This is a genomic window from Lentibacillus halophilus (assembly GCF_055395055.1).
Window position 1 is genome coordinate 2,822,812 of sequence record NZ_AP043750.1, and the last position, 57,671, is coordinate 2,880,482.

Below are 57,671 nucleotides of genomic sequence, written 5' to 3' on the forward strand. Positions count from 1 at the left end.
CGAGCATTTGCTGCATAAACGCAGGTATGTGAAAGACGCCTGCTTCCTCCCCGCTGACGTGCTCACGCACATTGTTGGCAACGTGGGCAAACGTATCCAGACCCACGACATCCAACGTCCGGAATGTGGCGCTTTTCGGTCGTCCAATCATTGGCCCGGTGACCGAATCGACCTCACCGATGCTGTAGCCACCGCTCAGCATTTTCTGCACCGTCACCATGAGTCCATATGTGCCGATACGGTTTGCGATGAAATTCGGTGTATCTTTCGCTTCCACAACACCTTTACCGAGTACGTCCTCACCGAATCGTTTCATAAAATCCAGCACATCCGGGTCGGTTGATTTCGTCGGGATGACTTCCAGCAGTTTTAAATAGCGTGGCGGGTTAAAGAAATGGGTACCCAGAAAGTGTGTCTGAAAGTCTTGCGAACGACCGTGTGCCATAGCTTCCACGGAAATACCGGATGTATTGGAACTCACAATGCTGCCTTTTTTGCGAAAGGCGTCAACGGTGGCATAAACGTTCTGCTTCACATCCAGATCTTCAACAACCACTTCGATGATCCAATCCACATCTACCAACCTTTCGATGTCATCGTCTATGTTGCCGGTGGCGATCAAATCAAGATGTTTCTTAGACGTGATCGGTGATGGATTTTGTTTCAACAATGCGTTTTTGCTCGCGTTAGCTAAACGATCTCGAACAGCCCGGTCTTCCAATGTCAATCCTTTCTTTTTTTCTCCATCTGTTAGTTCACGGGGCACAATATCCAGCATTATAACGGGGATACCGACATTGGCCAGATGAGCAGCAATGCCGGATCCCATGACACCGGACCCCAATACCGCAGCTTTTCTGATTGATTGCTTCATCATTCATTCCCCCCCACCCTGTTTTGAATGAATACTCATTCATTTTAGGTGATAAATAACAGACACACGAATGATCCAACTGATTATCAGTATAAAATATATTCAGATATTTCGCAATAAAAATAGCCATTCTTTTCGGCGATCACCTTTCATGCGAGGGTGAATTGCGTTAAAATAAGAAAGGTTTGATGAGGCGATGCATTCTCAGGTTATGCTGATTTGAATAGCCGTTAATCACGTGTGGAAAGGATGGATGATATGACAAAACATTGGATAACCGAATACGCTCAAATTATCATCGGTGCCAGCCTCGTGGCGCTGGCCTATAACGTATTCCTGTTACCTGCCAAGCTTGCCGCGGGAGGAATTTCCGGCGTCAGCACGATAGTTTTTGAATTATATTCTATAACCCCGGCCATGACACAATTCTTTGTTAATCTGCCTATATTCATTATTGGATGGATCGCTCTTGGATCGAACTTTAGCTGGAAAACACTCGTTGGCACGGTTTGGGTTCCGTTCATGATTTATGTAACAGCTGAGTTCCCCTATACGATTTCCAATCCTATATTAGGAACGATTTATGGTGGAATTATTCTAGGCATCGGGCTTGGAACGGTCTACAAAGGTGGCGGGTCCACCGGCGGGACGGGAGCGATTGCCCAGATTGTTAAGAAGTTTACCGGACTGTCAAGCGGCTATTCCCAGTTGATTGTTGACGGGTTTGTCGTTATTTCATCCGTCTTTGTCTTCAATCTGGAACTGACCCTGTTTGCACTCATATGTATCTTTATCACCGGCAAAACAATCGATATCGTACAATTGCGCCCTTCCGATTCCAAACTCGTTATGATTATTACCGAGAAAGAAGACAATATCCAACGCCTTATTAGTCAGCAGATTGATCGCGGCGTCACAAAAGTGCGGACGGTTGGCGGCTTTTCCAACCAGGATAAAACAATGATCTTTTGTGCTACCGAACAGCAGGAAGCCGTAGAATTGAAACGACGGTTACAGGATGAAGATCCAGCAGCATTTGTCGTGTTTATCAGTGCCTCAGACGTCATGGGACGCGGATTCTCACTGGATAAATACCACGGCCAGAAATTTTGATGATAAGCACGGAAATCGGCGGACAACGCCGATTTTTTTACACACGCTCGTGTTTGTTATATATTTAGAAGTCCGGTGAAAAAGTCAAATTGTACTAGGAATTTCATTGCTTTATGTCGAATATAGTCTATAGAACACTTATAAAAGGGTGATTCATTTATGCATTCGCCAAAGCAAAATCACATTCAACCTAACATGTTTCAATATATTGATATGGAGGATCTCGTTCCCGGACACCATATCCTGAGAAGGGTGAAAGATGCTATTGACTTTTCAGCTGTCCACGATCGGGTGAAACCTCTCTACTCCGAAAAGACAGGCCGGCCATCTACGAATGCTGAATTGGTCGTGCGGCTGGTTGTACTTGAGTATCTATTTAATCACTCGGAACGGGAACTGTTTGAAACGCTCCCCATGCATGCAGGCTACCTGTGGTTTTGCGGCCTGGATTTTGAGTCGTCACTTCCTGATCGAACAACACTTGTTAAAACAAGAGCGCTTTGGCGTCGCCATGGTATTTTTGATGATATCATGATGCATGTCGTTAATCAGTGCATTGCTTCCGGCCTCGTTCGCCCAGACGTTCATGCCGGTGTGGATGGCACACAAGTGCATGCAAACGCGTCCATTCATAGTCTGGAAGAAATAGAGCTGGCCCCGGTTCAAACCATTGAAGCTTACCTGGAAGTTAAAAAGCAACGTGATGAAGCGTCTTTAAGACCATCAGGTAATCCGAACAGCGACGATGATGACCAAAACCCTCGGCCTCCGAAATCAAAGGAAAATAATAAATCGGATCAGCTTCAGGAAAATGCCAGCCATGAAGACTTTCACGGCAAAACGTTTTCCAATCAAACCCACCGGAGTACGACAGACCCGGATGCCCGTCTGTACAAAAAGAGCAAAGGACAGGAGGCCTATCCGCGTTACCTTGTGCACAACCTGGCAGATGTTGAGTCAGGCGTTATTTTAAAGACCAATGCAAGCATTGCTTCCGGTAAAGCGGAAAGAGAAATAAGCCAACAACAGCTGGCAGCTGTTCGTTTTCAGCACCCGCAGATCCATATTCGGACGTTATCGGGTGACAAGGCCTATGGCACACCAGCATATTTGGCCTATCTATTTTCTCAAGGCATCATTCCTTTGATTTCTTTGCGAGACCATGAATTGGAAGAGACCCCGACTTGGCAGAGGAAAACCCATAACCCTGAGCACCAAAGAAAACGGCAGGAAAAGGTCAATAACGTCAAGGCCAAAAATCAAGCAAAGCAAATCCAGATTGACGGCAAATACCAGAACATCCAAAACAAGCGTGTCCAGTGTGAACATGGCTTCGCTGAAGCCAAGACAGTGCATGGGCTGGATCGTGCCAGAAGCAGAGAACTCGACTGCATGCAGGAGCAGGCACTCTGTACCGCCATCGTTCAGAATCTAAAGAAGTTAAGCCGGTTCAAAGGAAAAAGACCCGGGACCGGTGTTTCAGCATGCGCTGAAACGAAAAAACGGAATGAAAAAAACCACAACAATCACTTTATTTCCCTTATATTTAAGGGAATCCGAGAAAAATTCGTGTCTTTGATTACATCTTCGATGGATAGAAAATATAGTTTTTCACCGGTCTTTTAGACTTCACATTATAATGCTCAATCGTAATCATTCCTATTTACAAATCGTAATCATTACGGTAATATGAAGTATCTATCATCAAGAGAGGAATTTGATCTATGATGCGTCTTGCCAGTCTTCTATTGTTAATCATAGGCATCATCACAGCAGGATGCACACCTTCTGCATCTGACAATAAAACCGAATTGACCGTATATACGTCCATTTATCCGATTCAATTTGCTGTCGAACGAATTGGTGGTGATGCTGTCGATGCGAAAACCATTTATCCCCCGGGCGTCGATGCGCATACATACGAACCGGCTGCCCGTGAGATGACTGCCATCGCAGAAAGTGACGCCTTTATTTACCTTGGTGCCGGGATGGAAGGTTTTGCAGAAACGGCCGCGGATGCTCTGGCATCACAGGATGTGACGCTAATCGAAATAGGAAAACAACAATCGCTTTTTCATGGCGATCATTCAAACCACAAAGGACATACCCACGGGAATCATAATCCACACATCTGGCTGGATCCCATACGAATGATTGACATGGCTGACATGATCAGCGACAGATTGATCGATATGGCGCCGGAAAACAAAGACCGATTCGTAAAGAATTTTAACGCACTCAAAAATGAGTTGCTTGCCCTCGATCAATCATTCCAACAGACACTGGCGTCCAAAACTGATAAACGCGTGCTTGTTTCCCATGCGGCCTACACGTATTGGGAACAACGCTATCGTCTTGAGCAAATCGCCATCAGCGGACTTTCGTCAAACGATGAGCCCTCCCAGAAGGAACTGGTGACCATTATTGAACAAGCCAAACAATCCGATATGGACTATATTTTATTTGAGCAAAACAATTCAGATCGTGTATCGGAAATTATCCAGAATGAAATCGACGCTAAAGCCCTTATGATTCATAACCTTTCCGTTTTAACGGAAGCTGATATTAGAAACGGTGAAAATTATTTGTCGTTAATGCGGCACAATCTGAACGTACTTGATCAGGCAACCAAATAGGAGGCATCCACCATGGCTGAACCCGTTGTTTCCACAGACAATCTCACATACGCCTATGATCGGCAAACCATCCTGAGTGACATTCCGTTTGAATTGCCCCGTGGCTCTTTCATGGGACTCATCGGGCCAAACGGCGGGGGCAAAACGACGCTCATTAAAATGATTCTTGGGCTGTTAAAGCCAGACAGTGGGACGATTCGTTTGTTCGGAAAGCCCATCCAGCAGTTCAAAAACTGGAGCAACATCGGATTTGTTTCTCAAAAAGCCAACAGTTTCAACAAAGGGTTTCCCGCGACCGTATTTGAAGTCGTCTCCATGGGACTGACAGCCAAGCTGGGGTATTTTACATTTTTAAAAGCCAAACACAAACAGGCGATACTCCAAGCTATGGAGCGCGTTGGCATACGTGATTATGCATATGACAATATCGGCCAATTATCCGGCGGACAGCAACAGCGGGTTTTTATCGCTCGTGCACTCGTCAGCGATCCGCAGCTGCTAATTTTGGATGAGCCAACGGTCGGTGTTGACGAGGACCATGTTGAGCAATTTTACAACCTTCTCCGTGAACTGAATCAAAAACATGGCATTACGTTGCTTCTCGTGACGCACGATACCGATACCATTAAGCGATATGCCACCGATGTCGTATATCTGAATAAAACACTGACAGTCCTCGGACAACCCGAAACGTAGACATAACAATCAAGCTACGACTGAATGAGCGAACATAGCCATTTCACTAGGAACCTGACATAGAGCGACGACACAGGAGGGAACACGATGCTTGCAAGCTTTTTGGAATATGACTTTCTACGACACACCTTTTACACCGGCCTATTAATCGGTATCATCGCCCCGCTTTTGGGAACATTTATCGTCGTTCGGCGCCTTTCCCTAATAGCTGACGCCTTATCTCATGTAACGCTTGCAGGAATTGCGTTCGGATTATTTGTAAACAAAACAACCGCACTCGGTATCGCACCACTGTACAGCGGGATGGGGTTTTCTGTGCTTGGATCCATCTTTATTGAAAAACTGCGCGGGATATACACGGCGTACCAGGAATTAGCTATCCCGATTATTCTATCCTTCGGGGTCGGATTGAGTGTCATTTTTATCTCACTCGCTAATGGATTCAACACGGATCTGTTTAATTACCTGTTTGGGTCCGTATCGGCGGTGAGCGCGAAGGATTTTTACGTCATACTTGGCATCACTGTTCTTATTATTGGAGTTATTCGACTGTTTTATAAAGAGCTGGTCACCTTATCGTTTGATGAAGAACACGCGGTTGTATCCGGCATTCATGCCAAACGGATTCATTTTTTATTTATTGTGCTGACAGCGCTTGTCATTGCCGCATCCATTCGCATTGTCGGTGTGCTGCTCGTATCGGCACTGATGACATTGCCTGTGGCAGCAGCCATGCGACTGGCGAAAGGATTCAAGCAAATGATGATCATCTCTATTTTGTTTGGGGAAACAGCTGTTATTATAGGGATGATAACAGGCTATTATTTCGGTATCCCCCCAGGGGGAACGATTGTATTGACATCAATTGTTATTCTGCTTGCAGCCATCGGAAAGCGACGTTTTTCATACCGGACAGGGGGAATGATATATGAAACTGAATGATGCCCTTCAACAATTAAAATCACACGGGTATAAAACAACTGCCAAACGGAAGGACATGCTCGCTTTTTTTGCGGAAGCAGACGGCTACCGGACCGCGAAAGATCTGATCGGTTATATGGAACCAACGTATGCAGGCATCAGTTATGACACGGTCTACCGGAATCTGCATTTGTTTCATGACGTCGGTGTACTGGAAGCAACCGAACTAAATGGAGAAAAACATTTTCGCTTCAGCTGTTCGCATCGCCACCATCATCATTTCATCTGCAAAGATTGCGGGAAGACTAAGACGTTGGACATCTGCCCAATGGACGAAATTAGGCAATCACTCGGAAATTATGCGATTGAGGGGCACAAATTGGAGGTATATGGATTATGTCCGGTCTGTCAGGAAGGATGAGCAAGGTCACCCTTATTTGTGTCTCATCCTGGTGGAACATTACTTTCTCTTTGCACAAGGCTATGTTAACGATTAATGTTGAAAAATATAGAAAAAATATAGAACGCCCAAATTATGGGGGTTCTGATTCTTTATACCGTCTTCTTCCAAAACCGCGCGTTTGATGACAATCAATTATTCTTCAGAATCCTGTTGATTAGTTAAAATATTTTCCAGTTTCCTTTCTACTTCTTCTAATCGGGATTCTTGTTTTATTAAAATAGTAATGAATACTGCCAAAAAGAATGCGAATACAGCTGCTAAAATGTAAATATGTTCAGATAAATAGGCAGCAAAGAAAAATGTTATAATCCAACAAATAATAATACAGGAAATGAATACACCTAAAAATTCTTTCAATTTGCCCACCCCCTTAATTTAGCAATCTCGCCTTTTTCCGCAAGAACGAGGGATAGCCTTATTCCAGATAAGCGCCCGTTTGCTTTAATAAGCAATATGCTTTAGCTATTCTGATCTTTTCGAAAGCGGAATCTGCCTTGTGTCATTCCATTTTATAATAACATATAATGACCTTCATAATTGTCCGTAAAATCAAATAAATTTTCATGTTTAAACAAAACAACCGTCCTGGACCGCTGGATGTGGCAAAGCGTCATAACCAGGTATGATGAGCATATATAGATAACAATAAAAAATGACCTTCAAATGAATAGTCACATTAAAGGTCGTTCATTGGAACGCTAGCCGCGAGTCATTTTTTTCAGCGGTTGGCATACATTTCACAAAAAAATATTGGATTTCCAAGCTTTTTTAACACGATCGTTTATCGTTTTGTTCAAGGAAAGCGCCTGATTGCGTAAGAATTATTTTTTTACTGAAATTTTTTCAGCTTCGGAATCAGTCTGAGCAGGATAAGTGTCCGAAACAGAAGAATTTTTCCTGAGCCAAACTTCCACTTCATCGCCTTTTTCAAATTTTCCTGCATCATCATAATCTACATACATAAGCTCAGTTAGTTTGTCACCTTGACTTGTATTATGTTGTTCTCGGAACTCTGAGACTGTCTTATTTTTAATTTCTTCAAACTTCTCTGATGAAATATCCTCCGCAACCAATATCCTGTCTTCATCTGTTTTAAGTACATAGCCTTCTACATCCGGCTTCGAATCCGTATCAGTGCCACATCCGAATAATGACAAACTGACTAACAAAGGAATAGCGAATATAAGAACTCGTTTCAATGATTCAACCTCCCTGTTTATCATATAAGACGTACAGAGGCTTTTATTCGTTTCAAGCCTATTCAACAAAATGGCTCGATCAAGCAGTAATGGGCGCATTTCTTTGTTCCTGATATGCGCCCTTTTCTTAAATAGTGTGGTAACTTCAATTTGTTTACTTATTTCTAAGTGACATCACAATCAAAACTATGCCCGCTATTCCCAACAAAACTGATATGATTAATGATAAGCTCCCGACTTCTCTTATAGCAGTACCAAATATACCATACCTTGAATCCCATCCCACGCTTCCGTTGAGTAAAACCTTGGAATAAACAGAAGCTGATATTAAGGTTGAACCATAAATGATTGCACTCGATAATAAAAGGATTAAACCAATATTTGTTTTTTTCATTTGATTATTCCCCCTAGCTTTCCAATAATCTTATTCCGCATAATGGTCCAATTCCTGCATACATTTGTTAGACAATCGCGCCCTATTCTTTAATAAAAGGACGACGCCTTTTATTAAGAAAGTACAATAATACTAATTGCATAATAAACCAGACCAACAATAGATACATTACCTTTTCTAATTCAACAAATAAGACAAAAACTGTATTAGGAATTGAGCAAAACACAGATATAATCATTATTTTCCTCGACTTCTTCTTTAAAGCAAAACCTGCAAATAAAATTGACAAACCTAACAAAACCCATAACCATAAGGCAACATACCAGTACAGAAACATTTTAATCCTCATCTCTAGTCCGTAACATTAATAATTGTTCTTCAACAAATTGGCCCAATTTTGGAATAATCATATCAAAGTTCTTAGGTTAACGCACAAATTTGTTAAATAACTTGTCTCTATAAATCTTGTATATCCATATACATAGCAAACCAATTATTATTGCGGAAGAAGGAACTATTATGTACATTCCCATCGCAATTAGTGATGCTATAAAACCAATAATTCCTGCTATCAATATAAACCAACCTAAAATTAAAATAAAACTGAAACTGAATTCAATTAGGCTTTTCAAACAATTCCCCCATAGAAAATTTCATTTCCTTCTTATTCAATTAAATGGCCCGATGATGGAATAAAGTTGTTAGACAATTGCGCCCCATTGCTTTAAAAAATTAAAAATCACCAATCTAATTTCAGCAGTTCTGCAACAATTTCATCACTACCAGGAAGAAACATAAACACTGAAATAAGAATAAATAAAACGCCAAAAATAAATAGCAATATAACGACTTTAACAGCCGCAGATACTTCCTTATTGATGAGACCAACAATAATAAAAATAATACCTATAAAAAGTAATAGAAAGTACCAAAATCCCATCCTACTAACACCTTTCTTAAAATTATGTGTTAGTAAAAATCTGGCCCGAATCAGGCACAGTATTTGTTCCACAACTGACCCCGATTGTTTAAGTTATAACTACTGATTCTTTTCTAACAAGGAAATAATTTTTTCGTTTTGCTCTATAATTTTATTAAGTTTTTCACCGTTATTTACTGTCTCATTTTTTCTTACTGATGAATTACGTGATGACCTGTTGATATACAAGAAAAGAGAAACAAAAAACAGTGCTATTAAACCAGTTACAATGATTATATAAATTGTCTCCATCATCTTAATTCACCGCCTTTATGCAACTAAATGGCCCAATAGTTTAACACTTTTGTTTCAGATAAGCGCCCTTTTCTGGATGAGTTTCTCTGGAAGTTCTTTAGGAATGTTAGTATAAGCAAGATTATTCACTAACAGTAAATGTATCGCCAATTACGATATCGTAAGACCCATGAGAAGACGAAGACAATTGCTTTATAACTCGATAATGACCATCAGGCATTTTCAATTCCGCCTTTTGCGTATGTTTTTTACCAGATTTTAGTTTAATTCCTATATCATTAAAAGCTTTGTTATATGTGTATTTTGTTTGATACCATTTATCATTTTTTTGTTTTTCCAAGACATAGCCTGTACCAAAATGTAATTTCTTCAATCCATTGTTATCCAACACTATTGTCATCTGACCATTTTTATAAGATGCTTCCACAGTCAAGTTTATTCCTTTGTCCTTTTCTATAACATGATGTTCAATTTGATTGTAATGACTAACTTTGTCTATTCGTTTAATATCATAATTACTGCAACCTAACAGCAAAATTCCCATGATGAAAATGACAATAGTAACGTATAAGGACTTTCTCACCACCGATACCCCCTTCACAGACCTTTAAATATTTGACGATGCATTTCCATTATAAGTTTCAGAAATTATTCAATTAACTGACCCTATTCTGGAATAGAGTTTTACTAGCATCATCGTTATGTCTCAAAAGGTACACTATTTAAATACCTTATTTATAGTCATCTTTGCATGTCACAAATATAACACAATTTCATTTGAAAACATGGTGATAAATCTGTATATGTTTTGAAAGGCTAAATCGTAATGTAAATTAACCTCATTTTTCCAATACTAAAAGACAAAACAATCCGGCTAATAAATCGTAGTGTTTTTTGTTTTCTTTTACCGTAAAATTGGGTATAATATAAGTAGGAAGTCATATAATAACAAATGACCGCCCACATCCAAGTATGGACGGTCATGAATAGACCGTACCCCATCAAGAGGGGCGGCGCACACTAAGGAATACTACGTAATCCCTCAATGGCCTGCTAAAACCACATGAGGGATTATTTATTTTGGTTGTTATTAGCCATAAACAAGTGATATGCAACTCAGTTGATACAGGATTCCAGAACTTCTTCAGGTACTTTATCCTTAATTGATGAAATTCCAATCCCTCTGGGAGATCAACTTCAAAAGGGTAACCCTTTTTATGCTTCGTTATCGGACACACCGCTACGCACTATGCATAAAATCTTTTTTGTGTATCAAAATATCGATATTAAAATGAATATTAAGCACAAAGCCTAAATTCTGTTCTTTTTCAATGTTATAGATACTTATTTATTCAATAACCACGCACGATCGCATTGAGAATATTTCTTTAGATTTTGATTAACAATAAACTCCAAAAGGAAAGGTGTGAGTTTATGAAAAAAGTCTTGATTATTCTATCTGTACTACTGTTCATATCTCCTTTTTCAGCAGTAGCAAATGAAAATAAAGCTGAAGATGAATTAACTAAGAATGGATTAAAAACAGCACTTTATCCATATATAGAAAAAGCTATTGCCGATTATAAAAAGCAAACACAGTATTACGCTCCACTAAGTATGAATTTCGGATTATACCAAGCTGACATTCTTAATGTCCAAAAGAAAAACAATGTCAATTCATTTCTTTTAAAAATACGACTCCATACCTTTGAACATGCACATAGTCCACCACATTTTGAAGTTACAACTACATTAGATGTAAGCCTGAATGATATAAAAATTGTGAATTTCAAAGTTGATGAGGATGAAAAAGCAAAAGCGATAAAAGAGTTTTACCAAAAAGCTCTCTCCGACATTAGACAATCTTTTGGTTTGAATTTGAAAAGTTACAAAGTGTACAATTCAACGGAGGTGCCGAAGGGTCTCAGAAATACCATAACAAACATTACTAAGAATATTTTAAACCCCAAAATAAATCCACCGTACAAAAATGTTATCGACCCTGTAACTTTTTTAAAGAATGATAAAGGTTATGTTCTCTTTAAAAAATCTGATGGCACTAATGTTGTCTATACCATACAAAAAGAAGATGATACATGGAAAATCATAAACAAGGAATCTAAACAGGGTGAAAAAATGCCCGAAGAACTTATCTGGTATATGTAACAAGCTGAGCTAATCTCTGCTCAGCTCCATATTGCCCTTCAACCTTCCCCTTCACTAATAATTTCTTCCCTTATTATACAATCTTGCTCTTATATACGATATTGGCGTTATTCCATTTTAAAATATACGTATGTGGGTTCACCCTTCTTGTTTATCACTGTGTTTATTTATAGCGTTCACTAGGAACTCCTCGGCTTTTTTCGGATTTCCCGTTTGATATACAATGCTGTCTGTATCAAAAAATATAAAATAAGGCGCTGAGTCAATCTCTAATTCCTGTCGCTCTTCTTTAATTTCCTTAAGTCTTTCATAATGAATTGATTGTACAGCTTTTCCCCAGTCTTGTTTTTGTAAAAAGTCAGGATTGCGGAATCCGCCGTCTTCAGCCTTTTTAACAATCAATAAACTATAAAAATCCTCATTATCAGAAATCAAATCAGCATATCCGTTCGGAATATTTGAATCATTCTTTTCATTGGAGCACGCTACAACCATAAACATAATCAAAAATAAAAAACTGATTGTTAATAATCGTTTCATTAAGCAATTCTCCCCTGTTCAAAAGGATAACAAACTTTCTTTTTATGTAACAAAATGGCCCGAATTTGAATTTGTACATCCTGTAATTGTTTTTCTATATTATCCTATTTCTCTTCTTTAATCAGCAGGTTAGCCAGACCGAAACCTAGAGTCGATACTCCACTCCACAAAATAAAAAGTGTGGAAGCAGCAAAAAAGTAAATAACCAAATAGATGATCCCTATAGTCATTAATGTGATGCTTGTTCTTTTAACAAGAATCCTATAACCTATATCCTTTTTACTTAACATGAATGCAGCAATAAACATAGCCACTGCTGAGTTAAGGAAAAACCCTATAGAAAAATTAGCTATAAAGATATAAGCCTGATAAACAATGTTTTCTCCAGTTCTCAGAAAATACAGCATGCACAAAGCTATCGGACCGATAACTATAAGTTCTAAAAACACACGCTTTCTACGTTCCTTATTCGCGAGCGAGTTTCTGTAAAACTTTCCTGGACTTATAATGTCTACTGTTTTATTTTTGTCAATCGCTAAAATGACCCCTTGGTGGATTAAGAGTACACCTAAGAATAGAAGTGCACCCCATACCCCGTTTATTGCTATAATTTCAGACAAAATCACAACCTCCCTCCCTCAATAAATTAATGTTTTCTTGGAATTCCTTCGTTTTTCTCCCGATTTCTTTTGATTTATTGAAGCTCACAATGGTCGTGTATCCTTTATATTACAATTAAGGATATATATGGAATCAGTAAGTTATGCCGAGTACGCTCTAACAGGGTAATTTCCATTAAATGGATAACTAATCTTATGATCGCACCTTGGATCTCCACGTTTTCATGGCGGTGGACCCTCCCATGTCTCTCGGCGTCTATGCGCGCAAATTCCTTCGTTCAACCTGACCATGGTGGATGCCGGAAATGCTCCTAAGGTGGGTCTATGCCCTAACGGATGGAATATCGACCGGCTAATCCGTGCTTCAATTGTTAAAAGATGGTTCAGAACGATAGCTGTGTGCCTTCTTAAGCAACGTCCTGTAACGTCGACATCATGGGGATGTCACGAATCATGCGTTCTTCTTGGAACGTACACTTTCGTGTCCCTAATACATAAAAGATTTTGATGAGTTTTCGGCTTAACGCGATAAATGATTGTTTTCCTGTTAACGGATTATCGGATCGATAACGATAATAACGGTATAGTTGCTTGAATCCTTCATTGTGCAGGGATAATGGGCGTGCCACTAGATAGAGTAAGCTTCGCAATCGTTTGCGTCCTCGTTTAGTTATGGTTGTTTGGCCTTTGAACATCCCTGATTGATTCATCTTTAGATTGAGTCCCGCTAATTTAATGATTTGGCGTGGATCCCGATAATTCGATAAATCACCAACTTCGGCGAAGAAACCGGCGACTGTTATGGCACTGACACCTTTAATGGCTATCATCTGATCAGCTCCAGGGATGTGACGAACAAGGTCTTCCAGTTGTGCTTCAAGAGCTATAAGACGTGCTTCAAGAGCTTTATACTGATCAATCAAATAACGCATTTCCTGACGTGCCATTTGTAATCCCACTGTGAGGCCAATGCTGCCTTCAGCCGCCTGTTTCAAATCCTGAATGCGTTTGATGCCCACACCGCGTTTGGCGGCCTTCTTGACTTCAAGAAGCAAATCTTCTTCCGAAGCTTTACGGATATCTTCCGGTAAATAGCCTCGTTCCAATAGATGGAGGGCAGCCTTTCCAGTCCAGTCTTTAAAGACATCGAGAAACTCTGGAAAGTATCGGTCTAACGCATTATGCATTTGGGCTTTGACCGAGGACATATCCTCTTGGATCATGTCATAGAGTTTCATGCCTTCACGCAATTCAGCGTACACATCCTCCGGTAAGGTCGGTTCATGATAACGGCCATCACGTATGATCTGAGCAATAACTTTGGCATCTTTGGTGTCATTTTTCGTTGGTGAATCGTCATCCATTTCCTTGGACCGTTTAACCTTCATCGGATTGACGACAACCACTTGAATACCCCGGTCTTTCAAGTAATAGGCTAGATTCAGCCAGTAGTGACCGGTTGGTTCCATTCCAATGATAATGTTGGGGCGCTTGTGGTCACTGGACAAGTTATCAGCCCATTCAATAAGGTTTGAAAAACCCTGCTGCGAATTGGTAAATACCAACCGTTTAACGAGGTCTCGGCCCCGATCATCTATCGCTCGAGCCACATGTTTGCGTTTGGCTATATCAATCCCGATAATTAATGTTTGGTCATTGATTTGCGCTAAGCGATGATTTTGTGTAGAATCCATGGTAGAAGTCCTCCTTCGGTACTAAATTCGAGGTCATTGCAATGACACTCTCCATCGTACCAAGGGGGACTTTTTTATGCATTTGGCGTTTTCGTCGATTTCACATCAAATTTTTTCATTACAGGAATGCTCCTAACTGAAATTTTAATTAGCAAAATAACAAACTATGTTACTTTGATCGCTATTTTGTTAAGCTCAATTGGAATGATACCTTACCAACGTTTTATAAAAAGTGGTATTGCTATTCAACAACTTAGCCCTTTTCCGCAGGGAATGGGCGCTGATCTTTATTCCAGATAGGCGCCCGGTTTTGTAATAAGCTTTATTTTTTTATTGCTTTAACGTTTTTTATAATTATTTAGTTCTCTTTTTAATTTTTCGTTTTCGTGTTTAAGTTTTTTATTGGGTTGGGTGCCTTTTCGGATTACAAAAATAATTAATGTGATTACAACAGTTATTATTGCCAAGATCATTATAATACCTATTGGATTAAAAGAACTCACCATCTATTTTCAACTCCTTTTTCTATAATAATTTCACAATCTGGCTCGATTCGGACGCAGCATCCATTTATTAAACAATGCGCCCGTTAACCACTTCAACTACTCAATGCTGTTCTTTTTACAGTCATTACAATTCCAATAATTAATTCAATAATGGCTACTCCTAATACATACAGTCCGATTGATGGAAGCGACAATATTCCTAATACAATGTGGAGTGCTGCTGCAATATATAAGCCCATTGGTTTTTTAAAAAATACACTGAAAATCGCATAAAGTAATACAGCCACCATAAGTCCGACAGCGGCATAAGAAACCCAGTTAGTAAAGATCATTTTACCCCCCCTTTTTCCTCAACATAATAGCCCGATAAAGCAGTAATGGGCGCATTTCTTAGGTGGACCCCAGTGTCAAGACACATATTTTATAAAAATAAGGTGAAAGTTGGTTCATGCTTGTCGTCCTTTTCCATCTTAGAAAACGGGGTCTTTCCTATGTCAGGTTCCGTCAAGGGGCGCTTTTACCCTTGACGGGTTCTGACATGGGAAAGATAATGGCCCAAAGATGGAAAGGATCAACTCTTAGTGACAATAGACGGATTCAGGCGTTTTATAGTTTAATGACTGATGAGGGCGCTCATGGTTATAGGTTTTCATATACTCTCGTATATTGTTTCTTGCATCCCTCGGTGTGGCATAGTCTTTCAGATAGACCTCTTCATATTTGAGGTTGCGCCAAAATCGTTCGATACGGATATTGTCCAGGGCACGCCCCTTAGAATCCATACTGATTTGTATAGATGGGTGCTCCTTCAGTAGATTGATATAGCTGGAACTGGTGAAATGACTGCCCTGATCGCTATTAAATATATCCGGTGTTCCGATTGCGAATGCACGCTGAACAGCTTCCAGGACAAAGTCCATTTCCAGTGTCTGATCCAACTCCCAGCTGATAATACACCGGGAGAACCAGTCGATGATGGCCGTTAAGTACATCCAGCTGCTCTGCAGGCGGATATAAGTAATATCAATGCTCCAAACCTGATTGGGGTAGGTAATTGAACGACCTCTCAACAAGTAGGGATAAATCCGGTGCTGCAGATTGCGCTTGCTCAGGTTGGGGCCCGGATGGACTGCCTGAATGCCCATTTCGTGCATGTGGCGCTGAACCCTTTTGCGGTTAATATTTGTCCCTTCGCTCTTCAGCATTTGCGTGATCTTGCGTGAGCCAAAATAGGGATATTTCGTGTAGATTCTTATCAATCCGGTTTTTTAAGTTCACCTCCTCCTGTGATGGCTGAACGGGCTTGTAGTAAAGACTGGAGCGATTGATGCCCAGCAACTTGGCCTGATCGGAAATTGAGAGTTCTGAATCAGCCCAATCGACCATTTCCATACGTTCCTGCCTAGTCGTCGTAGATGCCAGATTTTTTTTTGAGCCACGACAGCTGCGTGGTTAATTTCCCGACTTCGGAATACAGATTGTCTAATTGTTTTTCATAATCGGCTTTCATCTTTTCCTTGTCCTTATTTTGTTTCTCAAAAACCTGTGGCATCTCCTGCAGAAAATGTGTTTTCCATTTATGCAGCTGATTCACGTGAACCTCGTTCTCTGATGCGATCTGGCTCATGGATTTTTCTTCCTTCAAGATTTCCAACACGATTTGTGATTTAAATTCAGGTGTATAGCTTTTACGTTTCATAAAAGTACCTTAACATCTCCCTTTTTCGTGTCTAAAATCTTGGGTCCATTATATTTCTTTATTCTGGATAGACGCCCGATAATTGAACAAGCTTGTCAGCCAAAAATATCAAACTGCTTCTTTTCTGTGTTTGTTTTTTTCATTTCCAAATACCGACTCAAAAATAGTTAGTATCAATGAACTGACCAATTTTGCTCCAGGTGAAAGATTAATACCGCTCATAAACACATCTACTATAAAAATAACGACCCAGTTTGTCACAAAACCAAAAAGAAATTGGATAACAAATGCTGTTATCTTACCTCGTATTTTTTCAACAGTTAACTCAGCCATAGAACCTAAAACCAGATCAACTGGTAATCCCAGAATAAAGATACTTATTACAAAAATGATTAATGACCAGATTGATTGATACTGAACACCAATTAATTCAAAAATTCCTGCTATACCAAAAAAGTAAATCGCTATGAAAATGCCCATTATAAATATAACGAATAGTGTCATTCCGATTATATTCTTTATATTTTCTTTCATATATTGATTAATCTCCCTACTTCCGAGATCTGGCTCAAACCTTGTTCGATAGCTACGTCCGTTCATATTACTTTAATTACTGTTCTTTTTATTAACAAAATCGAAAAGGGTGTGGAACGTCATTGCTAAACCGAACGCAAAGAATATAGCAATAATCACGTTAAATAATATGCTCCAAATATTATAGCTAGGCAAATAAGAAAACAGTAAAAACATAGGGATTATAAATATTAGATCAAGTATCTCCATTTTATCAAAAATACCTTTTAAATTATCATCCAACTGAACCCCCCATTTCATCGAGATTTATTATGTCGCGAAAGCCTTTATTCCAGATAGGCGCCCGATGATTGAAGGAACATTGATAAAACAAAGCCACCTTTGCCTTATTTACTGTTCAAATTGATGTATGTACATAATTTACTTCGTATTCATCTCCGAGTTCGAATTTTAATTTTTGATACAAACTCATTCCTTTTTCATCATGAGATTTAACTAATACTGCCGTATCACGCTTTATTTTTTCGCCATAATCAGTCTGTTCTAGAATTTTTCCATACTCGATGACCCAATTCATTAACTCAGATTTCAATTCATCAGTAAGAGGAAAATCATCAATATCAAGGTTACAGCCACACTTTGAACACCACAGAGGATCAGCGCCATAGTCAGCTTCCATCTTATACGTATCGTGCGAACATTCACCTTTCATCATTACCACTCCTTATATTCCGCAATATGGCACAATCAAGCGGTAATGGGCGCATTTCTTTATTCCTGATATGCGCCCTATTGCTTTAAACGATATACTACTTATTGTTTTTTAAATCATTAACATCTTCTTCTAATTTATCTAGTTTTTGTTGAAATTTTGTCCCCGGTTTAATGATTGCCTTAATTGCATAAATAACAAGTGCAAGAACAAGTGCAATGACAATTATCGAGATTATTGTTCCGATTAAACTGAAACTACTAACACTCATTGTGATCCCCCTTTCATTTCATTATAAGGTTTCATAATATATAACGTTTTGGAACCCTTAAATGTTTCAAATTTATTCCCCAAATTGGCCCGATGTTGGAATAAAGTTGTTAGACAATCGCGTCCATTTATTTAACTTCTAAAACGAATGCATAAGAGGCATCACCGTGAGAGACATTGTCTTTTTCTTTATCCATCCACCATACGCTATAGTTATAATAATAAATCCCTTTTTCCTTAGGAGCTGTAAACTGATTACCTTTTAATTCTACATTAGTTTTTTTATCATTGATTATCTGTGAAAGATGGACTTCGTTAGGCTTTGGAGTGTATTCCATTCCAAAAGTTATGCTTTCACCAGCTTGAACTTGTATAGGCTCCCGGTCTTTTAATAGCTCAACCAGGCCCACTTTATCAACACACCCGGTTTTCCAGCAGTATGAACCCAGTTTAGTATCATACTTTTTGTTATTCATCTTTATATACGCACTGGGAGGACTATCTCCTGATAAGCCCCCATTTTCATCTGTATTATTCGAAAATGTGCCATTACAATCTGAAATCTTTTCACCTTTAGCTTGGGCAGGATATGAATCATTGACACCGCCATCAAGCCAAGCTTTTATCTTATTTCCTTTTTCAAATTTACCTGCGTCATCATAATCTATAAACATAAGCTCAAGTTTATCTTGCTGACTTGTATGTTCTCGGAATTCCGAGACTGTCTTATCTTTTATTTCTTCAAATTTCTCTGATGAAATATCCTCCGCAACCAGTACCCTGTCTTTATCTGTTTTAAGTACATAGCCTTCTACATCCGGATTTGAATCCATATCAGTGCCACATCCGAATAATGACAGACTGAGTAACAAAGGAATAGCGAATATAAGAACTCGTTTCAATGATTTAACCTCCCTGTTAGCCAAACATCGAATCCTTAATGTTTTGATTGTCTTCATCCGTTAGGTGTTGTTGGTGCGGTAACACCCAATAAATGAAGATGCCATTATTTTAACTCGTTGTATCTGTTTAAAAATACCTAAAAATGAGGTATAATATAATTAGATAATCATATACTAAAAAGACCGAATGGTGCGCAAACACCAATCGGCCGAGTGTAATAGCCCTTTAAGGGGGCGACTCACAAAGTTAGGCTTAATAACCACCTACTTGCTTGTCAGGCTCGCAGGGTGGTTATTTTTTTGTGCTTGACAATATCGACACGACTAATGATGCAAATGTGATCATCAGCAAAAGTGTTTGAAATACTGTCATTAGGCATCACCCCCTTTCCAGGGGAGTGAGCCACCACCCATGAAAGCCTTATTACACCTTTCACCATTGTAACAAAAATAACTATTTTATAGGGAGTGATCTTTCTTTTTTTATTCCTATTAAAATAGAAAAAGACCCTAGAATCACATCCTAGAATCTTTCCACTTAATATGAGTGTGGATTCTCAACAAAATCAATACCCGCTAACTGGTAACGATAAAAAGGATTATGGGTATCCCAACCTTCTTGCATCTTTGTACGAGGTAATAATTTATTTTCATCTTTTGTGACAGTACACGTATAATTCAGTTCTCGCTTTATTTACCAAATCTTTCAGGAATAAATTTTTTGGTACCATATGTTCAAATACCAGATCCTTTTTTTCTTTCATTTTCATTTTTCGCAAAGCTTTTGGTGTTATGAAATCCGTTATACTATATTTATCACTAAATAAACCATTCCGTCGATAATAACTCTCCGTTAAAAAATATAGATCATCTCCTAAACCTTTAGAACTTAAGTGGTACCGACGTAAATGGTCGTCATTTATCTCAAGTTTTAAATATATAATTTGATTTAAATGTTGACTCAAAAATTCAATAAAATTTGTTCTTGAAACCCTGATTTCTTCAACTGTTGAAGTATTATTAGAACTATAATTTTGTGCTTCTTCAAAACTATAAATTTCCCCATTTGTATGTGAATAGCTTTTATTCTGATGAATTCCCTTATTTACAATCGACCAAGGAAATACTGTATTGTCAATGTTTGTTTAAGCTAATATCTGGTAATGGCCAAAATTACCCTTCCTTTGATTTCCATTTTGTGTAAAGCACATTAATAGCGTTCCCAATCGTTAAAATTATTGCTGCGGTTAAAAGACCAAGCACTAGATATATATTATAATCAAATATTAAGAACAAAATAATCGCCACGACAAATGCTCCCCAACCTCCAATAGCAAAACGCCACGGATGTTCTTTATTATTAAATAACATAATAATTTACCCCTTACTTGTTCTGCATAATGGCCCGATCAAGCAGTAATGAGCGCATTTCTTTATTCCTGATATGCGCCCGATTGTTTCACAGCATACTTTTATACGCCTAATGTACGCAGAAGTAATGCGCCATACCCTGTTTCCCATAAATAAAGAATGACAATCATAAAAGCAAAACAAAGCCATCTCCAAATATTACTTTTTCGTAAGAATTGAATAGGATATAAAATGCCCCAAAGGACGAAAGGAGTCACTATCACAATCCAGGCCCTTAAATGCATCGCTCCTTCTCCAAAACCAAAAGCCCACAACACCATTAAATTAATTATTTATTCTGCTTATCGTTAGGACGAGACAACTTATCTAGCTTATTCGCTATTATTCCGGTACAGACTACAATAACAGCTGCTAAAAAAATAAGTGAGTATGAGATTGCTGCATAATATGATAATTCAATTTTCCCTTTTGAACCGGAAAAAAACCAAACAATAATATAACCAATAATAAACGTTACAATTCCGAGAAATATATTTTTTAATATCGCATTCAAAATAAACACTTTCCCTTTCCTTAGATTTTTCTTCTATATTTTACTTTTTTATTCAACAAAATGGCCCTTTAATGGCATAATTCTTATTCTAGAATCGCGCCCGATTGAGTAAGAATTTTAGTTTTGTACGCTTCATTTTTTCTTTTTTTGAAACTGTGGATCACCATAAATGACCCCATTAAAAAGGAAAAGGCAAAAAGAAAAAGCATAGGTGAAATACCTATTTCAAAGAAGGAAACAACGGACATACAAAACATTACAAAGGTGAAGAAAATTGATGCTTGAAGTTCTCTTTTTTCTTTTGGCTTTGTTGTCCCACTACTCTTATCTTTAACTATTAGATATATTCCAGCAATAATTCCTATACAGCATAACCCAATCCAAAGTCCATATGTTAAACTCACCTGAACATCATACCTTCCTCCGTTTCATAAAGATTGATAATCGTTATTTTACAATCTGGACCTTATGTTCGATATTGGCGCGGTTTTATTAGATAGGCGCCCGATTGACGAATACATGCCTTCGTTTAAAGCAAAAAATTTTTTCTTTACTTATATTCCATAAAGCTTATTAATTTAATAATAATGAGTTTCAAAAGTATCTGTTACTTTTATGAGTGTTTATTCATATAGTGACCTTCAACTTGATAACAAGTATTTCAAATTTCAATAATTAACTCAATACTTTTTTCTATAAAAATGCACTTAACTTATTGGCATAAACGCTTGATTAGTTAGCGCTTTGTTTTTACAAATGCTTATTTTTATTCCAGTTCACACCCGTGTACATGTAGAAAACAAATAGAAAGGCGATACCTAACATTCAGGTAACGCCTTACAAAAGTATATCCTGGTCATTAAGAGGCTGGAGAACACCCTACTTTGTTAGTGGAATTTCTATATCCTCACCTACTTCAAGAATGTATTTTTGTCTATCCTTGACTGGAGCAAAGGTCATCACAAATTGATTATCCGCACCCTCAACTTCACCCTTGCTGTAAATAGGATCCACTTTTTCGCCAGATGATTTTAGATATACTCCGGATTTCTCAACATCTGCCCTATAACCGTATTCTTTACTGTTTTCCCTTGGATTCAGGAATTGCTTTTCCAACTTACTCATCATTCTGACTTTCGTACCATTTTCTGTCCAGGCTTTTATGTCAGAGCCGGTAACGACCACTCTTGTTTCCATTTCTGAAAACTCGACATGCTTAATTTTATATGTTTCATCTTTAAAGGTGAATTCTTTATTGATTGTTACGGATTCCCTTTCCGAGATAGCGGATTGTTTAAGTTTAAATTCAACTGGCCATGTTGTTTGGGCCTCTCCTCCATCTCCGTCACGCCAAATAGTTAAGTCCTCAACCTCCAAACTAATCTGCTGTCCTTCATGATTTTTTATTGAATCAAATGATAAAGCTTCAGCAACCTTGTTTTTTTCACTGTTGTAATATCTGCTTCCCCATCCCACGTTATCCAATCTCTTTTGTTCATTTCCAACAATCAGGTTGATAGAGCTTACACCCTCAAAGAGGTCAATATAATAATTCTGCAAATCGGTCTTGTCACTCTGATAGGTCAGCAGGAGTTTAGTCTCTTTACCATCGGTCAATACTCTGTCAAAATGCACTGTAATGTCATGTTTTTTATCGTAATATGTTTGATCCAGAATCTGCCCCTCCCCTGATTTAAGTGCCATTCTTACACCTGTGTCATCAATATGCTGGCTTGAAAAAATTTGGTCATATATCTGTTGAACAGTTGCTAAAGCGGGAGTAAAGGATAATGCTGAACCAATCATCAGGAAAACTGTCGCAACTAATATTAGTCTTTTGTAAAATCTTGGTCTGCCAGCTGCTTGCTTCGACCTTCTGGTTTCTGTTTTAGCTTTTTTCACCCCTGATTTGGCTCTATCGTGCAATTCGTCTGGAATGTCGATTTTTTCTAACTCGCGTTTGACCTTATTACTCATACATATCAGCCCTCCTTACCTGTTTGCGAAGTTTTGCCAACGATCGATAATAAGTCGATTTTATTGTACCCAATGGATGCTCCTCGATTTCCGAAATCTCTTTGAGCGTATAACCATGGTAAAATCTCCAAAGAATAATGCTTTTTTCCCCTTCATTTAAGTTTTCAAGCAAATCATGTAAGGACAAAGCCAATGGGAGGTCCTTATCATCGGTGTCAGTTAAATCCGTGTGTTCGGGATTTAAGTAAATGACTTTCTTCTGCCTTCTCAGCATATCGGTTGCACAGTTTATGGCTATCTTTATCAACCATGTTTTAAAGTGATCCGCATTTTTTAGTGTGCCTATTTTCTTAAACGACCGATAAGCCGTTTCCTGAACAACATCGAGGGCATCATCCTTATTTTTCACATACAAATACGCCACTCGATAAATGTACTCCTCGTACGCTTGGAACAATTTTAAAAAAGCCTTTTCGTTACCTTTCTGAGCCTTGTGAACTAAATCAATAATTGTCACTCACCTTCATTTCCTTGAATATATTCCTATCCATTAGACGGACGTTATCATTATTTGGCTTCACTTTTTTTGCCCAGTTGAACATACCGGAATAAAAAAAGCAGGAGACAACCCCTGCTTCCTTAAATATATGAACGAGAAACAACTCTATAACGTGAATTTACTTAACCTCAACTTATCACATGTTTCAGTGTTTTGGATAAGGTTTCCTTGAATAATCAAGTCCTTTATAGTAACTTCATTGTTCTGATGCTGTTGCCTTTTCCCAGGATCCACTCTTGTTTTGGGTACTCATAAACATCAGACAACCACTTTTCTACTACTTTGCTTTCCTCATGATAGAGCGTGTTCTCATCAGCCTGACAACATCTTTTATAACAAGAACATTTAAGTCATAAAAAAATAGTTCCTGTTATCCAAATGGACAGGAACTATACGTGACTCTTTCATATGTATTGTGATTTTTATCTGATTAACGTACCCGGCGCACATGTCCAGCAAAGTGCGACTTCCAGTATGTATTGTTCATGCTGGCCACACTGACCCCGTCACTTGATTGAGCACCCAGGAATTTATCATTGCCGAGATAAATGCCTACATGGCCATTCGTTTTGTATGTATTAAAGAAAACAAGATCGCCAGGCTGTGCATCGCTGTATGAGATACGTTCACCCGTATTCTGCAATGCTGCAGTACTTGACGGAATGGAGATATCTGCTTGTGCAAATGCCCATGATATAAATCCGGAACAGTCAAAACCATCAGGACCTTTTCCTCCAAATACATACGGCGTTCCTACTTGTGTATATCCGGCATCAATAACAGCGGATAAATCGTCATTTTCATCTTCCGTTTTCGACAGATTGGACTGGACCGATAACCGTTCGTTTTTAACATCATGCGACGTTTCCGCACCGACTGGAGCCGTGACAAACAAACTCCCCGCCAGGACCATGCCTGTTGTGAAACCAATAATTCGCTTCAACAGTTACTCCCCCATTCTACTTGAAATTTTGAAATGAAATCTATGTACCTATTGCCCATCGTTCGAATAATCTATGTTTGAAAAAAGGTATTAATAGATTTATGATAATTGGATTATAACATTTAAATATGACATACATATAATAGGAATATTACAATTGTATTTCAAATGACTGTTTTTTATTTTACAGGCTTTTCTTGTTACAAATGGTTGCAAATGAACGAATAAATTGGAAAAATAGATGGTAGAAATTATTGCGGAGTGAAACAGATGAAACGGAAAAAACATATGAAGTTGATGGGCGGCCGCATCATTAAAACCGGTGTAGCCATTTTTATTACAGCGTGGATTTGTATTCTGTTGGACTGGCCGCCTGTTTTTGCAGTCATAACAGCCATTGTTACATTGGAACCGACTGTATCAGACTCCATCAAGAAAGGGTTTGTGCGTTTTCCAGCATCGGCCATCGGATCAGCGTATGCTGTGCTATTTATATCATTATTCGGCAATTCGCCATTGACCTACACGCTGTCTGCTGTATTTACCATTACAACGTGCGTGCGGTTTAAACTGCATTCAGGTGTGCTTGTTGCAACACTGACGTCGGTTGCTATGGTGGAAGTCATACACAGCAGTTTCCTTATGTCATTTTTTATCCGGCTTGGAACGACAACAACAGGTCTGGTTGTCTCAACAGTCGTTAATTTGTTTATGTTGCCACCGGACTATACAGAAGAAATTAGCAAACGCCTGCGTACAATTGCGTACAAAACAGGGGTTTCCTTTGAACAATTGATTAATGACATACTGGATGGGGAAAAACGCATCACTGTTATCGAGGAGGAAATGGCCGACCAAGTCGATGAATTCATTCATCAAACGGAAGAGCTCATCCGGTATCAAAAAGAGGAGACCAAATATCATCCACTTACCGGAAATGAATGGAAGCAATTTCAAGCGGAACAGTATCAACTCAAGCGTCTGCAAGTCATTCATTATCACATCGGCAATTTGATTCATACGTCATTCAACAATCTGGAATTGACCGACGACGACAAGGTGATTATCCGGAATACCGCAACAAAATTGGCCGCATCCCTTAAAGATCCTCATTTATATAATCAAGAGGACCATAGGGAACGGCTTGAGCAATTGACCGGACTATTTTGGGATCATAGTGAGGAGATCGCTATCAATAAAAAACAGTATCGAACCAGCTTTCGTCCAAGGATTATTATGCTGTATGAGCTTGTCTCCATCTATAACCTTGTCGAACGATATTATCAAAAACAGTAAATGGTCCATTCGGGATGAATCATTTTTTTCGTGAATGGACCATCCCGGATGATCAGCTGTCCGCCAACATTTCATCGGCGATTAACCGGTATGATTCTTTTCTGGCTTCATAACTGTGGGTAATGGTCACAATCATCCATTCATCTGTGTTATATAACGTCTGCATTTGGGTGAGCGCTTGCTTGACGTCTTGAGGGTTGCCGATGATCATTTGATTGGCTGTTTCGCGAATCATGGCCAAGTCCTCGTCGGTATATTTGTAACGTTTTGCTGCTTCAACAGAAGGTACCTTGCCATCCCCCTCCCCTTTTGCCTGCTGAATTCGCCATAACTGATTGCTTAAAGCGAGTTCTCTCGCCTTTTCGGTCGTTTCAGCACAGACAACCGATACCGCTGCGAGTTTACGTGGCGGGGTATATTGATCGTTTGCCGTGACGGTATCCATATAGGTCTGCATAACCCGTGGGCCATCCTGATCGCTCATGAATTGCCCGAATGCATACGGAATACCCTGTTCAGCGGCTGCCTGCGCACTCTTTTCACTTGTTCCCAACAACCACATATCGGGTGGGATGGCTGGCACAGGGGACGGTTTGATTTTTGCGTTATGTTGATCCTTTGGAAAACCACCATGTAAAAACATACGCAATTCATCAATGGTTTCCGGCATATGACGGACATTTTTCAAAAAATTGCCGGACAGCGCGATGGATGCTTCCGCAGATCCTCCCGGCGCACGGCCGATTCCCAAGTCAATGCGCCCTGGATACAAGGTTGCCAGCATGTTATACGTTTCCGCAACACGGAACGGTTTATAATGCGGCAGTAACACGGCACCCGCACCTATCCGTATTCGTTCGGTTTGCGACCCGATGATTCCCAGAAAGACATCCGGATTCGGACATGCCAACCCATCCATGTCATGATGTTCAGCTATCCAATAGCGATGATACCCTAACGCATCAGCTTCTCTGGCCAGATCCACCGATGCATGCAGTGCTTCACGTGCCGATGCGCCCGTTGAAATTGGGGATTGATCCAATATGCTTAGTTTCATATTACACCCTTCTTTCTCATGATAATACCGATGATGTGTCCATTTGGGTTGAAAACAATAGCGTGGACGTTTATGGTGGATACATACTTTAACGAAACGTCAATCAGCGGGCGGTTTTATCACTCACCGATGATTCGTTGAAGGAATCAGAAATACGGGCGGTTTATCCCCTCTGAATGTGGTGTGACCCATGTTCAGAGATGAGGATGACAGCTCGTCAGATAAGGATGTTTTGCGTATGTCTATTCGCGAACCTATAAATGGACTGACCCATTTATTCGGGGCCATATTGTCTGTTTTCGGATTACTTGCATTGGTTATGAAAGCCTCAGTCACGTCCCAGTCCGGACTGGCAGTGGCGGCCGTAGTCGTATTCGGTGCAAGTTTGATTCTCTTGTACAGCGCCTCTGCGACATACCATATGGTTGTTGCACGCGACCATATTATCGCTTTTTTACGTCGCGTTGACCATTCCATGATTTTTGTCCTGATTGCCGGCACGTATACCCCGTTGTGCCTGATCAGTTTAAGCGGCACGGTGGGATGGATTTTATTTGCCGTTATAAGTGGACTAGCGTTCATGGGGGTTACCTTTAAGCTTGTCTGGTTCCACGCACCCAGGTGGCTGTCAACCGCATTGTATGTAGGAATGGGCTGGGTCGCTATTTTTTACATCCCGGCGCTTGCACCAATCATTGGCACTAACGGGTTGCTGATGCTCATTCTCGGCGGGGTATTTTACACGATCGGTGCGTTAATATATTGGCAGAAACCACAATTTCTCTCATTTAAACACATGGGATTTCACGAGATTTTTCACATATTCATTTTAGTCGGCAGTCTATGTCACTTTATTTGCGTGTATGGTTACGTCCTTTAAAATGATGTGACGAGCATTGAACCAACCCTCTGCACATACCTACAGAAGGTTGGTTCACACTATATCTGCTCCATTCTAGTATTCATGCGATCCACTGGCCATAGCAACGACTCCTTCAAATCATTTAAATCAGTATATCACAAATAACGTAAGCCTCCCAAAAGCTTAATTCACACTTTCTGCCAGATTCGCTTCCATTCGTTTGATTTCTTCCTCGCTTAGACCAAACGCATCTGCTATCCACTGATCGATCTGTTTATTTAACCGGGCTTCCTCTTCATTCCATTCATCCGTATTTTTATCACGTTGAACGTGCAGCATCTGTTCCACGAATTGGGAAATACGTTTTTGCTTTTGTTCGGAAACATCCGGTACAGGGAACATTTTCAGATCCTTCACCTTCAATTGCGGAAATGTTTTTCGCTGAAATTTGTCAAATTTATTCATAAACCAAAACGTCATCACAGTGGAATTAATCACACCCAATAAAAACAAGGGATCCATACGGCAGTCGATGATGTTATTGGCATTGCGATCATTTAATAGCGCTTTTTCCGTGTAGACAGCATGAATCGCATACATTGCTTGAGAGGGGATCTGTCTGACTAAAATTCTTGGTTTCGTGAATAGCTCTTTTTGCCGTTTGGCAGCCAGATTAGCACCGTATTGAAGCCACTTCCCTCCCCAATTCAGATGATACCGGCAAACATCACGCCCATCGAGGTATCGCCAGTAGGTGTCATCAACTTGATAATCACTGTGATAGACTCGATTTTCTTTCATTTCTTTTGTCTGAACCGGAATGCCTTCACCAACCTCATAAGCCACCAATCCTGACTTGACAGTCGCAACGGAGCCCAGATCCAAACTGGTGTTTTCAATTTTTTTCATCAATTCCACAGCTTGTTTGTTTTTCATGAGTGATATATTTATAATACTTTGCTCATCCGTTAATTCATCCGGCTCCACGTCGGCAACAATTGTGACATGACCGTCAGTAAACTCCCCAAGCTTGACAGTTGTCGGTGTACGTTTTTGAAAAATAATAAAACATGTATCAACACCGGCCTGTTCAAACATCCGGTCGTATATATTAATGATTTTTAAATGACCCGTCTGCTCCAGCAGAAAACGACGCATTTTCTTACATGAATCAATCGTCAAACACGTATTAGGAACAATAAACGCAAACCACCCGCCTTCTTTTAACAAATGATACGACCGTTCTATAAATAATAAATAGGTATTCATTTGATAGTCCACTAAATCATAATGGCTGTTAAAGTAGGCTTTTTCATCATCACTGAACCCGTTATCTCTGGTAAAGACATACGGAGGATTGCCGATAATGATATCAAATCCGCCCGCATTCATGACGTCCGGAAATGCCTGATGCCAGTCGAATGCCTCATCCGAGACATCCGGTTGATCGATAATTGAATTTCCCGTTTGCAAATGAGCATCAAGTGACGTTAATTCATCATATGTAGTCGCTGTTTTTAACCATAGCGACCATTTAGCTATCTCAATGCTCTCATCATTCCGGTCAACACCGAACAAATTATGATTTACGATATATCGGCTGATATCGGTTATATTTACTTGTCCGTCTTGTGTTTCCTGGCGTTTTTTATGGATTGTTTCCCATTCTGACACGACACTGTCCAGCGCCATGTTCAAAAAAGCACCACTGCCCGCAGCCGGGTCCAATATGGTAACAGATTGCAATTGTTTCTGAAGTTGATCGTAAAGGTGTGATCGGGATACCGCTTGCAATTCCCGTTTTCTATCATCCATCCATCGCTGTAATGTTTCGTCCAGCAATCGCTTGGTAACATCGGGGGATGTGTAGAATATCCCCTCTTTCTTTCGTCTCCCCTGCCCCGGGGCCTCTGTCATATCCGATTTTATTTTTTCCAGATCGTTCATCGATTGTTCAAATACATAGCCGAGTATATTGACGCTAACGTCTGTGGAAAAGTCGTATCTCGTTATGTTTTCAACCAGGCAGAACATATGGTCTTGAATAATGATTTGGTCCAGTACCGGATCGACTTGAAATAACTCACCATTCAATCGATTGAAGTTGTCTTGATTCATCGAAAAAAACAGTTCTTTCAGTCGACACCATATTCCGGTACCGCTGTCGTCCGACGACTGTTTGGCCGCTTGCACAAGATGACGCAATCGATTGTTTGACAGCAAATGGTTATCTTCACAAAAACAAACAACGAGCAATCGGTTGAGAAGCTTTTGTATGGTTTCAAACATCACCGGCGCACCGTACGCCGTCGTTTGATTCTGTACGTGTGCGACCAATGTTTGCCATACGTATCGATAGTCTGCGTAAAACTTTTTGGCAACAGCTTGTTCCTGCTCTCTATCGCTACGGTTGATCCTCGTCATTCGCCCGTCTGTTGAATACTGCATCCTTTCCCCACTTTCAGCCTGGTCATTGTATACATCATAGCATAACGCGTTGAACACGTGGCAAATGACACCCATTGATCCAATGAGTAAAAATTTTGACAAATATATTGACACGCATAACGTTATATGTTTTGATTGAATCAAATACAATAATAAAACAACGACACTAGGGGAGCATTTCGCTGCTGAGAAAGGTAAGACTTGACCCTTTGAACCTGATCCAGTTCATACTGGCGTAGGGAAGTGGAGATGATTGTATGATTCGCCACACTATCCAATGGCGATAGTTACCGAGTACATAAGAAACTGCTCCCTCTTAGTGATTAAGAGAGGAGTTTTTATTTTGGAACAATCGTTCAGCGATCGTATTTTTAAACGGGTGGAGCCTTTATGGAACTCGTATTTGGAGCACCCCTTTGTCAAAGGGATTGGGGACGGAACGCTCGATGTGGAAAAGTTTAAGCATTTTATGAAACAGGACTACATTTACTTAATGGAGTACTCGCGCATTTTCGCCATCGGGGCATCAAAAGCGCGTGACTTAAAGACGATGACCATTTTCGCCAATCTTCTGCACGGGACCATGAACGAAGAAATGGATTTACACCGGGAATACGCATCCAAATTCGGTATTACAAAAGATGAATTGGAAGCAACCGAACCATCCGCCACTGTCACTGCCTATACAAGCTATATGTTGAACAAAGCGCAGAGCGGCGGTGTTGAAAACGCAATCGCAGCGGTTCTTGCCTGCGCATGGAGTTATAACTTTATCGGAAACGAACTTGCCACATGGCCAAATGGTACCGAACATGAGTTATATGGCAACTGGGTCAAAATGTATTCATCTGACGCGTTTGCCAACATTGCCAAAAACTGCATTGATCTAATTGACGACATCGGGAAAGACAAACCGGAACACGAACTAAAAGAATTGGAGGAAATCGTCGTCAAAACGAGTTACTTTGAGTATATGTTTTGGGATATGGCAGAAAATATATCCATGTGGCCTGTTGCACAAACCGTCTAACAACAGCTGGAAACTTCCTCTTTTGTGTCTGCCTGACAACCTAAGAGGAAGTTTTTTGTGGACAACGGTCATAGAGATGCCAAGCGGTATGATTTTTTTCAATAGACAGATCCTATAATTGACATGGGATGGTAATGATTGTACTATGTTTCTGAAACCAATAAAAGTTTCCTGAGGTAAACTTTTAAGGCTATGCAAAATAAAAATAGTTACTTGAATCAAGTTTTCATTAATTAAACATAGTTTGTTAGTGAAGAAACAAAAGAAGGAGACCATTCATCATGTTTGATTATTTTTTGGATTTAAACCCGATCGCACAGGCAACCATTGCCACACTTTTTACATGGGGCATGACCGCACTCGGTGCCGCGCTCGTTTTTGCAACGAGAGGCTTCCATCAGCGTTTCATGGATAGTATGCTCGGCTTTGCCGGGGGTGTCATGATTGCTGCAAGTTTTTGGTCCCTGCTGTCACCGGCATTGGAAAAGGCGGAAGGCGGACCCTTACCGGCATGGGCTCCAGCCGCAATAGGGTTTTTGCTTGGCGGCGTTTTCCTCTGGGCATCCGATAAACTGCTCCCGCATCTTCATCCCGGGTTAGCTATGGATGAGGCTGAAGGGATCAATCCGGACAGAAAAAGACGCAGTACACTTCTTGTTTTAGCTATCACACTGCATAATATTCCGGAAGGACTTGCGGTTGGTGTCGCGTTCGGAGCCATTGCCGCCGATTTGCCGACCGCGTCGCTAGGAGGAGCCATTGCGCTGGCGCTCGGTATCGGCATTCAGAACTTTCCTGAAGGATTGGCCGTGTCGATGCCGCTCCGACGTGAAGGAATGTCCCGGGGAAAAAGTTTCGCCTACGGGCAGGCATCCGGCGTCGTCGAACCCATCGCCGGAATCATCGGAGCACTCGCCGTCACCATTATGCAACCCCTGTTGCCTTATGCATTAAGTTTTGCTGCAGGTGCGATGATTTTCGTTGTGGCTGAAGAAGTTATTCCGGGGTCGCAGGAAAATGGAAATACCGACCTCGCCTCCATGAGTATCATGTTCGGTTTTACCATTATGATGATACTCGATGTCGCACTGGGATAGCGGGATATAGCGGCATGCGGGTAAGGTATCGTTCCGTTGATCATCCCTCTGTCCGCGTCTTATCCGCAGCCTGTATCAGGTGAACGAAATGGTTTATAATCAGCGCCGTCATGCCCCAAATGACATTCCCGTTGTATTGATAGAAAAGTTCGTCTCTGCTACGTGCGTTCCAGTTATAGTTTTTACCGCCTTGAATGAGTTCAAATGGGAAGTCCTTCTCAGGCACAGGATGATACGCAACTTGATAGATCTCCGGCTCGCTATGCAAAAAAAAAGACAGCGGCACGGTAAAGATCCGTTCCACTTCCGATTCATTTGGGCTCATTTGTTGCGGTTGCATGATTCGTCCAACAAACGGATAAACAATCCGCGATTCAGAAATAAGATAATCCAGTTGAAACACGTCCCGTATGGCTGAGGAGTCAAGTCCCAATTCCTCCGATGTTTCCCTGATGGCACATTGCTGCTCATCCTCATCATAACCGTCCATCTTGCCACCCGGAAAACATACATCTCCCGGCTGGCTGCGCATGGTCATGGCTCTCACCTCAAATAAAACATGAGTCTCCCCTTGCTCAGTTTCTATGAGTGGAATCAAAACACCATATTCCCGGTATTTTTCCCGCCCAAGAATGGATGGTTCATGCTGTTTAAGCTTAGCGATAATATCTGATGAATCCAATGAATGCACCTCCATCTGATAAGAATTCTTTTATGACATGTTATATAATCAAGCAAAAAATCCCCTTTGAAACAGTCACGGAAGCATGACCAACAGGGGATTCGGTATCGGATATTTATTGGCATCATTCGTCACTTTTTTAACTCCATTTCATTACAATATATGAAATATGTGATGCCAAATGTCAAAACATTAAAAAACCACCAACATATGTATTGGTGGAGACGGTGGGAATCGAACCCACGTCCAGAGATATCGCCACCCGGACGTCTACACGCATAGTTAGCATATTGTGATTCGCATATCCTTCAGCCTGCCAACGGGCTTCCGGACAGCTAGTCTGATTCGTTTCAGCCAACATCCTCAGACGGTGGATGAAGGAATAGCCCGCTTCATTTGAGACCCTTCAATCTGCCACGCGAGCGATGGCAGGAAGGATCGCTTTAGCACTGCTTAGGCAGCTGCTAAAGCAGGTTCTTCGTTATCTTCGCCGTTTATATTTAGCGATAACGTTTTACGAGACGTAACCTCGACGCGCAGTCCGAGCTCGATCCATCCCTGTCGAATCCGTAACGCCCCCATATTCAAAAGATGGAGAATGCGCCTGGAAGGAACGAGCACTATTCATTTAATGTCGCCATTGCGACTAGTTTTATTATAACACGTCTGAAGCAAAAGTCAACTGAAACTGGTGATCACTTCATGCTTTCCTTAATAGCACGATCAGCATCACGTTTCATTTGCTTCCGTTTCGAGTCTTCCCGCTTATCGTATTTCTTTTTCCCTTTCCCTACTCCGATAAGCGCTTTTGCAACACCATTCTTAATATAAACTTTCAATGGAACGAGGGAGTAGCCTTTTTGTTGAATGTGACCGATCAGTTTGTCAATTTCTTTACGGTGCAGGAGCAATTTGCGCGACCGGGTGGGATCGTGATTAAACTGATTGCCCTGCTCATATGGCGCAATATGCATGTTGACTAACTGCAACTCCCCATTGCGATCAATGCGGGCGTGAGAGTCCTTCAGATTAATGCGCCCGGCACGAATGGATTTAATCTCCGTTCCTCTTAAAACAATACCCGCTTCGATGGTTTCTTCTATCGAAAAATCATGCCTTGCTTTTTTATTCTGTGCAATGACTTTTCCGGTTCCTTTTGGCATACGTACTTTCCTCCCACTACCTCGTGCATATTATTGTAACAGAAAAAAAGCAGCTATGCCAATAATGACCGTGTCCATTTCCTGTCATAAACATCTTTACGCAGGTTATTTTTTAGCTTTTTTTGCCTTTATCTTTTTTTGTCCCTTTTTCTTTGCTCCGGGGGCGGGATTCGCCAGCTCAAAATCAACCCCTCGTTCCTCCAAATCGACTTTGGCCACCCGCACATCGACTTCTTCACCAATACGGTACATGTTGCCGGTCCGTTCACCGATCATGGCGTGATTGCGTTCGTCATAGTGGTAATAGTCATCCGTCAGATAACTGACATGCACAAGGCCTTCGATCGTGTTTTCCAGTTCAACAAACAGCCCGAAATTCGTAATGGAACTAATGACACCCGTGAATTCCTCACCGAGTTTATCCTGCATAAATTCGGCTTTTTTCAAATCGTCCGTCTCTCGTTCCGCGTCCACTGCCGCCCGTTCGGTTTCGGAAGCGTGGCGGGCAATCTCCGGCATCCGGTCTTGCCAGTACTGCACCGTATTCTTATCAACCTGTTTGTCAATCAGATACGTCCGGATCAATCGGTGTACAATCAAATCCGGATAGCGTCGAATGGGCGATGTGAAATGGGTGTAAAAATCCGTTGCCAACCCAAAATGCCCCACGCTTTGCGGGTCATATTTTGCCTGCTGCATAGAGCGCAGCATCAGCTTGGAAACAATCATTTCTTCCGGCTTGCCTTTCACCTCTTCAATAACTTTCTGCAACGCCTGCGGGTGAATGTCATTGGCCGTTCCTTTCACCACGTATCCGAGACCGGCAATAAACTCAAAAAAATGTTGAAGTTTGCTTTCATCCGGGTCTTGGTGAATCCGGTGAATAAATGGGACATCCATCCAATGAAAATGCTCAGCAATGGTTTCATTGGCAGCCAGCATGAATTCTTCAATCAGACGCTCAGCAACAGATCGTTCTCTTACCACAACATCATCCGGGTTGCCTTGATCATCCACCAATATTTCCGCTTCCTTAAAATCAAAATCGATGGCACCGCGCCCCATTCGTTTGCCGCGTAATATTTCCGCGAGTTTCTCCATATTTTCAAACATAGGGACGAGCGTTTTAAAGTGGTCACGGACTTGTTCATCCTGATCAACGAGGATTTTATTGACATCGCGGTACGTCATGCGTTCGTCGGTTTTAATCACGCTCTGAAAAATCTCGTGATGGATAACGTTACCTTTCTCATTTATTTCCATCTCACACCCTAATGTCAGTCTATCAACTTGCGGATTAAGCGAGCAAATGCCATTGGATAACCGATGCGGAATCATCGGAATGACCCGGTCGACCAAATAGACACTGTTTCCGCGTTCCAATGCCTCCTTGTCAATCGGTGTGTTTTCTTCAACGTAATAACTGACATCAGCAATATAGACACCGAGCTGATAATGGCCATTGTCCAATTTCTGAACGGATACAGCATCATCGAGATCTTTGGCGTCCGCTCCGTCAATGGTGACAATTTGTTTGTCGCGCAGGTCACGCCGGTTTTTCAGTTCAGACGGATCGATTTCCTCCGGCGTCTGAGCAGCTTGTTCCAGCACCTCTTCCGGGAAATCCATTTTAATGCCATGCTTATAAATAATCGAGATAATATCAATGCCGGGATCGTTCTTATGACCAAGGATGTGGACAACCTGGCCTTCCGCGCTCATCCGTCCTTCCGGGTATTTAGTAATATACGCGATGACTTTATGGCCAGTGACAGCACCACCCGTTTGATTTTTCGGTATAAACAGATCGTTGGGTATCCGTTTATCATCCGCAATGACAAAGCCGAACGATCCATTATCGTCAAACGTTCCGACAACTTGATGGGTGGCACGCTCCAAAATTCGAATGACTGTTCCTTCAGGCTTGCTTCCGTCGCTATTTCTTTTTTCAATACGGACCAGAACTTTATCCTTGTTCATCGCAGACGACAAATCGGAATGATGAATGTAAATATCCGATTGTTTCTCATCGTCCGGAATCAGAAAAGCAAATCCTTTCGCGTGCATTTGAATACTGCCGCGGACAAGGTTCATTTTTTCCGGCAGGCCGAAGCGGTTCTTCCGTGTCCGGACAAGCTCACCGCTTTCTTCAAGTTCATTAAGAGCTTTCACTAGCTCCTTGAATTCCACGGCTTCCTGCAACCCCAGTTCTTCCTCCAGTTCATCGACAGCCAGCGGTTTTTCACTATGTTCGTTAAAGTAATTTCGTACTCGTTCAACCATCGTATCAGTCATTTTTTCACCTGCTTTCTTTGGTATTATTCACGTTTTTTCCGATTTATAATCATATATTCCAATCAAGCGACTCAAGAAACTGATAAATATCCTCATGCAGCTGCTCTTTTTCCTTGTCCATGGTGATGACGTGACCGGATTCGTTATACCATTTGATGCCTTTCTGATCCGCTTCCACATGGTCATAAATATAGGCCGCGCTATCGGTGTTGATCATGTCGTCCTGGCCGGCCTGAACAACGAATGTCGGGGTGTAAATCGTATCGACATGGTCATGGACTTCCGTTATTAAATTACCCAGGTCACTGAACATGCCACGGGACTGATCAACAAGCGCCTGGACTTCGGTTTCGATCGTATCATGGTCTTTACCTTCCAGTTGCTTGAATTGTTTCGCTTTCCACCGATACCCTTTCGTCAATTGTTCCTGGTTATCAAAAAACATGGGGGCACACATCGGGATAACCCCTTTCACCTGTTTGGAATAGGCCAATTTTAATCCAAGCACGCCTCCCAGGGACAATCCGGCAACGGCTATTTCAGAATACCCGAGTTGTTGCAGATGATGGTAAGCCTGAGCAGCGTCTTCCCACCATTCATCCGCCCCGGCTTTAATCAATTCTTCAGGTTCTTGTCCGTGGCCGCGGTATATGGGGGCATGACTCGTATACCCTTTCGATTCCAGAAAACGGCCAAGCATGCGTACATCGGCTGTATGTCCGGTAAACCCATGCAGCAGCAATACTGCCCTAGGTCCGGCTTCAAACGTGAATGGCTGCGGCAATTTTATCTTCATAACGGTTTCATCTCCTCTTGTGCATCGTGCCATCTGTTATACATTACCCTGATGACGATCTTTTAAAAATAAATGAACCCTTATCACATTGCTGCGATAAGGGCTCATAGATTATTGTAAAATATATGCACTTAAAAAAGCCAGCACAAAGAACAATACTGCAGTCACAATGGTGGCACGGTGCAGGAATAAGTCTGCGCCGCGTGCTTTTTGTTTACCAAACAGCTGCTCCGCTCCGCCGGAAATCGCACCGGAAAGACCAGCGCTTTTGCCGGATTGCAGCAAAACAAGAACAATCATAATAATAGCATCAATCAGCAATACAATATGGACAAACCCTTCCATTCCTTCAAGCACCTCCTCAACCGGCAAATACCTATTTGTACTTTAGCATAATCATACGATTTATCGCAAGCTTTTTGAGTTTGGTTGGAATATGATCAACGCGACAACTTGTTGAAATGGATGAATGATTCATACAACTGTACACCCATATCTTCCAGTGGTTGAACCGGCTCATACCGCAAGTTGACATGTCTTGATTCAATCCGACAAAAACGTGTAAAATAATACAAAAGTGAAGAAGTAAATTCTTTGGAGAGGTTGGTCCCAAAATGATCGAAGGCATTGCTGCATCCAGTGGCATAGCGATTGCTAAAGCCTATCAGCTTGTCACACCGGAGCTAACATATGAAACGAAACCCATTGATGACCCGGACAGCGAAATTAAACGATTGGACGAAGCACTTGCTGCGTCCAAACAGGAATTGGAAAAAATAAAAGACCATACGAAGGAAGAAATGGGCGACGAGCAGGCAGAAATTTTTTCAGCACACTTGCTTGTCCTTGACGATCCGGAACTGATTGGACCGATAAAAGATAAAATCACTGGCGATCACGTTATGGCCGAAGCGGCACTCGAAGAAACAACCAACACGTTCATTGACATGTTCAACAATATGGATAACGCCTATATGCGCGAACGTGCAGCTGATATTCAGGACGTCACCAAACGGGTATTGGCCCACTTGCTCGGGGTAACGTTTCCGGATCCTGCATTAATTGATGAGGAAGTCATTATCATTGCCGGAGATTTGACACCATCTGACACCGCTCAATTAAATCGTCAGTTTGTCCAGGGATTTGCCACGGATACAGGTGGACGAACATCCCATTCCGCTATCATGGCTCGTTCAATGGAGATCCCTGCTGTCGTCGGCACCAAAGAAGTAACCAGCTCCGTCCAGCAAAACGACATAGTTATTGTGGACGGTCTCGAGGGAAACGTAGTCGTCCGTCCTTCCGAAGCAGACCTTGATGCCTATCGAAAGAAACAAGCTAAGTTTGAAGAACAAAAACAGGAGTGGGCCAAGCTAAAAGATGAACCGACGATGACTGCTGATAACAACCAGGTAGAATTGGCGGCCAATATTGGAAATCCGCAAGACGTTGATGGCGTCATTGATAACGGCGGCGAAGGCATTGGTTTGTACCGCACCGAATTTTTATACATGGGAAAAAGCCAGCTTCCAACCGAAAAAGAGCAGTACGACGCTTATAAATCCGTTCTGGAAAAAATGGGAGATAGACCGGTTGTTGTCCGCACCCTTGATATTGGCGGGGATAAGGAACTTGATTACTTGGATTTGCCCGATGAGCTTAACCCGTTTCTTGGATTCCGGGCCATTCGTTTCTGTTTGGAAAACGAAGGCATCTTCCGGACACAACTGCGGGCTCTATTACGTGCCAGCGTGTATGGCAATCTTAAAATCATGTTTCCGATGATTGCCACGCTTGACGAGTTCCGTCAGGCTAAAGCGATTTTCTCCGACGAAAAACAAAACCTGACCAAGGAAGGAACGGATGTTGCTGATGATATCGATGTCGGCATTATGGTCGAAATTCCTTCCACTGCTGTAACAGCGCCACAATTCGCCAAAGAAGTAGACTTTTTCAGCATCGGCACCAATGACTTGATTCAATACACTATGGCTGCTGACCGGATGAACGAGCGCGTCTCGTATTTATACCAGCCGTACCACCCGGCTATTTTGACCCTTGTGAAAAATGTGATCGACGCAGCCCACAACGAAAATAAATGGGTCGGCATGTGCGGTGAAATGGCCGGTGACACGATCGCCATCCCGGCATTATTAGGGCTCGGGCTTGATGAATTCAGCATGAGCGCAACGTCCATCCTCCCGGCCCGCACACAAATCAGAGGATTGTCCAAAGAAACAATGGCATCCTTTAACGAAAAACTGTTGGCAATGAACACGACGGACGAAGTGATTGAATTTATTAACGAAAAAACGGTATAACGATGAAAATCCCGTATCCCTCTTTATATGGGGAACGGGATTTTTTGTTTACTGTTTAATAACTGTCCTTGCTCGTCTCTTTTCCATTCTTCTCTATGAGCTCCAACAGAAAAGCTTTCATATCGACAAACCGAGGGTATTTTGGCTCAAGAGTGGTTCCTGCAATCATCAAAGGAACTAGTGTTTCTTGTTTATGCAAGGAACCGTGCGCAGCGCCACCAAGATGAAATGGTGTCGACTGTGCTTTAAATTCACAACCCGGCTTGGCATTAACGACGATAAAACGACCTGGCTGAGAATGTAATGCACCATAAACACGAGCTAATGCATCGGGATAATCCCCATAGGAAATGGTTTTGTTACGCGTTACCGTTAGATCCAAAAGTTCAGTATTTCCTTTTATGTCCCATGTTTGTTGGTATATGTCCGAATAGTCGCCATCTGGACGATAGTACAACGACCCTTCTCTCATCCCTGAGTCGATGCAAATGCCGTCGTCGGTCTTCCTGGCAATGACATCGATCCGGTGATCTTTCTTCAGTTGCTCGACAATAGCAGAGAGTGGCAATGTATTATCCAGTATATAAATATAAGCCATGCGCTGGTTCACACTTAGTACCACCTGGTCTTTTTTGCGTATGGATCGCCGAATTCGTGCGATACGATAGTTTTTCAGGATTTTACGCAGATCAATTAAGAAATCTCGATAATTGGAACCCATCGGGGCATGACCGTTATCGCCCATAACCATCCATACATTTCTGTTAAGCGCTTCTTCCCAGCTTGAGTATAGATTCAATGTTTTTTGGATCTGGCGGTCAATTTTGGCAATCCCCTTTATATCCATGGGTCCTTTAAAATGAATACGAAAATCCAAGTCTTGAAAGATACAAAACGTAAATCCCGGAAGTTTATTTTGGCGAATTAAATGACGCAACTCACGGGCTGTATATTTATAATTTCCGGCAGCAATTTGAGTTGCCATACTTCTTTTACGCAGTTTGGAAAAGACACCTAACGAAAAAATCGATGGTGCTTCCGTTGTCCACTGACCATCCTTAAATCGGGTCAATCCGCGAAGCAGTCCGGGAACTTGCAATTTTTGTGGAGTATTGCCGCGATAGACAAAGGAATTAATGGAAGCCGATCGAATTCCCTTATCGGCCAATTCTTCATAAATCGTTTTGACATTACTGCTCAAATGTTGATTATTCAACCGGTAAAGCATGTTATGGACTGTTTTTTTGAGCCCTGACTTATTCGTCTCCCTGAATCCCGTCCCGTAGTTAATAACTTCATTTTTGGACTCATCAAACCAGTTTAAACCAGGAATTTTGTGCTTATCAGCATAAGTACCAGTCAAAAGACTGCTGTCAATGGTTACTGACATGGTAGGAAATGAACTGACCATATTAGGAATATAATTGCCATTTTCCATTAAAAACTTCAAAGCGGGTGCACGTCCGGTTTGTACAGCTATTTCTAGCGGTTCAGGCATCAAAGAATCAATATTTAATAAAATGACTGGCTTTCGCGGTTTTACATGTTGATCCACTCTGTTCACCCTCACTATATGTCATAGATCTTCCCCAAAATAAAGGTTCTTTCTTATTACTGTCCGATTTATTTTTATTTATTCTTTCATTGGCATCTAGAAGACTGGTGAAAAACTACAGTTTTGATCCATCAAAGATGCGAACAAGAACCTGAATTGTTCTTTAATTCTCTTAAAAACAAAAGAAATGAAGATATTACGGTGGTGTCTTTCATCCCATTTGGTTGTTTCAGCGCATGCTGAAACGCCGGTCCTGGGCCTTTTACCTTTGAACCGGCTTAACTTCTTAAGATTTTGAACGATGGCGGTACAGAGTGCTTGTTCCTGCATGCAGTCCAGCCCTCTGCTTTTGGCACGATCCAGCCCGTGCACTGTCTTGGCTTCGGCGAATCCATGTTCACACTGGACACGCTGGTTCTGAATAGCCTGGTATTTGCCGTCAATCTGAATGTGTTTTGCTTGATTTTTGGTCTCAACTTTGTCGACTTTTTCCTGACGCTTTCTTTGCTGCTCAGGCTTGTGGGTTTTCCTTTGCCAAGTCGGGATCTCTTCCAACTCGTGGTCCTGCAAAGAAACCAAAGGGATGATGCCCAGCGAAATGAGATAGGCCAAATACGCCGGTGTCCCATAAGCCTTGTCACCCGACAAGGTCTGAATATGGATTTGTGGATGCTGAAAACGAACAGCTGCCAGCTGTTGTTGGCTTATTTCTCTTTCTGCTGTACCGGAAGCAATGCTTGCATTGGTCTTTAAAATAACGCCTGACTCAACGTCTGCCAGGTTGTGCACAAGGTAACGCGGATAGGCCTCCTGTCCTTTGCTCTTTTTGTACAGACGGGCATCCGGGTCTGTCGTACTCCGGTGGGTTTGATTGGAAAACGTTTTGCCGTGAAAGTCTTCATGGCTGGCATTTTCCTGAAGCTGATCCGATTTATTATTTTCCTTTGATTTCGGAGGCCGAGGGTTTTGGTCATCATCGTCGCTGTTCGGATTACCTGATGGTCTTAAAGACGCTTCATCACGTTGCTTTTTAACTTCCAGGTAAGCTTCAATGGTTTGAACCGGGGCCAGCTCTATTTCTTCCAGACTATGAATGGACGCGTTTGCATGCACTTGTGTGCCATCCACACCGGCATGAACGTCTGGGCGAACGAGGCCGGAAGCAATGCACTGATTAACGACATGCATCATGATATCATCAAAAATACCATGGCGACGCCAAAGCGCTCTTGTTTTAACAAGTGTTGTTCGATCAGGAAGTGACGACTCAAAATCCAGGCCGCAAAACCACAGGTAGCCTGCATGCATGGGGAGCGTTTCAAACAGTTCCCGTTCCGAGTGATTAAATAGATACTCAAGTACAACCAGCCGCACGACCAATTCAGCATTCGTGGATGGTCGGCCTGTCTTTTCGGAATAGAGAGGTTTCACCTGATCGTGGACAGCTGAAAAGTCAATAACATCTTTCACCCTTCTCAGGATATGATGCCTGGGAACGAGATCCTCCATATCAATATATTGAAACATGTTGGGTTGAATGTGATTTTGCTTTGGCGAATGCATAAATGGATCATCCTTCTAGAGTGTTCTGTATGACTATATTCGACATAAAGCTAGGAAATTCCTAGAACAGGTTGACTTTTTCACCGGACTTCTAGGAAAATCTCACTTTTTGAAAACGTTTATTTAAAAAAAGATGGCTCTCCTTTTGGATCACCATCTTTCTAACCATTTTTTTATTGTGGGTTGTTTACAAGTACAGGTTTCGTAACCGTCGTTTCAAGTCGGAAAAAACCTCAATTTGCCTACTGCATAACAATCATTTTTTTAAATTGTAAAAAGCATTTAATCCGGCATATTGACCCATGCCGGCGAGTTCATCTTCAATCCGCAACAGTTGATTGTATTTGGTGACACGATCAGTGCGGGACGGGGCACCGGATTTAATCTGGCCTGCATTGGTTGCAACCGCAATGTCTGCGATCGTCGCATCTTCTGTTTCCCCGGATCGATGGGAAATAATGGCCGTATAGCCGGCACGCTTAGCCATTTCAATAGCCTCGAACGTTTCCGTCAATGTGCCAATCTGGTTGACTTTGACCAAAATGGAATTGCCGGCCCCCTGTTCAATCCCGTAGGACAGCTTGTTTGTGTTGGTCACAAACAAATCATCACCCACCAACTGGACACGGTCGCCAATCCGTTCGGTCAGCATTTGATGGCCTTTCCAGTCGTTTTCATCCAAACCATCTTCTATCGAAATGATGGGGTATGTATGAATAAGCTCCTCATACCAATTGACCATTTCTTCGGCGGTTCGAACAACGCCCTCGCCTTTCAAGTTATACTTACCGTCTTCATATATTTCAGAGGCGGCAACATCCATCGCCAGCTTCACGTCGTCACCAGGTTTGTATCCAGCAGTTTCAATGGCTTCGACAATCGTTCCAAGCGCTTCTTCGTTGGATTCAAGATTGGGAGCAAAACCACCTTCGTCCCCGACACCTGTGCTATACCCTTTGGATTTGAGCACTTTTTTCAACGAATGGAAAATTTCGGCGCCGGTACGCAATGCTTCTTTAAATGTCGGTGCCGCAACAGGCATAATCATGAATTCCTGGATATCAACATTATTATCCGCATGCTCGCCACCGTTTAAAATGTTCATCATTGGCACCGGAAGTGTTTTGGCGTTAAAGCCACCTAAGTAATGGTGCAATGGCTGCTCCAGATAACTTGCTGCAGCATGTGCTGCGGCCATGGATACGCCAAGAATCGCATTGGCTCCAAGGTTGCCTTTGTTGTCTGTTCCATCCAGTTCCAACATGATCTGATCAATGATATTCTGTCTAGTCGTATCAATGCCCAGCAATTCAGGGGCAATGACGTCATTAACATGTTCCACTGCTTTTTGGACACCTTTTCCTACATAACGGTTTTGATCATCGTCACGCAGTTCAACGGCTTCATATTCACCAGTGGAGGCACCGCTCGGGACTAACGCTGCTCCAAATGCACCTGATTCGGTAAATATTTCCACCTCAACGGTCGGATTGCCGCGAGAATCAAGAACTTCGCGGGCATAGACATCTGTTATAAAAGGCATTCAATTCACTCCTTTATGTTTGAGTTTTGTTCATCGATAATTATTTAAATTATTTTATAGCTGTTCACCAAAATCTATGGTTGACAAATTAGATGTCATTTCGACGTAAGCAGTCGCTTCGGAAAAACACGACGCTTTCCGTGGGCTTGTCCTCAGCCTCCTCGAAAAAGAAGATCGCTTTTTCTGCGGGGTCTTCACACTGCGCATTCCACAGGAGTCGCCGTGTTTTTCCTACGCTAGCTAGTTTTACTACCATATTCACACCATAGATTTTGGTGTTGACCCTATTTTACCGTTTCCTTATTTTTTTATCAGTGTTTGGCCGGTCATTTCTTCCGGTTTTTCAACATGTAATAAGTCGAGCAACGTCGGCGATAAGTCCGCTAAAATACCGTCGCTGCGCAGTTCTTCCCCGTCTTTTGTCACAATGACAGGAACCGGGTTTTTCGTATGAGATGTCATCGGTTCACCGTCCAACGTGATCACTTCATCCGAATTACCGTGGTCAGCGGTAATAATGGCATGACCACCGAGTTCGTGAATCTTGTCAACCACTTTGCCGAGACACGCATCCACTGCTTCGATCGCCTGGATGGTTGGCTCAAGTCTGCCGGAATGGCCAACCATGTCCGGATTAGCGAAATTCAAAATAATCGCATTGTGCTCCCCGCTATCCAGCTCACCCAACAGCGAATCTGTTACGTCATAGACACTCATTTCCGGCTGCAAATCATACGTCGCCACTTTCGGTGAATCGATAAGCACACGTTTTTCACCAGGAAATTCGTTCTCCCGGCCGCCACTCATAAAAAACGTCACATGCGGGTATTTCTCGGTTTCAGCAATCCGGAGCTGCTTCATCTCGTTTTGTGCCAGAACCTCGCCAACCGTATTGTCGAGATTCACTGGTTTATACGCGACATACCCATCAATGGATTCACTAAATTCGGTCAGCATCACAAAGTCCACATTTTTCGGCGGATGATTGCCGCGATCAAAATCATGAAAATCGTCATTGGCAAACGTCCGCGAAATTTGGATGGCACGATCCGGACGGAAGTTGTAAAAAATCATTGAATCGTTGTCCTGAACCTGTCCGACAGGCTCGCCATTATCATCGATCATGACGGATGGCAATACAAATTCATCGTAAATGCCATTGTCATAAGCGTCATCGATGACATCATATGGATTCCGATACGTTGGCCCGTCGCCATAAACCATGGCATCGTATGCTTTTTTGACTCGATCCCAGCGTTTATCACGGTCCATGGAATAATAGCGGCCGGAAATAGTAGCAAACTGACCAACCCCGTATTCCTGCATTTTCTCTTCGGTCTGCTTCACATATGTTTTAGCCGTTTGCGGTCCGACATCACGGCCATCAAGAAACGCGTGGACGTACACATTTGTCAGATTCTGATCTTTCGCCAATTTCAACAATGCAAATAAATGATCAATGTGACTGTGAACGCCACCATCCGATAACAGTCCAAAAATGTGCAACGCCTGGTTCTTCTCTTTCGCATACTGGATGGATGTTAGGAAAGCGTCTTTTTCAAAAAATTCGCCTTCTTTAATGGACAGATTGACTCTAGTCAGACTTTGATAGACAATGCGTCCGGCACCGATATTGAGATGACCGACTTCCGAGTTGCCCATTTGCCCTTCCGGAAGACCGACCGATTCTCCGCTTGCCTTCATCTGATTGTGCGGGTATTGGTCCCACAAACGGTCGAAATTCGGCGTATGTGCCTGTTTGACCGCATTGCCTTTTTCCTCATCACGCAGTCCAAAGCCATCAAGTATAATTAACGCGGCAAGATTTCGATGTGTCATTTGGTCCCTGCCTCCACCATTTGCAGGAATGAATCCGGGTCAAGACTGGCACCGCCAACCAATGCACCATCAATATCAGATTGTCCCAGCAAGTCATCAATGTTGGCCGGCTTCACACTGCCGCCATATTGAATAACCATCTGCGAGGCAACCGTTTCGTCTGTCATATTTTCAACAACATGCCGGATATGAGCGCATACGTCATTAGCTTCGTCACTGGATGCTGTTTTGCCTGTACCGATCGCCCAAATTGGCTCATAGGCAATAATCGCGGTTTCAATCTGATCCTTCTGTAATCCGTCAAGCGCTTTGCGGACCTGGGCATCGATATGAGCGTTCGTCTCATTGGATTCGCGCTGTTCAAGCGTCTCCCCGACACAAATGATAGGCGTTAAGTTATGGGCAAAAGCGGCGTGCACCTTTTTATTAACCGTTTCATCGGTCTCCCCGAAATGCTCGCGACGTTCGGAATGTCCGATGACGACATGGGTGACACCAAGATCCGCTAGCATGGCTGGGCTGACTTCACCGGTAAACGCGCCATTCTCTTCAAAATGCATCGTCTGAGCACTGATGTGCAGCTTGCTGTTGTCAGCTGTTTTTACAAGGGACGACAAAAAAGGAAATGGCGCACACACAATGGCCTCAACGCTGTCATCATTCGGCAGTTTACCCACCACGTCTTCGGCAAACTGATCGGCATCAGCCGCCAATTTGTTCATTTTCCAATTTCCGGCTATTATCGTTTTCCGCATGTTTCTCACCTCACTATCGTTTATTTTATCACGCGTCGTCCAGCGCCTGGACACCTGGAAGGACCCTTCCTTCCATAAATTCAAGCGACGCGCCTCCACCTGTTGATATATGGTCCATGTCATCGGCAAATCCGAATTTTTCAACGGCCGCTGCTGAGTCTCCGCCGCCGATCACTGTATAGCCTTCCGTGCGGGCAAGGCTCTCGGCAACGGCTTTTGTTCCGCCGGCAAATGCGTCGTATTCAAAGACGCCCATGGGTCCGTTCCAGATGACCAATGCCGATTCTTTGATAATGTCGTCATAGGTTCGGCTTGTTGCTGGTCCGATATCAAGCGCTTCCCAATCGTCGGGAATATGTGTGATGGCCACCTCTTTGGTATGGGCTGTTTCGGAAAAATCGTCCGCAACGACCGCGTCCTCCGGTATCACAAATCGGACCCCTTTTTCTTCCGCTTTTTGCATAAATTCACGGGCAAGATCCAATTTATCCTCTTCAAGCAGTGAATTACCAATATCGTAACCTTGCGCTTTAACAAATGTATAGGCAAGCCCGCCGCCGATAATTAAGTTGTCCACTTTATCAAGCAGATGATCGATAACATTGATTTTGTCTTTCACTTTCGCACCGCCAATGATCGCGGTAAAGGGCCGATCGGGATTTTCCAGTGCTTTTCCCAAGACGTCGAGTTCTTTATCCATAAGAAATCCAGCCGCAGCAGGCAACTTCTCCGCAACACCGGTCGTTGATGCGTGCGCACGGTGAGCTGCACCGAAAGCATCATTGACATACACATCAGCCATAGCCGCAAATGCATCAATTAGTTCCGGGTCGTTTTTTTCTTCGCCAGGTTCAAAACGGACATTTTCTATTAAAATAATCTCACCATTGCCGACTTGTGAAATGGCTTCATTTACTTCCTGGCCATATACGGCATCCGTCTTAACGACATTCTTTCCGATTAAGTTGCTCAATCGTTCCGCAACCGGATCAAGCCGCAGTTCATCCGATACGTCTCCTTTCGGGCGGCCGAGATGACTGGCCAGGATGACAACCGCGCCCTTATCTGATAAAAAGTTGATGGTCGGCAATGCGGCTTTGATACGTGTGTCATCCGTCACCTCGCCATCACTCATCGGCACGTTGAAATCAACCCGGCAAAACACGTTTTTGCCTTCAACATCAAGATCGTAAAGCGTTTTTTTATTCATGCAACTACCTCCCTGATCATACCAATTATGTAAGTATAGGTGACCGTTGCCGTTCTAAACAGGCAACAGGCGCCCGCCATTACACTGAAAAAAAGAGGAGGATGTTCCTCCCCTATGCTCCTTATAATTCCTGCTTGCCGATATAGACAGCCATGTCCACACAACGCGCGGAATAAGCCATTTCATTGTCATACCATGATACGACTTTGATCATGTTATCTTCAAGAACCATGGTTGATTGGGCATCGAAAAGAGATGAATGGGTATTACCGATAATGTCACTGGACACGAGCGGTGCTTCCGTATAGCCAACAATGCCTTCCATTTCCCCTTTTGATGCGGCTTCAAACGCCTTATTGATGTCTTCCCTGCTTACATTCTGATCAAGATCGGCAACAAAGTCCGTCAACGATCCATCCGGTGTCGGCACACGCACCGCCATTCCATTTAATTTCCCTTTTAGATCAGGAAGCACTTTTTCAACGGCTTTTGCCGCGCCTGTTGTCGTTGGAATGCTGTTCTGCGCTGCCGCACGGGCCCGTCGATAATCTTTATGCGGCAAGTCGAGAATTTGCTGGTCATTGGTATACGAATGTACCGTTGTCATCAAACCGCGCTGCACACCGAAATGATCGTGCAATACTTTAACGAGTGGCGCTAAGCAATTGGTTGTACACGACGCATTGGAAACGATATAGTGCTCAGACGGATCATAGTCGTTTTCATTGACTCCCATGACCATAGTAAGATCTTCCTGTTTGCCCGGTGCCGAAAGAATCACCTTTTTCGCCCCTGCATCAAGATGTTTCTTCGCATCCTCACGCTGGGTGAAACGGCCGGTGGATTCAATGACGATGTCCACACCAAGATCCCCCCAGCCAAGGTTGGCAGGATCGCGTTCGGAAAGTACCTTCACTTCTTTGCCGCCGACCACAATGTTTTCCCCTTTTACCATGACGTCCTCGTCCAGCATACCATGAACCGTATCATACTGCAGCAAATGTGCAAGCATGTTGGCATCCGTCAAGTCATTAACAGCAACCACGTCCACCTCGTCATTTTTAAAAGCCTGACGGAATACGTTACGTCCGATACGCCCGAATCCATTAATACCTATTTTTAGTGCCATATCTATTCCTCCTATATCATAATGCCATACTATATTCAAAGGGAGATAATCATCCCTCTAAAATCGCTTCAGCAGCCGCTTCATCCGTAATCAACAAATCACTTTTCCCCTGCTTGAAATACGACTCGATCGCTTGTGCCTTGGATTCTCCCCCGGCTACCGTGATCACGCGTTTGCTATTTTCGGATAAATCATCCAAATGGATGCCTATGGTCCGGACATGATGAACAATCTCACCGAATGCATTGAAGTAATAACCGAACGCTTCACTGACAGCATGTCCGTCCCGGAGCTTTTGCAGAATATCCTCCGGTGTCTTACGACGTTCAGCCATGGTCAGTGCATCACCGATACCATGCAGAACAACATCCGCTTCATACATCAAATGCAGTACGTCTTGAACAGCGGGTTCTTCAATCATGGTCCGGTACGACGTTTCACTTAATGGGTCCGGGACATACAGCAAACGGTAATTCCCATGCGCCTGTCGTGCCATCTTCGCAGCAATGGTGTTGGCTTGATGTTCTTCCTTTTCTCCGATACCACCCCGTGCAGGGACAAATAAACAATCCACTTCCCCGCTTAACGGTGCCATCATATCAGCTACAGCCGCCATGGTCGTTCCACCTGTAACAGCAATGGTCTCATGGGAGCGTTTGTTATCCTGTAAATACGAGACACACGCTTTGCCCATTTCCTGTTTAACCCACGCCTGTTCATCGCTATTTCCCGGAACAATGACAACCCTCTCCAGCTGTAATGTTTCCTCCAGCTGTTTTTCAAAGGTATCCAGCCCCATCGCTTCATGCATGAAGGACGCGAGTTGATTAATCACTATTTTTCCCTCTTTGGTCAGTTGCATTCCTTTTGATGTAACGGTCACCAAGCCTTGTTTGGACAGGACATCCAATTCCCCGCGAATATGCCGTTCCGTGTCGTTGGTATTTTCGGCAAGCGCCCGTCTTCCAATCGGCTCCAGGAGTTCAATGTTCTGCAAAATAACGTAGCGCTGCTGCATAACGTCCAGCAAATCAGGGTATAATTTTTTCTGCAAATCCATGATTTCTTTCATATAAAAACTCCTCATTTGGACATATTTCGTCCCGGACCAATAAAAACCATCCCACGCAGATCAAAAAAAGAGAAAAGTGATGTTTCCCCATTATTTTACCATACCATCTGCTTTATACAAACGTTTTGCATCAGTTGGCCGTTGATTCCTGCAAAACGTGATCGAGCACGTCATAACTGATGGCTTCGTATGCAAATGTCCGCCCTTCTATTTCCACGACAGGAATGACCATCTGATACGCTTCCAACCATTCATCACACGTTTCAATGTCTCTCACCTCTACGTCGAATGGATGGACGCGTTGCAATAGATCCAGTATGGCTTCCACTTCATCGCATAATGGGCAGTGGGCTTTCGTGTAAAACAGGATGCGTCGCATTCGGGATTCTCCTTATTTTCGTTTTGTTGATGACGGCAGGCCCAGTTGTTCCCGATATTTCACAACGGTGCGCCGCGCCACTGTGATTCCGAATTCCTCGTACAGCCGTTCCTTAATCGTCTGATCAGAAAGCGGTTTTTGCTTATTTTCGCCGTTAATGAGTTCACCGATTAATTGTTTAATTACAAACGATGCTGTTTGTTGCCCATTGGTTTGTTTAACACCGGACTGCAGGAAAAACTTCAACGGTATGACGCCTTGTTTCGTCTGGATGTATTTATTCATAATGGCCCGGCTTATGGTGGAAACATGCATATCCAATGCCTCAGCAAGATCCTTAAGTGTTAATGGTTGCATCATCATGGCACCATGCGAAAAGTAACGCTGCTGTTTCCGGACAATCGTCTTAATTACCCGTTCCAACGTGTTTCCGCGAAACTGGACAGCTTGTTGCAACCATTGAAGCTGTTCGTGCTTCTCTTTCAAAAACTTTCTGGCATCCGCATCATCCGGCCGGAAGTCTTTATATGCGTCACTGATTTCAATCGTCGGTGCATGCCATTTATAAAATGACACATACCATGTCCCATCGTCTTCATAGATGTGCGCTTCCGGAATGATATGTTCCGTTTTTTGGGCTGATAAAAGATGGCCAGGCTTGGGATGACAGGCTTGAATGTGCCGCAGGACGCTCTCAGCCTCCGCTTCCGTTAATCGAAAATGGGAGCTTATCGCTGATATGTCCTCATCAGCCAGCCATTCCAGATGGTCCTCCAGCAGTTCCTCCAGAAACGACCATTCCTCACCCATCTGCAAGAGAATGCATTCCTTGAGCGAGCGCGCACCTATACCTGCCGGTTCGAGCGACTGCACCCACCGCAAAGCTTCTTCTGCCTGCAAGATAGGAATCGAACACGCTTCAGCCCATGTGTCCATATCCATTTCCAAATAGCCATCGTCATTCAGCGAATCGATGCCATACAAAACAGCCGAGCGCAAATCATCGGGGACATCAATGGTGTACAGCTGATGTTTCAACTGCTCATGCATCGACGTTTCCGCCTGATTGATTTCCCCGATGGCTGGCTGTGTGTCTCCGGCTTGTGTGAAGCTTCTCAGGTCATCATCATAACTAATATCGTCAATTAAAGGATTTTCTTTCGCCATTTCTTGAATGTATTCAACGACTTCCATCCCTGTTAATTGCAGAAGCTGGATAGATTGGATAAGCGACTGATTCATTTTCAGCTGTAATTTCTGTTCCTGAACGATTGTCGGCCGCATACTACCTCCCCCATCTATCCTGATTACGTTCAGTATGCCACAAAATTGACAAAAACGCACGTGTCCCCACTCAGTCATTCGTGACATATATCACACCAAATCCAACCAGACAGGAATACAATAATAGTAGACAAATAAAAGCGGGTGGTCAACATGCTTTGGGATATCCGTCAGATCATCGTGTTTCTTCATATACTATTAGCTATCACGTGGGTCGGCGGCGTGTTCTTTATCGGATGGGGCGTTGTTCCCGCCATTCGAAAAGAAGCTTACACGGATCAACGCCGTTTTCTGCTCGCTCTCATGCAATGGTCCCATTCATTATTAACAGGAGCAGGAGGTGGGGTGATTGCAACTGGGATCCTACTCGGCACCGTTTTCGGTCCGATCAGCCGTTGGAACGACATTTGGCACACCTATTTTGGAACTATATGGATGATGGCGCTTGTTGTCGGTATCCTGACACTGTTTTGGGGTGTGTGGATTGGATTCCGATATTCCATCGGCGTATTGTCGGATGCCGCTTTATGGGAAGCAGCGGATAACGGCGACACAACGCCACTGTTCAGGGCATTAGCAAAAGCTGCTTTGCTTGAATCCGTTGAAGTAGCTGGGTTTGTCACTCTGATTGTATTAATGGTTTTTCTATAATAAAGGGGGTTGATCCTATGATGTCTTCCGCTGTGAATGATAATCAGCCAATCTATTATTACCGTGCATCATGGCTCCAGCTTTTACGTCCAATGACCCTGACCGGAACAGTAACACCCATACTTGCGGGAACCGGTATCGCTGCAGCCAATGGGACGATACAGCCAGATCTATTTCTGGCTATGCTCGCAGCCGCTTTGCTTGTTCAGTCGGCAACCAACCTATTTAACGATTACTATGACTTTTTGCATGGGCAGGACAAACCAAAATGGACGACCGACATCGTTCACGCGAAAGGCCCTTCCCATCATGCTGTATTATATATAGGTGTTGCCATGCTCGTGATAGCGATGAGCATTGGTGGTTGGCTCGCCACCCAAAGCACATGGTGGATTCTCCCGGTCGGTATGGCAGGAATACTGTTTGGCTATCTATATTCCGCAGGTCCCCGCCCCTTATGTTCCATTGGACTCGGGGAAACGGTCGCCTTTACCTTTCTCGGACCGGTTGTTACGATTTTAAGCTATGTTGTTCAAGGCAATCGGATGGATGTGCCGATTATCGCCATATCATTACCATTTGCCTGGCTGATTGCATCCATGATTCTCACCAATAATATACGGGATATTGAAAAAGACGGCCCATTCCGCCGAACACTTGCAACGATTCTTGGTCGTGCAAGAGCTGTCCGTTTACTGATGGTGGTGTTGGTTCTTCCATATGTAACGGTCATTATCTTGATGACAGCCGGTTTTCTGCCTGTATCTTCAACCATCGTCCTGTGCGCAACCCCGCTGGCCATCAAACTGCTTTGGTCATTCCGGAGCCATGCGGAAAGAACGGATGAACGTTCCGGCATGAAATGGGCAGCATGGCACCACTGGGCATTCGGCCTGTTGATGGTAATAGGAATTTGGGTATAGCGTTAAAATCACTTAAAAATAAATAAAAAAGCAAGGCGCCCGCATGAATGGGATCCTTGCTTTTTATTAGGTAGTGCGCCCGGGAGGACTTGAACCCCCGACCCCTGGTACCGGAAACCAGTGCTCTGTCCAACTGAGCTACGAGCGCATGTTTATGTGATTTCGACACAATGAATATTGTAACGCTTTGAGCTTGTTTTTACAAGTGTTTTTTATGATTTATATGACTCAATCGTTATTTACGGTCGTTGACATATGATGCCCCACCATCATTAATGCTTTGGTACCCTGCAAACAGCTTGAAACAACAGGCACCATTGAGGTACGATCGCAGTACGGTAACCTAATCCAAAAATACATACGTCTTCAGTTACAGGTTTATTTTCGTATTTACAGGGAATGATGTTTTTGGTGAATTTTTTAACGGGGATAGACTTCTTTTCATTTGACCTTTTTTGACCTATTAGGTATGATAAACATGTAAGTTACATGGATGAATTTGAGAAACAAGGAGGAAAAACGTATGAATCTGATACCAACAGTTATTGAACAAACAAACCGCGGAGAACGTGCCTATGATATTTACTCACGCCTTCTGAAAGACCGTATCATTATGCTTGGAAGCGGCATCGACGATAATGTCGCCAACTCCATTGTCGCACAGCTTCTCTTTTTGGAAGCGGAAGATCCTGATAAGGACATCTCCCTTTACATTAATTCACCGGGCGGCTCAATCACTTCCGGCATGGCTATTTATGACACCATGCAGTTTATTAAATCGGACGTGTCCACCATCTGCACCGGAATGGCCGCATCCATGGGCGCGTTTTTGCTGGCAGCCGGTGAAAAAGGCAAACGGTTTGCCCTGCCGAACAGTGAAGTTATGATTCACCAGCCACTCGGCGGTACGCAAGGTCAGGCATCGGATATTGAGATCCATGCACGCCGTATTATCGAAATGCGCGAAAAAATGAACCGAATCCTATCTGAGCGCACAGGCCAGCCAATGGAAGTTGTTGAACGGGATACAGACCGCGATAATTTCATGTCAGCTGAAGCGTCCAAAGAATACGGCTTGATTGATAAGGTGCTCGAACGAAACACGAATGAAAGCTGAACAGCATGAAACATCCGGGCTGCATGGATTACCGTGCAGCCCTTTACTTTGCCTGATGGAACCAACGTTGGACATCAACACCAGGATCACATATTTGAGACAAATGCCATCAGCCTTTGCATGGCCTCCTCTTCATCCGTACCATCTGCAATGAGAGTGATCGTTTCCCCCGATGTAATGGCGAGACTCATTAACCCCATAATGCTTTTGGCATTCACCCGTTTTCCATCCTTTTCAATAAATAAATGAGACGTATAGCTGTTGGCATCTTGAACAAATTCAGCTGCAGGTCGTGCCTGCAACCCAGCATCAAGTCCAACCGTTATTGATTCTTCAACCAAAACCTTCATCCTCCTCTTTTTTGCAATCGATTACAGCATGTTTAAAAAAACAGCAGCCAATGAGTACGTGAACTGCTGAAAATAAATGATGATAGCAATTACTATTACTATTATTATAGCATACGCCAACGATCCATTCACTTTTGGAAACTGCTTCCTTTTTCTCTTAATGTCTCTGCAAAGTCATTGATTTTTTTCAGCCGATGATTGACACCGGATTTAGAAATTTTTCCAGTGCTCACCATCTCACCAAGTTCTTTTAACGATACATCCTGGTGTTGCACCCGGAGTGATGCAATTTCCTGAAGTTTTTCCGGCAACGCATCGAGTCCGACAGTGCTTTCAATGAAGTGAATGTTCTCCATTTGCCGGAATGCAGCACCGATTGTTTTGTTCAAATTAGCCGTTTCGCAATTAACAAGACGATTGACTGAATTACGCATATCCCGGACGATACGGACATCCTCAAATTTGAACAACGCATTGTGAGCACCAATGATGCTGAGAAACTCGGTTATTTTCTCCGCCTCTTTTAAATAGGCAATGTAGCCATTTTTTCGTTCGAGTTGCCGGGCACGGAGCTGAAAATCATTTAATAACCCTGTTAGGGCCTCATTATGTTCCTGATATGCGTTGAAAATTTCCAGATGATACGACGACGTCTCCGGATTATTAATCGATCCACCGGCTAAAAATGCCCCACGTAAATACGATTTGCGGCAGCAATCCTTTTCTAAATAAGCTGTGGGTATATCTCGCTTAAGTGTATTGGATTCGTTTAATATGCCTATATCCACCAGCAAATCTCGAGCTTTTTCCTTCATGCGGACAATATAGACATTGTTTTTTTTCAGTTTCATTTTTTTCCGAACAAGAAGTTCAACCGGAATATGGTACAGCGATTTAATCAGTGTGTAGATGCGCCGTGCAATCGCTGCGTTTTCCGTCTGTACATCAAGTGTATAAAACTGTCCGGACATGGAAATAACACCATTCATCCGAACAAGTGCTGCGAATTCCGCATATTGACAGCATATGTCCGATTCCATTCCGGTCAGTTCCTTTTTTATCTCAGAAGCAAATGACAATCCCGGCACCTCCCTTTGTCCATCAATTCCATTCGATCTAATTAATGATGGAATAAAGCAAATTCGCTACCTTTTCCGTATCATGCCGCAATGTCGTTTTGGATGGATTGATGATATCACCCTCAATGATTTCCAGCCCCATATCCACCAGTCGGTCTGTATCATAGACAACGGGAGAGGCATTTTCCTCGGCATAAACATTACGAACGCGTTGACTGATCGGTTCATTATGGACAACAATCGTATCAATGCATGACTCTCCGATATGATGACGGATGGCCTCAACATGGTCTGCCGCCGTATAACCTGTTGTCTCCCCAGCCTGTGTCATCACATTGCAGATATAAACAACGTTTCCTTTCGCGTGTTTTAATGCGCCAATCATTTGCGGGATGATCATATTCGGCAAGATACTTGTGTACAGGCTGCCCGGAGCCACCACGACCAAATCAGCATTCCTGACAGCTTCCACAGCGTTGGGAAGCGGCTGAACCGGCTCCGGACGCAAAAAAATGCGTTCGATTTTTTTGTTGGCAAGAGGAATGTTCGATTCACCTGAAACAATCGTGCCGTCTGTCATTCGTGCGTGCAAGGACATACTCTGGTTGGAAATGGGATAAATCGTCCCTTTTACATTCAACACTCGGGAAATTTCTTTAATCCCCGTGAAAAAATCACCCGTTAACGACGTCATTGCCGCCAGAAGAAGATTGCCCATGGAATGTCCGGTTAGCCCATTTCCCTCAGCAAACCGGTGCTGAAACAGATCCAAAAGCATTGGTTCTGCATCAGAAAGCGCTGCAATCACATTCCGGATATCACCGGGTGCCGGCATCCCCATCGTATGTCGCAACCGCCCCGTGCTCCCACCGTCATCCGCAACAGTCACCAGGGCCGTCAGATCAATCGGCAAATTCTTTAATCCACGCAGAAGAACAGGCATTCCCGTACCACCGCCAATGACAGTGATATTCGGTCTCTTTCCGCCGTTCATATTAATGGTCCTTTCTTTTATCCATATCACGGTGACTGACATGGGTGATATAGTTGGTGGCAAGCTGTTTGGCAAAGTATTCGGCAATAGCTACCGACCGATGCTGCCCACCCGTGCATCCAATTCCAACGACAAGCTGTGACTTGCCTTCTTTTTTATATTTCGGAAGCATGAACTGCAGCAAATCAAGCACCTTTTCATTAAACTTCTGTGTATCAACCCATTTAAAAACGTATGAGGAGACTTCTGAATTCAAGCCCGTCATGGGCTGCATATACGGCACATAATGCGGGTTTGGCAAAAACCGAACATCAAAAACCAAATCCGCATCGATCGGTATGCCGTATTTATAGCCAAATGACACCATATTCACCGAAAAGATCTCCTGTTTTCCTTCCATATATGTCCGAAGTATTTTATCCCGTAATTGTTTTGGCTTAAGCGTTGTTGTGTCAATAATTCGCTGCGCCCTGCCCCGCAATTCATCAAGAATGGTGCGTTCCTGTGTAATTCCCTCAAGGGGCAACCCTTCTGATGCAAGCGGGTGTGACCGCCTCGTTTCTTTATACCGTTTCACCAATGCCTCATCTTGTGCGTCCAAAAAA

At 42.6% G+C, this 57,671-nt stretch carries 58 protein-coding genes, 1 tRNA gene, 1 other RNA gene, 1 pseudogene and 1 riboswitch (2 of these 62 only partly in view); of the genes and pseudogenes, 15 read left to right on the forward strand and 46 right to left on the reverse strand.

Translation table 11 applies throughout. The features are described 5' to 3' along the window. On the reverse strand, positions 1 to 874 hold the 5' end (the start) of the coding sequence (locus ACZ5Q7_RS13910; RefSeq protein WP_343754314.1) for a 3-hydroxyacyl-CoA dehydrogenase/enoyl-CoA hydratase family protein. Its footprint begins 1,526 nt before the window's first position; only the first 874 of its 2,400 coding nucleotides appear in the window; its start codon is at positions 872 to 874; its stop codon lies off the left edge, out of view. A gap of 258 nt (positions 875 to 1,132) precedes the next feature. Between ACZ5Q7_RS13910 and ACZ5Q7_RS13915 the strand changes: the two genes are divergently transcribed. The 6 genes from ACZ5Q7_RS13915 (at position 1,133) to ACZ5Q7_RS13940 (ending at position 6,661) form a co-directional block, all read left to right on the forward strand. Next, entirely contained in the window at positions 1,133 to 1,987 is an 855-nt protein-coding gene (locus ACZ5Q7_RS13915; protein ID WP_343754278.1) for a YitT family protein, read from the forward strand. A 159-nt stretch (positions 1,988 to 2,146) separates the two neighbouring features. Next, on the forward strand, positions 2,147 to 3,613 hold the full coding sequence (locus tag ACZ5Q7_RS13920; RefSeq protein WP_464432814.1) for a transposase: 1,467 nt from the start codon (positions 2,147 to 2,149) through the stop codon (positions 3,611 to 3,613). A gap of 98 nt (positions 3,614 to 3,711) precedes the next feature. Continuing rightward, positions 3,712 to 4,623 (forward strand): metal ABC transporter solute-binding protein, Zn/Mn family, encoded by a 912-nt coding sequence (locus ACZ5Q7_RS13925; protein ID WP_343750785.1) that lies wholly within the window; start codon positions 3,712 to 3,714, stop codon positions 4,621 to 4,623. A gap of 12 nt (positions 4,624 to 4,635) precedes the next feature. Beyond that, on the forward strand, positions 4,636 to 5,319 hold the full coding sequence (locus tag ACZ5Q7_RS13930) for a metal ABC transporter ATP-binding protein (RefSeq protein ID WP_343750787.1): 684 nt from the start codon (positions 4,636 to 4,638) through the stop codon (positions 5,317 to 5,319). A gap of 87 nt (positions 5,320 to 5,406) precedes the next feature. Further along, complete coding sequence (locus ACZ5Q7_RS13935) at positions 5,407 to 6,261, forward strand: metal ABC transporter permease (protein WP_343750788.1); 855 nt, start codon at positions 5,407 to 5,409, stop codon at positions 6,259 to 6,261. Beyond that, on the forward strand, positions 6,248 to 6,661 hold the full coding sequence (locus tag ACZ5Q7_RS13940) for a Fur family transcriptional regulator (RefSeq protein ID WP_343750789.1): 414 nt from the start codon (positions 6,248 to 6,250) through the stop codon (positions 6,659 to 6,661). The genes ACZ5Q7_RS13935 and ACZ5Q7_RS13940 overlap by 14 nt, the downstream gene beginning before the upstream one ends. A 174-nt stretch (positions 6,662 to 6,835) precedes the next feature. Here ACZ5Q7_RS13940 and ACZ5Q7_RS13945 read toward each other — a convergent pair whose 3' ends face one another. From ACZ5Q7_RS13945 to ACZ5Q7_RS13970, 6 genes are all read right to left on the reverse strand, one after another. Then, entirely contained in the window at positions 6,836 to 7,060 is a 225-nt protein-coding gene (locus ACZ5Q7_RS13945; RefSeq protein WP_343750791.1) for a hypothetical protein, read from the reverse strand. Between the two features lie 464 nt (positions 7,061 to 7,524). After that, the gene (locus tag ACZ5Q7_RS13950) at positions 7,525 to 7,902 is read right to left on the reverse strand and encodes a DUF3221 domain-containing protein (protein WP_343750792.1); all 378 of its coding nucleotides are present in this window, start codon (positions 7,900 to 7,902) and stop codon (positions 7,525 to 7,527) included. Positions 7,903 to 8,056: 154 nt separating this feature from the next. Further along, positions 8,057 to 8,296 carry a phosphatase gene (locus ACZ5Q7_RS13955; protein WP_343750794.1) on the reverse strand — a complete coding sequence of 80 codons (240 nt, stop codon included), beginning with the start codon at positions 8,294 to 8,296 and terminating at the stop codon, positions 8,057 to 8,059. Between the two features lie 739 nt (positions 8,297 to 9,035). After that, positions 9,036 to 9,236, reverse strand: a complete 201-nt coding sequence (locus tag ACZ5Q7_RS13960; RefSeq protein WP_343750795.1) for a hypothetical protein — start codon at positions 9,234 to 9,236, stop codon at positions 9,036 to 9,038. Positions 9,237 to 9,335: 99 nt separating this feature from the next. Next, complete coding sequence (locus tag ACZ5Q7_RS13965) at positions 9,336 to 9,530, reverse strand: DUF4083 family protein (protein WP_425542329.1); 195 nt, start codon at positions 9,528 to 9,530, stop codon at positions 9,336 to 9,338. Positions 9,531 to 9,651: 121 nt separating this feature from the next. Then, positions 9,652 to 10,113 (reverse strand): immunoglobulin-like domain-containing protein, encoded by a 462-nt coding sequence (locus ACZ5Q7_RS13970; RefSeq protein ID WP_343750797.1) that lies wholly within the window; start codon positions 10,111 to 10,113, stop codon positions 9,652 to 9,654. A gap of 851 nt (positions 10,114 to 10,964) precedes the next feature. Between ACZ5Q7_RS13970 and ACZ5Q7_RS13975 the strand changes: the two genes are divergently transcribed. After that, entirely contained in the window at positions 10,965 to 11,696 is a 732-nt protein-coding gene (locus tag ACZ5Q7_RS13975; protein ID WP_343750798.1) for a DUF3888 domain-containing protein, read from the forward strand. Positions 11,697 to 11,834: 138 nt separating this feature from the next. Here ACZ5Q7_RS13975 and ACZ5Q7_RS13980 read toward each other — a convergent pair whose 3' ends face one another. The 16 genes and pseudogenes from ACZ5Q7_RS13980 to ACZ5Q7_RS14055 all read right to left on the reverse strand — a co-directional run bounded on the left by ACZ5Q7_RS13980 (position 11,835) and on the right by ACZ5Q7_RS14055 (position 24,576). Next, entirely contained in the window at positions 11,835 to 12,236 is a 402-nt protein-coding gene (locus ACZ5Q7_RS13980) for a hypothetical protein (protein ID WP_343750799.1), read from the reverse strand. A 104-nt stretch (positions 12,237 to 12,340) separates the two neighbouring features. Next, complete coding sequence (locus tag ACZ5Q7_RS13985; RefSeq protein WP_343750800.1) at positions 12,341 to 12,856, reverse strand: hypothetical protein; 516 nt, start codon at positions 12,854 to 12,856, stop codon at positions 12,341 to 12,343. Positions 12,857 to 13,263: 407 nt separating this feature from the next. Further along, a complete protein-coding gene (locus ACZ5Q7_RS13990; protein WP_464432921.1) occupies positions 13,264 to 14,550 on the reverse strand; it encodes an IS110 family RNA-guided transposase in 1,287 nt (428 codons plus the stop codon). A 598-nt stretch (positions 14,551 to 15,148) separates the two neighbouring features. Then, positions 15,149 to 15,388, reverse strand: a complete 240-nt coding sequence (locus ACZ5Q7_RS13995; protein WP_343752564.1) for a hypothetical protein — start codon at positions 15,386 to 15,388, stop codon at positions 15,149 to 15,151. Between the two features lie 246 nt (positions 15,389 to 15,634). Further along, positions 15,635 to 16,755 (reverse strand): annotated as a pseudogene (locus ACZ5Q7_RS14000) (IS3 family transposase). A gap of 108 nt (positions 16,756 to 16,863) precedes the next feature. Then, positions 16,864 to 17,289, reverse strand: coding sequence for a YrvL family regulatory protein (locus ACZ5Q7_RS14005; RefSeq protein ID WP_343752578.1), 426 nt, complete (start codon positions 17,287 to 17,289; stop codon positions 16,864 to 16,866). 72 nt (positions 17,290 to 17,361) lie between these two features. Then, the gene (locus tag ACZ5Q7_RS14010; RefSeq protein ID WP_343752579.1) at positions 17,362 to 17,589 is read right to left on the reverse strand and encodes a DUF6007 family protein; all 228 of its coding nucleotides are present in this window, start codon (positions 17,587 to 17,589) and stop codon (positions 17,362 to 17,364) included. A 97-nt stretch (positions 17,590 to 17,686) separates the two neighbouring features. Next, a complete protein-coding gene (locus ACZ5Q7_RS14015) occupies positions 17,687 to 18,004 on the reverse strand; it encodes a hypothetical protein (RefSeq protein WP_464432923.1) in 318 nt (105 codons plus the stop codon). Between the two features lie 94 nt (positions 18,005 to 18,098). Beyond that, positions 18,099 to 18,272 (reverse strand): hypothetical protein, encoded by a 174-nt coding sequence (locus ACZ5Q7_RS14020; RefSeq protein WP_343752581.1) that lies wholly within the window; start codon positions 18,270 to 18,272, stop codon positions 18,099 to 18,101. A 127-nt stretch (positions 18,273 to 18,399) separates the two neighbouring features. After that, entirely contained in the window at positions 18,400 to 19,173 is a 774-nt protein-coding gene (locus ACZ5Q7_RS14025; RefSeq protein ID WP_343752582.1) for a DUF3221 domain-containing protein, read from the reverse strand. A 292-nt stretch (positions 19,174 to 19,465) separates the two neighbouring features. Next, a complete protein-coding gene (locus tag ACZ5Q7_RS14030; RefSeq protein WP_425542372.1) occupies positions 19,466 to 19,546 on the reverse strand; it encodes a putative holin-like toxin in 81 nt (26 codons plus the stop codon). 800 nt (positions 19,547 to 20,346) lie between these two features. Beyond that, complete coding sequence (locus ACZ5Q7_RS14035) at positions 20,347 to 20,544, reverse strand: hypothetical protein (protein ID WP_343752583.1); 198 nt, start codon at positions 20,542 to 20,544, stop codon at positions 20,347 to 20,349. A gap of 636 nt (positions 20,545 to 21,180) precedes the next feature. Continuing rightward, complete coding sequence (locus ACZ5Q7_RS14040) at positions 21,181 to 21,501, reverse strand: hypothetical protein (protein WP_343752584.1); 321 nt, start codon at positions 21,499 to 21,501, stop codon at positions 21,181 to 21,183. A gap of 475 nt (positions 21,502 to 21,976) precedes the next feature. Next, positions 21,977 to 23,074, reverse strand: a complete 1,098-nt coding sequence (locus ACZ5Q7_RS14045) for a DUF4179 domain-containing protein (protein ID WP_343752585.1) — start codon at positions 23,072 to 23,074, stop codon at positions 21,977 to 21,979. Beyond that, on the reverse strand, positions 23,067 to 23,498 hold the full coding sequence (locus tag ACZ5Q7_RS14050; protein ID WP_464432924.1) for a sigma-70 family RNA polymerase sigma factor: 432 nt from the start codon (positions 23,496 to 23,498) through the stop codon (positions 23,067 to 23,069). The genes ACZ5Q7_RS14045 and ACZ5Q7_RS14050 overlap by 8 nt, the downstream gene beginning before the upstream one ends. A 565-nt stretch (positions 23,499 to 24,063) precedes the next feature. Beyond that, entirely contained in the window at positions 24,064 to 24,576 is a 513-nt protein-coding gene (locus ACZ5Q7_RS14055) for a C40 family peptidase (RefSeq protein WP_425542371.1), read from the reverse strand. 270 nt (positions 24,577 to 24,846) lie between these two features. On the opposite strand from ACZ5Q7_RS14055, the gene ACZ5Q7_RS14060 reads away from it, so the two are divergent. Then, positions 24,847 to 25,872, forward strand: a complete 1,026-nt coding sequence (locus tag ACZ5Q7_RS14060) for an aromatic acid exporter family protein (protein ID WP_343752587.1) — start codon at positions 24,847 to 24,849, stop codon at positions 25,870 to 25,872. Positions 25,873 to 25,924: 52 nt separating this feature from the next. Here the strand turns inward: ACZ5Q7_RS14060 and ACZ5Q7_RS14065 are convergent, their stop codons facing one another. After that, positions 25,925 to 26,929 carry an LLM class flavin-dependent oxidoreductase gene (locus ACZ5Q7_RS14065; protein WP_343752588.1) on the reverse strand — a complete coding sequence of 335 codons (1,005 nt, stop codon included), beginning with the start codon at positions 26,927 to 26,929 and terminating at the stop codon, positions 25,925 to 25,927. A gap of 232 nt (positions 26,930 to 27,161) precedes the next feature. Between ACZ5Q7_RS14065 and trhA the strand changes: the two genes are divergently transcribed. Beyond that, positions 27,162 to 27,809: a PAQR family membrane homeostasis protein TrhA gene (trhA, locus tag ACZ5Q7_RS14070; protein ID WP_343752599.1), complete on the forward strand. Its 648-nt coding sequence runs from the start codon at positions 27,162 to 27,164 to the stop codon at positions 27,807 to 27,809. Positions 27,810 to 27,974: 165 nt separating this feature from the next. On the opposite strand, the gene ACZ5Q7_RS14075 is transcribed toward trhA, so the two are convergent. Continuing rightward, complete coding sequence (locus ACZ5Q7_RS14075; RefSeq protein ID WP_343752589.1) at positions 27,975 to 30,239, reverse strand: Eco57I restriction-modification methylase domain-containing protein; 2,265 nt, start codon at positions 30,237 to 30,239, stop codon at positions 27,975 to 27,977. Positions 30,240 to 30,397: 158 nt separating this feature from the next. Then, positions 30,398 to 30,498, forward strand: a riboswitch (TPP riboswitch). An 84-nt stretch (positions 30,499 to 30,582) separates the two neighbouring features. On the opposite strand from ACZ5Q7_RS14075, the gene tenA reads away from it, so the two are divergent. Together tenA and ACZ5Q7_RS14085 are read left to right on the forward strand one after the other, a co-directional pair. Next, on the forward strand, positions 30,583 to 31,269 hold the full coding sequence (gene tenA, locus ACZ5Q7_RS14080; protein ID WP_343752590.1) for a thiaminase II: 687 nt from the start codon (positions 30,583 to 30,585) through the stop codon (positions 31,267 to 31,269). 281 nt (positions 31,270 to 31,550) lie between these two features. Further along, entirely contained in the window at positions 31,551 to 32,366 is an 816-nt protein-coding gene (locus ACZ5Q7_RS14085) for a ZIP family metal transporter (RefSeq protein ID WP_343752591.1), read from the forward strand. Between the two features lie 40 nt (positions 32,367 to 32,406). On the opposite strand, the gene ACZ5Q7_RS14090 is transcribed toward ACZ5Q7_RS14085, so the two are convergent. From ACZ5Q7_RS14090 to secG, 6 genes are all read right to left on the reverse strand, one after another. Then, complete coding sequence (locus ACZ5Q7_RS14090; RefSeq protein ID WP_343752592.1) at positions 32,407 to 33,048, reverse strand: NUDIX hydrolase; 642 nt, start codon at positions 33,046 to 33,048, stop codon at positions 32,407 to 32,409. Between the two features lie 216 nt (positions 33,049 to 33,264). Continuing rightward, positions 33,265 to 33,628, reverse strand: a transfer-messenger RNA (tmRNA) gene (gene ssrA / locus ACZ5Q7_RS14095). A 115-nt stretch (positions 33,629 to 33,743) separates the two neighbouring features. Then, a complete protein-coding gene (gene smpB, locus ACZ5Q7_RS14100) occupies positions 33,744 to 34,211 on the reverse strand; it encodes an SsrA-binding protein SmpB (protein ID WP_343752593.1) in 468 nt (155 codons plus the stop codon). Positions 34,212 to 34,316: 105 nt separating this feature from the next. Further along, on the reverse strand, positions 34,317 to 36,506 hold the full coding sequence (gene rnr, locus ACZ5Q7_RS14105; protein ID WP_343752594.1) for a ribonuclease R: 2,190 nt from the start codon (positions 36,504 to 36,506) through the stop codon (positions 34,317 to 34,319). A gap of 49 nt (positions 36,507 to 36,555) precedes the next feature. Further along, a complete protein-coding gene (locus ACZ5Q7_RS14110) occupies positions 36,556 to 37,302 on the reverse strand; it encodes an alpha/beta hydrolase (RefSeq protein WP_343752595.1) in 747 nt (248 codons plus the stop codon). Between the two features lie 111 nt (positions 37,303 to 37,413). Next, positions 37,414 to 37,647: a preprotein translocase subunit SecG gene (gene secG, locus ACZ5Q7_RS14115; protein ID WP_343752596.1), complete on the reverse strand. Its 234-nt coding sequence runs from the start codon at positions 37,645 to 37,647 to the stop codon at positions 37,414 to 37,416. A gap of 269 nt (positions 37,648 to 37,916) precedes the next feature. On the opposite strand from secG, the gene ptsP reads away from it, so the two are divergent. Beyond that, positions 37,917 to 39,623, forward strand: a complete 1,707-nt coding sequence (gene ptsP, locus ACZ5Q7_RS14120) for a phosphoenolpyruvate--protein phosphotransferase (protein WP_343752597.1) — start codon at positions 37,917 to 37,919, stop codon at positions 39,621 to 39,623. Between the two features lie 55 nt (positions 39,624 to 39,678). On the opposite strand, the gene ACZ5Q7_RS14125 is transcribed toward ptsP, so the two are convergent. From ACZ5Q7_RS14125 to rpoN, 10 genes are all read right to left on the reverse strand, one after another. Beyond that, complete coding sequence (locus tag ACZ5Q7_RS14125; protein ID WP_343752598.1) at positions 39,679 to 41,178, reverse strand: alkaline phosphatase family protein; 1,500 nt, start codon at positions 41,176 to 41,178, stop codon at positions 39,679 to 39,681. A 96-nt stretch (positions 41,179 to 41,274) separates the two neighbouring features. Beyond that, positions 41,275 to 42,741 (reverse strand): transposase, encoded by a 1,467-nt coding sequence (locus tag ACZ5Q7_RS14130; protein ID WP_464432927.1) that lies wholly within the window; start codon positions 42,739 to 42,741, stop codon positions 41,275 to 41,277. A 256-nt stretch (positions 42,742 to 42,997) separates the two neighbouring features. Continuing rightward, a complete protein-coding gene (gene eno, locus ACZ5Q7_RS14135; protein WP_343753766.1) occupies positions 42,998 to 44,284 on the reverse strand; it encodes a phosphopyruvate hydratase in 1,287 nt (428 codons plus the stop codon). A gap of 300 nt (positions 44,285 to 44,584) precedes the next feature. Next, on the reverse strand, positions 44,585 to 46,123 hold the full coding sequence (gene gpmI / locus ACZ5Q7_RS14140) for a 2,3-bisphosphoglycerate-independent phosphoglycerate mutase (protein WP_343753768.1): 1,539 nt from the start codon (positions 46,121 to 46,123) through the stop codon (positions 44,585 to 44,587). Continuing rightward, positions 46,120 to 46,878, reverse strand: a complete 759-nt coding sequence (tpiA, locus tag ACZ5Q7_RS14145) for a triose-phosphate isomerase (protein ID WP_343753770.1) — start codon at positions 46,876 to 46,878, stop codon at positions 46,120 to 46,122. The genes gpmI and tpiA overlap by 4 nt, the downstream gene beginning before the upstream one ends. 28 nt (positions 46,879 to 46,906) lie before the next feature. Continuing rightward, positions 46,907 to 48,088 (reverse strand): phosphoglycerate kinase, encoded by a 1,182-nt coding sequence (locus tag ACZ5Q7_RS14150; protein WP_343753772.1) that lies wholly within the window; start codon positions 48,086 to 48,088, stop codon positions 46,907 to 46,909. A gap of 121 nt (positions 48,089 to 48,209) precedes the next feature. Then, entirely contained in the window at positions 48,210 to 49,217 is a 1,008-nt protein-coding gene (gap, locus tag ACZ5Q7_RS14155; RefSeq protein ID WP_343753774.1) for a type I glyceraldehyde-3-phosphate dehydrogenase, read from the reverse strand. 49 nt (positions 49,218 to 49,266) lie between these two features. Further along, positions 49,267 to 50,289, reverse strand: coding sequence for a sugar-binding transcriptional regulator (locus ACZ5Q7_RS14160; protein WP_464432930.1), 1,023 nt, complete (start codon positions 50,287 to 50,289; stop codon positions 49,267 to 49,269). A 130-nt stretch (positions 50,290 to 50,419) separates the two neighbouring features. Next, on the reverse strand, positions 50,420 to 50,668 hold the full coding sequence (locus tag ACZ5Q7_RS14165) for a glutaredoxin family protein (RefSeq protein ID WP_343753780.1): 249 nt from the start codon (positions 50,666 to 50,668) through the stop codon (positions 50,420 to 50,422). Positions 50,669 to 50,680: 12 nt separating this feature from the next. Further along, positions 50,681 to 51,952 (reverse strand): RNA polymerase factor sigma-54, encoded by a 1,272-nt coding sequence (rpoN, locus tag ACZ5Q7_RS14170; protein WP_343753782.1) that lies wholly within the window; start codon positions 51,950 to 51,952, stop codon positions 50,681 to 50,683. Between the two features lie 153 nt (positions 51,953 to 52,105). On the opposite strand from rpoN, the gene ACZ5Q7_RS14175 reads away from it, so the two are divergent. Together ACZ5Q7_RS14175 and ACZ5Q7_RS14180 are read left to right on the forward strand one after the other, a co-directional pair. Then, on the forward strand, positions 52,106 to 52,603 hold the full coding sequence (locus ACZ5Q7_RS14175; RefSeq protein ID WP_343753784.1) for a hypothetical protein: 498 nt from the start codon (positions 52,106 to 52,108) through the stop codon (positions 52,601 to 52,603). Positions 52,604 to 52,620: 17 nt separating this feature from the next. Further along, the gene (locus ACZ5Q7_RS14180) at positions 52,621 to 53,526 is read left to right on the forward strand and encodes a prenyltransferase (protein ID WP_343753786.1); all 906 of its coding nucleotides are present in this window, start codon (positions 52,621 to 52,623) and stop codon (positions 53,524 to 53,526) included. A gap of 74 nt (positions 53,527 to 53,600) precedes the next feature. Here ACZ5Q7_RS14180 and ACZ5Q7_RS14185 read toward each other — a convergent pair. Further along, positions 53,601 to 53,674: transfer RNA gene (locus ACZ5Q7_RS14185), tRNA-Arg, on the reverse strand. Positions 53,675 to 54,049: 375 nt separating this feature from the next. Here ACZ5Q7_RS14185 and clpP point away from each other — a divergent pair. Further along, positions 54,050 to 54,643: an ATP-dependent Clp endopeptidase proteolytic subunit ClpP gene (clpP, locus tag ACZ5Q7_RS14190; protein ID WP_464432933.1), complete on the forward strand. Its 594-nt coding sequence runs from the start codon at positions 54,050 to 54,052 to the stop codon at positions 54,641 to 54,643. Positions 54,644 to 54,729: 86 nt separating this feature from the next. On the opposite strand, the gene ACZ5Q7_RS14195 is transcribed toward clpP, so the two are convergent. The 4 genes from ACZ5Q7_RS14195 to rapZ form a co-directional block, all read right to left on the reverse strand. Next, positions 54,730 to 54,984, reverse strand: coding sequence for an HPr family phosphocarrier protein (locus tag ACZ5Q7_RS14195; RefSeq protein ID WP_343753790.1), 255 nt, complete (start codon positions 54,982 to 54,984; stop codon positions 54,730 to 54,732). A gap of 137 nt (positions 54,985 to 55,121) precedes the next feature. Then, entirely contained in the window at positions 55,122 to 56,072 is a 951-nt protein-coding gene (gene whiA / locus ACZ5Q7_RS14200; RefSeq protein WP_343753792.1) for a DNA-binding protein WhiA, read from the reverse strand. Positions 56,073 to 56,109: 37 nt separating this feature from the next. Then, positions 56,110 to 57,066: a gluconeogenesis factor YvcK family protein gene (locus ACZ5Q7_RS14205; protein WP_343753794.1), complete on the reverse strand. Its 957-nt coding sequence runs from the start codon at positions 57,064 to 57,066 to the stop codon at positions 56,110 to 56,112. Between the two features lies 1 nt (position 57,067). Beyond that, positions 57,068 to 57,671 carry the 3' portion of an RNase adapter RapZ gene (gene rapZ / locus ACZ5Q7_RS14210; protein WP_343753796.1) on the reverse strand. It continues 281 nt past the right edge of the window, so only the last 604 of its 885 coding nucleotides appear in the window; its start codon lies off the right edge, out of view; the stop codon is at positions 57,068 to 57,070.

Coding starts and splice junctions, on each gene's coding strand:
- ACZ5Q7_RS14045 (WP_343752585.1), bottom strand. CDS start 23,074: ATGAGTAATAAGGTCAAACGCGAGTTAGAAAAAATCGACATTCCAGAC.
- clpP (WP_464432933.1), top strand. CDS start 54,050: ATGAATCTGATACCAACAGTTATTGAACAAACAAACCGCGGAGAACGT.
- ACZ5Q7_RS14030 (WP_425542372.1), bottom strand. CDS start 19,546: ATGACAGTATTTCAAACACTTTTGCTGATGATCACATTTGCATCATTA.
- ACZ5Q7_RS13920 (WP_464432814.1), top strand. CDS start 2,147: ATGCATTCGCCAAAGCAAAATCACATTCAACCTAACATGTTTCAATAT.
- ACZ5Q7_RS14160 (WP_464432930.1), bottom strand. CDS start 50,289: ATGAAAGAAATCATGGATTTGCAGAAAAAATTATACCCTGATTTGCTG.
- ACZ5Q7_RS14020 (WP_343752581.1), bottom strand. CDS start 18,272: ATGAGTGTTAGTAGTTTCAGTTTAATCGGAACAATAATCTCGATAATT.
- ACZ5Q7_RS14010 (WP_343752579.1), bottom strand. CDS start 17,589: ATGAAATGGGGGGTTCAGTTGGATGATAATTTAAAAGGTATTTTTGAT.
- ACZ5Q7_RS13980 (WP_343750799.1), bottom strand. CDS start 12,236: ATGAAACGATTATTAACAATCAGTTTTTTATTTTTGATTATGTTTATG.
- ACZ5Q7_RS14035 (WP_343752583.1), bottom strand. CDS start 20,544: ATGTTATTTAATAATAAAGAACATCCGTGGCGTTTTGCTATTGGAGGT.
- ACZ5Q7_RS13930 (WP_343750787.1), top strand. CDS start 4,636: ATGGCTGAACCCGTTGTTTCCACAGACAATCTCACATACGCCTATGAT.
- ACZ5Q7_RS13965 (WP_425542329.1), bottom strand. CDS start 9,530: ATGATGGAGACAATTTATATAATCATTGTAACTGGTTTAATAGCACTG.
- ACZ5Q7_RS13955 (WP_343750794.1), bottom strand. CDS start 8,296: ATGAAAAAAACAAATATTGGTTTAATCCTTTTATTATCGAGTGCAATC.
- ACZ5Q7_RS13935 (WP_343750788.1), top strand. CDS start 5,407: ATGCTTGCAAGCTTTTTGGAATATGACTTTCTACGACACACCTTTTAC.
- ACZ5Q7_RS14130 (WP_464432927.1), bottom strand. CDS start 42,741: ATGCATTCGCCAAAGCAAAATCACATTCAACCCAACATGTTTCAATAT.
- ACZ5Q7_RS14205 (WP_343753794.1), bottom strand. CDS start 57,066: ATGAACGGCGGAAAGAGACCGAATATCACTGTCATTGGCGGTGGTACG.
- ACZ5Q7_RS13995 (WP_343752564.1), bottom strand. CDS start 15,388: ATGATCTTTACTAACTGGGTTTCTTATGCCGCTGTCGGACTTATGGTG.
- secG (WP_343752596.1), bottom strand. CDS start 37,647: ATGGAAGGGTTTGTCCATATTGTATTGCTGATTGATGCTATTATTATG.
- ACZ5Q7_RS14175 (WP_343753784.1), top strand. CDS start 52,106: ATGCTTTGGGATATCCGTCAGATCATCGTGTTTCTTCATATACTATTA.
- gpmI (WP_343753768.1), bottom strand. CDS start 46,123: ATGACACATCGAAATCTTGCCGCGTTAATTATACTTGATGGCTTTGGA.
- ACZ5Q7_RS13915 (WP_343754278.1), top strand. CDS start 1,133: ATGACAAAACATTGGATAACCGAATACGCTCAAATTATCATCGGTGCC.
- ACZ5Q7_RS13940 (WP_343750789.1), top strand. CDS start 6,248: ATGAAACTGAATGATGCCCTTCAACAATTAAAATCACACGGGTATAAA.
- ACZ5Q7_RS14165 (WP_343753780.1), bottom strand. CDS start 50,668: ATGCGACGCATCCTGTTTTACACGAAAGCCCACTGCCCATTATGCGAT.
- ACZ5Q7_RS14005 (WP_343752578.1), bottom strand. CDS start 17,289: ATGAAAGAAAATATAAAGAATATAATCGGAATGACACTATTCGTTATA.
- ACZ5Q7_RS14075 (WP_343752589.1), bottom strand. CDS start 30,239: ATGCAGTATTCAACAGACGGGCGAATGACGAGGATCAACCGTAGCGAT.
- ACZ5Q7_RS14150 (WP_343753772.1), bottom strand. CDS start 48,088: ATGAATAAAAAAACGCTTTACGATCTTGATGTTGAAGGCAAAAACGTG.
- ACZ5Q7_RS13990 (WP_464432921.1), bottom strand. CDS start 14,550: ATGGATTCTACACAAAATCATCGCTTAGCGCAAATCAATGACCAAACA.
- ACZ5Q7_RS14065 (WP_343752588.1), bottom strand. CDS start 26,929: ATGAAACTAAGCATATTGGATCAATCCCCAATTTCAACGGGCGCATCG.
- ACZ5Q7_RS13960 (WP_343750795.1), bottom strand. CDS start 9,236: ATGGGATTTTGGTACTTTCTATTACTTTTTATAGGTATTATTTTTATT.
- ACZ5Q7_RS14060 (WP_343752587.1), top strand. CDS start 24,847: ATGAAACGGAAAAAACATATGAAGTTGATGGGCGGCCGCATCATTAAA.
- eno (WP_343753766.1), bottom strand. CDS start 44,284: ATGCCTTTTATAACAGATGTCTATGCCCGCGAAGTTCTTGATTCTCGC.
- ACZ5Q7_RS14180 (WP_343753786.1), top strand. CDS start 52,621: ATGATGTCTTCCGCTGTGAATGATAATCAGCCAATCTATTATTACCGT.
- ACZ5Q7_RS14110 (WP_343752595.1), bottom strand. CDS start 37,302: ATGAAGATAAAATTGCCGCAGCCATTCACGTTTGAAGCCGGACCTAGG.
- ptsP (WP_343752597.1), top strand. CDS start 37,917: ATGATCGAAGGCATTGCTGCATCCAGTGGCATAGCGATTGCTAAAGCC.
- tpiA (WP_343753770.1), bottom strand. CDS start 46,878: ATGCGGAAAACGATAATAGCCGGAAATTGGAAAATGAACAAATTGGCG.
- rpoN (WP_343753782.1), bottom strand. CDS start 51,952: ATGCGGCCGACAATCGTTCAGGAACAGAAATTACAGCTGAAAATGAAT.
- gap (WP_343753774.1), bottom strand. CDS start 49,217: ATGGCACTAAAAATAGGTATTAATGGATTCGGGCGTATCGGACGTAAC.
- rnr (WP_343752594.1), bottom strand. CDS start 36,506: ATGACTGATACGATGGTTGAACGAGTACGAAATTACTTTAACGAACAT.
- ACZ5Q7_RS13975 (WP_343750798.1), top strand. CDS start 10,965: ATGAAAAAAGTCTTGATTATTCTATCTGTACTACTGTTCATATCTCCT.
- ACZ5Q7_RS14015 (WP_464432923.1), bottom strand. CDS start 18,004: ATGATGAAAGGTGAATGTTCGCACGATACGTATAAGATGGAAGCTGAC.
- smpB (WP_343752593.1), bottom strand. CDS start 34,211: ATGCCAAAAGGAACCGGAAAAGTCATTGCACAGAATAAAAAAGCAAGG.
- ACZ5Q7_RS13925 (WP_343750785.1), top strand. CDS start 3,712: ATGATGCGTCTTGCCAGTCTTCTATTGTTAATCATAGGCATCATCACA.
- ACZ5Q7_RS14085 (WP_343752591.1), top strand. CDS start 31,551: ATGTTTGATTATTTTTTGGATTTAAACCCGATCGCACAGGCAACCATT.